Consider the following 56,628-nt stretch of genomic DNA (forward strand, 5'->3'; position numbering starts at 1 on the left):
AGAGGTTTATAAGCGCAAGCCTCCGGTGTATGCGCCCCCGCCGGCACCGGCGTACGTCCCGCCGCCGCAGCCACGTCTGCGCGACCGCATCATCGAGCGGATCCCGATCATCAACCGGTTCCACGAACCGGAGTACACGTACGGGCGTTAGACCTACGGGCAGGCGGCCGGTGCGTCGTCCCGCACCGCACGGTCGGCGGGCAACGTGTAGGTGACCGTCGCCTCTGCGTGCTCAAAGCCCCTGTTGGACACCACATGTGGGACACCGGCAGGGACGAAGATGGCCTGCCCGGCGCCGAAGACCGCAGGCACGCAGCCGCCGGCCGTCTGCAGACTCACCTCCCCGCCGTTGATCACCGAGTACTCCGGGCCCGGGTGGGTGTGCCAGCCGCTGCTCGACTCCGGTGCGAGCACGAGGTTCTGCACGTAGAGGGTGGTCGGCTGGCCCACGGAGACGATCGCGATGGGCGCATCCGTCGTGCCCTTCGCCAGGTCGGTGCGCTCGATGTCACCCTCTGCGGGTGTGGCGGCCGCCGACGGCGCTGCCATCGTCGCCGTGATCGCCAGGGCCGCCGCGACGGAATGTAACCGGTTCATCGCCGCATTATCCGACAGCTGGGGCTATGGCACAGGCTGGTAAGGGTTCTGCGGCACCTGGATCGGAATCGGCACCGGCACGAACGGCACAGTCAGATAGGTCGTCGTCATCGGCGTGGTGGTCGCCGTGGCGGAAGAGATCGTCGTGGTGGGCGCGGTGGTCGTGGTCGTCGGCGGGGTTGTTGTCGTCGTTGTCGTTGTGGTCGTCGTCGTAGTAGTGGTCGTTGTCGTCGTGGTGGTGGTCGTCGGTTGTGTCGTGGTGACGACGGTCGTCGTCGGCGGTGGCGGCGGAGGTGGCGGTGCTTCGGTGGTCACCGGCGGAGGGGGCGGGTCGTTGGGCAGCGTGACGGTTTCGACGGGAGGCGGCGGCGCCTCGGGTGCGACCGGTTCGGGCGGCGGTGCCGACGGCGGCGGAACCGGCGCGGTCCGCGGCGCCTCCGTCACGCCGGTACTGCCGGTCGCACTGGTCAAGGCGATTGCCACTCCGCCGACGGCGACCACCGCGATGGCCGCCGCAACGCCCATCACCAGCCCCGGCAGCCGCTGCCAGATCCGGGGTTCGTCGATCGGCCCCGTCGTCGCGGCCACGTACTGCACGGGCGGCGGGCGCATCGGCCCGGAGTCATACGGGGTCTCGTAGGGACCCGAGCCGGTGTAGGGCACGGGGTCGTCCGCCGCGTCGTCCTGCGACCAGGCCAGCGCGCCAACCGTCGATGTCCCCGGCGACTCGGTCTCCGTCGGGGGCGCCGGCGCCAGACCCGTCGGGGCGTCCGCGGCAACCACGGGCGCCAAGCCGGTGCGCGCCTCGGCGGCCGAGGTGTACGCGCCGATCAACGCGGCGCCGTTGGCGGCGTCGAGCCCCGGTTGCGCGGTGGCGAACACCGGCATGCCGGAGTGCTCGGACAGCCGCCGAATCAACGGCAGGCCTGCGCCACCGCCGACCACGACCAGCGCGGCGACGTCCTTCCAGCCAATTCTGTTGCGCTGCAACGTGTCATCGATCGCGGCCAAGACACCTTCGAGCGGTGTCGCGACCAAAGCCTCGAGTTCATCTCGGGTCACCCGAACCACCGAGTGATGGTTCGGCAACCGCACATCGACGTCGGTCGCTTCGTGTGTCGACAACCGTTCCTTGGCGTCGCGGCACTCTTCTCGCAGCCGCGACAGTGACCCCACGGCGGCCGTGCTCGTGGGGTCGTCTCCGCCCGAAGGCAGCCCTGCCAGAACGCGGCTGAGCAGCGCCTGATCGACAAGGTCACCGGAGAACTCCGTGTGACGAGTCGTCTCGTCGATCGGTTCGAACGCGTCGCCCGCATCGGCCAGCGTGATGCCGGTCGCGCCGCCGCCGAAGTCCACCAGTGCCAGCACACCCTGTGTCGGGATTCCGAGATCGGTTTGCAGCGCGGTCAGCGACGCTTTGGCATCCGAAACGAGTCGGGTGGTCGCACCGTCGGCGCCGAAGACGGGATGGCCCCGCAGCGCGCTGCGCAGGGTCCGAAGGGTGGCCGGTCCCCAGTGCGCGGGGACGGCGAGCGTGACGTCGGACGCCGGCGCACCGCTGGCTTCGACGAGATCGGCGAGCGCGGCGACCAACAGCCGGTCGGCCGAGTGTGACGATCCATCCGCGGCGACCAGTGGCACATCGTCGCCGACCCGCTCGACGAACCCGGACATCACGGTGCCGTCCGGCACGGTGAATACCGAACGACGGAGCACGGGCTGATCGGCTCGATTGTCGATGCGTACCGCGACCAAGTTCGTCGTCCCGATCGACAACCCCAATGGGTCGCTCATAACGGACCACACGATAGTCCCCCGACCACCGGGAACCGGTCAGACACTCCGTGCGAACCCCGTTCGGCCGCCACGGTTTTGGGGTGGGCCAAACGGGTACCTGCAATGCCATGACATCTCTGTGGCTAGCAAACCGCGTCGAGCGGCCGGCACCGCCGGACCCGTTGGTCGAATCGGACCGGTCGGCCGACGTCGTCGTGGTCGGCGCCGGAATTACCGGCCTCATCACCGCGGTGCTCTTGGCGCGGGCCGGCAAGGACGTGTTGGTGCTCGAAGCACAACGCGTCGGGGCGGGCGCGACCGGCAATACCACCGCCAAAATCAGCCTGCTGCAGAGCACCAAACTGTCGAAGATCGTCTCCAAACACGGCGCCGGGACCGCCAAGCAGTACGTCGAGGGCAACCGTGAGGGCCTGGAGTGGCTGGTCCAGCACTGTGAGGCGCACGGGCTGTCAGTGCAACGCGAGGACGCCTACACCTATGCGCAATCCGAGAAGGGTGTGTCCTCTGTGCGCCAGGAGCTCGAGGCGTGCGAGGCCGCGGGATTGGATGTCGACTGGGTCGACGACACCGACGTGCCGTTCCCGTTCCACGGTGCTGTCCGGTTGGCCGACCAGGCACAGTTCGATCCGATGCCGTTGCTCGACAGCCTGGTCATTGAGCTCGACGAACGGGGCGGACGGCTGGCGCAAGGCGTTCGGGTGCAGAAGGTTTCGAATGAGGGCGACAAACTGGCCCTGAATGTGCGCACCACCGCAGGTGACGAATTCGACGTGCACGCCAAGCAATGTGTCCTCGCGACGGGCATCCCCATCCTGGACCGTGGCGGCTTCTTCGCTCGCCTCAAACCGCAACGCTCCTACTGCATGGCCTACAAGGTGCCCGGCAACATCACACGGGGCATGTACATCTCGGCTGATTCGCCGACCAGGTCGCTGCGTTATGCGCCGACGCCGGACGGCGATCGGTTGATCGCCGGTGGGGCGGGGCATCCCGTCGGCCACGAGAAGAGCCCGGCCTCGTCGGTGCAGGAGCTCGACCAGTGGACGAAGCTGCACTTCCCCGGCGCGATGCAGACCCATTACTGGTCCGCACAGGACTACTCACCCATCGACGAATTGCCCTACGTAGGCCCGATCCTGCCCGGCAACGACAAGATCTTCGTGGCAACGGGTTTCGACAAGTGGGGCATGACCAACGGAACCGCTGCCGCACTGGCGCTGTCGAGCCGCATCCTCGGGGGCCGGATGGACTGGGCGCAGGCCTTCGACAGCTGGAGTCCGCACGAGTTGTCGGGCATCCCCAAGGCGATGCAGACCAACGCGCAGGTGGCGCTCTATCTGACGCGCGGGTGGATCACTCCGGTCACCAGGATCCTCAACCGCACCCCAGAAGAGGGCGGCGTGGTCAGCGGCCCGCCATGGGACCTGGAGGCGCGAAGCGTGGTCGACGGTCGCGAGTACCGCGTGTCGCCGGTGTGCCCGCACCTCGGCGGCATCGTCAACTGGAACGACGCCGACGAATCCTGGGAGTGCCCGCTGCACGGCTCACGCTTCGCACCCGACGGAACCCTGCTCGAGGGTCCCGCGACCCGCAACCTCACTGCGGCGCAGTAGATATCGGCTTCTCCGGCAATAGCCGCCGAACAGCGATCGAGCCGATAACACCGACCGCGATCAGCGCGATCGCCACCGTGACGGACGTCGAGTCCGACACCCAGCCGACGATTCCGGTGACGGTGAGAAACGGTGGAAGCCAGTCGATGACACCCGACCACGAGTTCGACTCTCCGGTCGCGTAGTCGGGGTAGAACTCGGTGAAGGACGCGGCGAAGACGACGGCGCCGATGGGAATGATCCAGGCGGTCCAGAAGTTGTCGTTGTCACCTAGGACAGCATCCCCGATCGCACCGGCGATGGCGGACACCACGAATGCGCCGGCCCAGGCACCGGTGATCGCATAGTTGATTCGCCGAAACGGTGCACTGTCCCAGTGCTCGGGAGGTGTGGTGTCCTTCGCGTACGCCATCGTGAACGGCCGGCGGATGATCAACGTGCCGACGGCGAACACGGCCAGCACGATGTTGCTGAGTTCGCCGGCCCACAGTTGCAGCCAGTCGATGACCGAATCCGGCGCAACCAAACCCGCTACGACCAACACTGCGAAGTAGGCGACGGTCACCACCTCGAGTGAATGCACCGCGGCGCCGCGACGGGTGCCCACCCACAACGTGAGCAGAGCCAGACCCAGCGCCGCCGAGGCGGCTTCCTCGAACCGGCCGGGTCCTGCGACGACCGCCATCAGGATCCATGGCGCCAGTCCCGCGAACGGAGACTTGACGTAGGCGTCGATGAATTTCATGTCCGGACTGTACGCGCCGTGGCTGTGCTGTGTTGCAATGACGGGCATGGGTGACATCGACGAGATTCAACAAGTGAAGTACCGGTACCTGCGCGCACTCGACACCAAGCATTGGGACGAGTTCGCCGACACCCTCACCGAGGATGTGGTCGGCAAGTACGGCGAATCGATCGGCGAGGAGCATCACTTCACCAACCGCGACGAGTTGGTCAAGTTCATGCGCGACTCGCTGGGTCCCGAGATCATCACCGAACACCGCGTCACCCATCCCGAGATCACCGTCGACGGCGACGAAGCGACGGGCACGTGGTACCTGCAGGACCGGGTGATCGCGCCGGACTTCAACTTCATGTTGATAGGCGCGGGCTTCTACCACGACCGGTACCGGCGCACGAGCGACGGGTGGCGGATCAGCGAAACGGGGTACGACCGCACTTATGACGCGTCGATGTCACTCGAGGCGCTGAACTTCAAGGTGAAACCCGGTCGTGCACTGAACATCTGACTCACTGAGCAATCGCGATCAGCGCCCCCGGCCGAAGCCACCGCATGATCTCGACCAGCTTGCCATCGTCGATCGCCACGCATCCGGCCGTCGGCCCGCCGTCGGTGGTGTGCAGGAAGAAGGCGCCTCCATTGCCAGGTACCCGCGCCTTGTTGACCCCCATGACGACCGCGTGCACGTACTGAGGGATCTGGAGGTTCTCGGTGCCGCTGGCGGGGTCGGTGTCGAACGGGCACTGCGCCTTCTTGCAGACCTGCATGGTGTTGTAGGTCGGGCTCTTCATGTCACCGTCCCACCAGTGGTCTGGCCCGACCTGCACGTACGGCAGACCTCCGCCGGGGTTGGGTGCGGTGCCGAAGGCGAAGTCCAGCGTGAAAACGCCCATCGGCGTTTTCATTTCGCCGTCATGGCTCTGCGGAGTCATGCCGTTGGCGCCGATCCAGGCCGGTATGCCCGCGGCGACCACCTGCCAACCCGCACCGGTCCGCTGGTAGACATCCATCTTGGCTTTCGAACCACCTACGCCGACAACGGAAATCACCTGGGTGGCCGAACCTACCGATTTCGCGAACCACGGCACCGTCTGCGCCTGGCCGAGGGGCGCCGTTGCAAGGGCCAGCAGGCTCACGCACAGGAGGGTCAGCAGTCGGCGCACCGACACATGCTAAGTCGCGGTGCGCTGCCCTTCGAGTAAGCCACGCAGCCACGACGACCAGTTGTCGTGTTCTTTCTTTGCGATCGCGGCGGCGTCGTCGCCGTAGAGAAAGACGCTGGCCATGGCGCTCGTCTGACCGGCGACTGTGCAGGTGCCGAGAACCGCGACGCCTTGCCCGGGTTCGTCGATGCGCAATATCAGGTCGCGCACGGTGTCGTCCTGGTGTACGCGTTGGACAACGCCGGCGAGACGTGGCGCGCCGCGCGGGGATTCACGATGTTCGCCGACGTCCACGCCCGCGAGGTTCAGCGCCTCGGTGAGTTTCGTCCACGCCTGCGACTCGTCGCCCGGATGAACCGACATGACCCGGACGCTCGACGCGGGCAAGCCCGCGAAATCCGAGAGGTAGATTTTGAGCACTTCGAAGGCGCCGGGCCAACCGGATTCGAAGCTCTCCATCTCGTCGTCCCAGTCGTCTCGATCGGTGAACAGGCTGTGCACCATCCGGATGACGCAGCGGTCCCCGGAGCGGCTGGTGACCGTCACTTCGGTGGCAAGTGGCGGCGCGTCGCCGCTCCAGTCGTGCTCCTCGTAGGCGAAGCGATGCGGAGGCTCCCAGGCGGTCACCTTGCCGCCCGAGGCGTCCGTCCCGCAGCTCTCGCCGCCGAAGTCGAATCTGATGGCGCCGCCGACGTGTTCCTCGACCGTCGTCGGCGTGAACCACGCGCCCATGCCGACGCCGGTGGCGATTGCATGCCAGACCTGCTCCGGTGTTCCGGGCACGAGCACTTCCACCGCTACCCGGCGCATACCGGAATCGTCTCTGTGCAAGGGCATTTCAGTCCTCCTTCGGGGCGGGGTAGGCGGCGACCAGCAACCGGTAGCCGCGCGCCTGCGGATCGGATTCGTCGTGATAGCGCGCGACCAGCGAGGTGATCGCGTCGGAGAGCTCGCGGGTGAACTCCGCCCGGTCGGATGGTGAGCGGAAGCGGACCGCGGTGTCGATCGACAAGGTCGCCAGCCGTTTGTCTTTTTCACGGGCGATCGCCCAGAGCTCACCCACTTCGCGAACGGCGCGGGCGGCCAGGGCGATCAGGTAGCTGGCGGACAGGCGGTCGTTGGTGCGGCCGGGGTCGGCGGCGACGGGTCCCATCGCGCCGGGCGACACGACGTAGGACGCGGCCGTGGCGACCAGCAAGCGCTCGCGCAGGCCACCCCACCGGCGTTCGCCGGCTTCGGCGACGAGCCGGTGCTCCTCGAGTGCGCGCAGGTGGTAGTTGACCTTCTGCCTCGATATTCCGACCCGCGGGGCAAGCGCCGCCGCGGAGGCCGGTTCGGTGAGTTCGGCGAGCAGTCGACCGCGGATCGGGTCCAGTGCACTGACCGCGGCCGCGGGATCGTCGATCACTTCCACGTCGAGCATGACGCCACGATGCGCTTGACAAGATTATTTGTCAAGGGTCGTGGATACGTTGGGGAGATGGATATTGCGCAGGTGGTCGGCCGGCCCGCAGGCCTACGGCGAATCACTCACGGTCTCGGCGCGCTCGACCAGGAGATCTTCGACGCGATCGCCGAGTCGCCGACCCCGCTGCTTGACACCGTGATGCCACCGCTGACGCGCGCTGCCGACCACTCCAAACTGTGGTTCGCGATCGCGGCTGCCCTGGCTGCCACGGGTAAGCCGAGCGCGCGGCGCGGCGCGGTGCGTGGGATGCTCACGCTGGCGGCGACGAGCTTGATCACCAACCAGGGCGCCAAGCGCATCCGGCGACGGCCCCGCCCGCTGTTCGACTCCGTGCCACTGGTGCGTCGCACGCGACGCCGACCCACGTCGAACTCGCTTCCGTCCGGGCACTCCGCCAGCGCTGCCGCCTTCGCGGTGGGTGTCGGACTAGAGAGCGCGTCGCTCGGTCTTCCCCTGGCGCTTCTGGCGGGGCTCGTCGGGTTGTCCCGCGTCGCCGTCGGCGCGCATTACCCCGGAGACGTGATCGCCGGATTCGGTCTGGGTGCGGCGGTTGCGGTGCTAGGCGGACGGGTGGTGCCTCCAATGGTGCCGACGAGGCTTCCGACCGCGGATCCGCTGCGAGTGGAAACGCCGCCGCGACCAGAGGGGGAAGGTGTGGTGCTGGTCGTCAATCCCGCGTCTGGCAGCGGGACCGGAGCAGACATTCTCAAAGAAGTCCGAGAGGCGTTGCCACGCGCGGAGATAGTCGAGCTCTCCGGAGACGACGACTTCGCCACCGCGTTGCGCTCGGTGGCTCAGCGCGCCGAGGTTCTGGCGATCGGGGGCGGAGACGGAACGGTGTCGTGCGCGGCGGCGGCCGCCATCGAGGCGGGTGTGCCGCTGGCGGTGTTCCCGGGCGGCACGTTCAACCACTTCGCGAAGGACATCGGTTGCGAGACGGTGGAAAAGACCGTCGACGCGATTCGGCAGGGCAGCGTCGCGTGCGTCGACATGGTGTGTCTGAACGAAAATCAGATGGTGGTCAACACCGCGAGCATCGGGGCGTACCCGGCGTTCGTGCGCACCCGAGAGAAGTACGAACGCAAGATCGGCAAGCCGCTGGCCGGGCTCTACGCGATGTATCACACGTTGCGGCACGAGGATCCGGTCCGCATCCGTTACGACAACAAGACGTTGCAGACGTTCCTGTTCTTCCTCGGCAATTCGGCTTATCTGCCTTCGGGATTCGCGCCGTCGCGGCGGGACCGGATGGACGACGGGCTGATGGACGTCCGGATCCTCGAGACCGGTCACCGGTTCAGCAAGCTGCGCATTCTGGTTGACGTCGCGCTCGGCCGGCTCGTACGCAGCCCGTTCTATCACGAGATGCGGGTCCCCGAGTTCGAGTTCACCGCAGTCGACGGTCCGACACTGTTGGCGCACGACGGTGAGATCGGAACCGAGTGCGAAACCGCCAGCTTCAGCGTGCGATACCGGGCGCTTCCGGTGTTTCGGCCGCTTCCGTGATCGGCCGCGACGGCCGCACGAGCAGGAGGCACAGCACGAAATAGGCGTAACCCAAAGCCCATCCGGCCACGACGTCGGTCGGGTGGTGGACGTTGAGCACCACCCGGCCGACCCCGATCAGGGTGACGATGGCGATGCCCGCCGCGATGAGCCAAGCGCGTGCAGCCGGACGCACGGCGGGCAGAGCGACGGTCAGCAGGGCGAAGACCGCGACCAGCACCCCGAGGGCGTGGCCGGAGGGAAACGATGTTCCCAGCGCGGTGACGAACGCGGTGTCCGGGCGGGGACGGTCGGCGGCTCCCTTCGCGATCTCGGTGACGAGTCCGGCCAGTTCGACGGTGACGATCAGGAATATCGCGATGCGGATCCGGCGGCGCACGAACGCGACGACGATGAGAGCAATGGTCACCACGCGGAACATGCCCGGCCCCAGAGCGAGGCAGAAAATATCCCATCCGAGCACCCATCCAGGATGGTCTGCGCCGATCGGGTAGAAGGCGTCGAGCGCAGCGAAATCGATGTCGGCCAACCACGTCCACTGCTGCGCGACACCGACCCATAGCAGGGCATACACCGCGACCGCGGCCAGCGCCGATACCACCAGCCGAGGTGTGTGTGATGCCATCGTCCACCTCTACCACGCGGATCGTCGGGCCGTTAGTGTGACTGCCCATGGCGGTGTTCCTGCGCAAGCTGCTCCGTATCGGCTGTATGCCGGACGAGATGCGGGCCGAGGTGGAGGCCGAGGGTGTGCTCTTCCTCTCCGAGTACATCGCGGTGACCCGACGCTTCAGCGGCAAGATCCCGGGGCGACGGGCGAACGCCAACGTAACGAGTTACGTAGGCTCGCTGGCACTGACAAACCAGCGTGTACTCGCCACGCTGTCGACCGTTCCGAAACTGGCCGGCCGCACCATCGATCAACGCTGGGACGCTACGCAGTCCGGGACCGTCACCGCCGAACTCTCCCCGACGGGTATGAAGATCGATGTCGACATCGCTGCCGTCGATTCCCGCTTCAGCGGCGAACTTTCAATGAATTACAAAGTCGCCATCCCCGAGGATGTGCTCATGCGGATCCCTCGGCGATCGCTGTCCTTCGACGTACCGCCGGAGTACGTGTTCCGCGCCGTAGGGGTGCCGTACCACCCTTAGGCGCTTTGACCGGTAAACCTCCCTGTGCAAATCGCCGCCGACCTGTATATGTGGGGGCCATACTGGACCAACGATCCTCACCGCCGCGTGATGGGAGAGCGCCGTGAGCGATGAACTGGCCCGGAAGAGGTTCACCGAGCTCAAAGAGCGCGCAGGACAGCGGCTTGTGGCGGGGCCGAAACGTGTGTTCATCCCGGACGCTGACCTCGACGCGTTCTGGGCAACGCTGGAGCCTGCGACCATCGATTTCATGATCGGCGAATGGGAGGGCGGTGAATTCGATACCGGTCACCGGGAAAACGGAACGTTGGCCCTCATCAACTGGTTCGGCAAGACCTTCATCTCTGCGACCGACGTGAAACCGCTGGTCTGCCTGGACGAAGACGGCCATAAGTACTCGAACGCCGAGAACGGCGAAGGCAGCCTGTGGATGGAGGAGTTTCGGGGCGAGGTAACCGCCACGATGGTGTTCGACGGACAGCCCGTCCACGACCATTTCAAGAAGATCGACGACCATGCCGTGATGGGCATCATGAACGGTAAGAACGCACTCGACAACGGCCGCCACGCTTACTTCTATCTCGAACGGGTTCCTTAGAAGGGTGGGGGTTTGTTGCGTTCGGCGACGTAGGGCTGGTTGCGGCGCCGTTCGGCTTCGATTGCCGCAATACGATTCTGCTCACGAGTTCGTGTGCGGCGCGGCATTTTCAGGGTGCGCGCCTCATCGGTGTTGGTGTCGATGGTGGTGTTGATGGCGGCGGGTGCGGTGGGCTGGCACAGGTCGGGGAATAGCAGGCGGCTGCCGGGGTGGGTGGTATAGGTCTGCCCGTGGCGGGAGGTCCACTCGATCCTGCCGTCGCGATACTGGCGGTCGCGCCAGCTGGCGAAGGTTTTGAGCAGATGGTGGTGGCGGCACAAGCATTTGAGGTTTGAGGCTTGGGTGGGCCCGGCGGGGTAGGCGATGGTGTGGTCGAGGTCGCAGGCGGTGGCCGGAACGTCGCAGCCGGGGAATCGGCATGTCAGGTCGCGGCAGCGCACGAACCACGCCAAGCTTGTTGAGGCGCTGTAGCGCGGTTCGGGCCCGGCATCGCCGGGGTGGATCACCGGTTGACGTTTGGCGGTGGCGGCCAGGGTGCTCGCCAGCAGCGGCGCCGGCAGCAGACCCTTGCCCATCAGATACCCCGGGTCGGTGCCCGCCGGGCCCGCGGACTCGCCCTGGTTCTCCTCGTGTGGCGTGTGCGGTGCTGCGCCGTGCAGTGCGGCGGGGGTGTCGTCGGACAGTGATTCGTGGCGGGCGATGACATGGATGACCACAGCGCTGGGGGTGGCGGTTGCGGCTTCACATTCGGGGCGCCCGCATGCGCAGGTGAGTCGGTCGGCGCCGTGGCCGAGGGCGCCGAGGGCATCGGCGCGGCGTTGCTCGGTGGTACGCGGGTCGTGGTCGCACACTGCGGCGGCCATCGCATCCAGGCGCGCGTCGAGGGCGGCGGTGTCGGCGGCGAACAACCAACCCTCGATCGCGGCAGTGCCCGACCCGTCGGGCGGATCGTGGATCACCACGTCGCGGCCCAGCGCGGCGTTCTCAGTGCGCCGCACCGCGCCCGCGTCGTAGCGGTCCACACAGGTGTCGATGGCGGTGTCGAGTTTGGTCGCCGACAGGATGCCCCAGCGGGGCAGCTCGGTCGCGAGTTCGGCGTCAATCTTGGTCAGTGCGGCCGCATCGCGCACCAGCCGGGTGCGATGGGTGACCGTGGCCACCATGCGAGACGAGAGCGCGCCGGTGGCGAACACCGCGGCCACCGCGGGCAGGCGCTGGCGCAGATCATCAGCTATTGAGAGTTGGTGGGAGGCCACGCCCAGGGAGACGCCCTGGGCGGCGGCGACCTCGGCGGCCGCGATCGCCCAGTTGTCGATGCACCACTGCTCGCGATCAACCGCCCCGGCCTCCCGGATCAATCGCTCGAGCACATCGGCGGAAGCGGCCAACCGGCGCGCGCACGCGGCGTTTTCCACCCGCGCCCACGCCCCGATCGCGCCCGCACCCCGGGACCGGCCGGCCACCCCCACCAATTCATCGAACATACGAACGAATCTAACGACCACCCCCGACCGCGTTGACCGCAACGACCGGCCACAACCACATCTGTGGACGAACCAGAACTTGGGGACAACTCCGACGGCCGTCGGCCGAACGCCTGTAGATAACGTGCCGAGAGCGAGGTCGTACCGAGCGTGAGGGCCACATAACGAGCGTGAGGTCGAGCGCCATGAGTCAAAGGGTTGCCCGTCCACGCTTCGCAGGTTGAAGTGGAGACGTCGACCGACGAAAGGATGGAACGTGACAGACCGGCGCCGAGACAACGTGCTGATCGTTCACTGGCACGACCTCGGCCGCTATCTCGGCGCGTACGGTCACCTCGACGTGTCGAGTCCTCGTCTCGACGAATTCGCCGCCGAAGGCATTCTGTTCACCCGCGCGCATGCGACTGCGCCGCTCTGCTCGCCATCGCGGGGTTCCTTGTTCACCGGCCGCTACCCCCAGAGCAACGGTCTCGTCGGCCTTGCCCACCACGGATGGGAATACCGCGCGGGTGTCCGTACACTGCCGCAGATTCTGTCCGAATCAGGTTGGCATACCGCCTTGTTCGGTATGCAACACGAAACCTCATACCCTGCCAAGCTCGGCTTCGATGAGTTCGACGTCTCTAACTCGTACTGTGAATACGTTGTCGGACAGGCGACGCGGTGGCTCACCGACCCGCCGGATAAGCCGTTCCTGTTGACAGCGGGCTTCTTCGAGACGCATAGACCGTACCCGCGCGACAGGTATGAACCAGCCGATGCCACAGGCGTCGACGTCCCCGAGTATCTGCCCGACACCGCGGAAGTCCGGCAGGATCTCGCCGAGTTCTACGGGTCGATCACGGTGGCCGACGCCGCGGTCGGCCGACTGCTCGACACCCTTGAAGCGACCGGCCTCGACCGCACCACATGGGTGGTGTTCATGACCGACCACGGCCCAGCACTCCCCCGCGCCAAATCCACGCTGTACGACGCGGGCACCGGCATCGCGATGATGCTGCGCCCGCCACGCGACGCGAATGTCCCGCCGACGGTGTACGACGAGTTGTTCAGCGGAGTGGACCTGGTTCCCACACTGCTCGACCTCCTCGGTGTCGAGGTACCGGCCGATGTCGAGGGGCTCTCGCACAAGGCGGCCCTGCTGGCCTCCCCTGAGCCGCCCGTTCGCACCGAGGTGTACACAACGAAGACCTACCACGACTCGTTCGACCCGATCCGCGCGATCCGCACCAAGGAATACAGCTACATCGAGAATTACGCGGCGCGCCCGCTCCTCGATCTACCGTTGGACATCGCCGACAGCGCGCCTGGGCGCATCGTCGCGCCCCTCACCCGAGTGGAGCGACCGCAACGAGAGCTCTACGACCTGCGCGCCGACCCCAACGAGTCGAACAACCTCCTAGTCCGAAGCGTCTCGGCCGAAGCAAAGTCCGTCGCCGATGATCTCGCCCTGCTGCTCAACGACTGGCGTGTCAAGACCAACGACGTCATCCCCTCAGAGTTCGCAGGCACCCGGATATCGGAGCGCTACACCGAAACATATCTGCGTATCCAACGCCAGCTGCCGAGCCGGTCCGCAATCGCGTCCGAACGCGGCGTCAAAGCCGATCACAGTGGCCAATAATTTCGCTCAGCGTGAGCGAAAATGCGTGTGGTGTCGGATGTTTGCCGTGTGGGTAAGCTGCGCGCATGTCAGCCCCGACGGCCTATCTCGTCCTGGCCTCTCAGCGCAGCGGCAGCACGCTGCTGGTGGAGTCCTTGCGCGCGACCGGTGTCGCCGGAGACCCCGTCGAGTTCTTCCAGTACCTACCGAGCACCAGCCAGTCGCCACAGCCCAGGCAGTGGTTCGAGGGTGTGACCGACGAGTCGATTCTCCGCCTCCTCGACCCGATCGACGAGGGCAAACCCGACCTCGCTCCCCCGGAGATCTGGCGCGACTACATCCGCACGGCCGGCCGCACCCCCAATGGAATCTGGGGCGGCAAGCTGATGTGGAACCAGACTCCGCTACTGCTCGATCGGGCCAGCAGACTGCCCGACCGCTCAGGTACCGGCCTGCTGTCGGCGATCCGGGACGTCATCGGTAGCGACCCGTTCCCCATCCACGTCTTCCGTCCTGACGTTGTCTCCCAAGCGGTTTCGTTCTGGCGTGCGGTGCAGACCCGGGTATGGCGTGGCCGACCCGACCCGGCGCGCGATGCCCGCGCCGAATACCACGCGGGAGCGATCGCCCACATCGTGACGATGTTGCGCGCCCAGGAGGAAGGTTGGCGCACTTGGTTCGATGAGGAAGGGGTTGCTCCGATGGAGGTGGCGTATCCGGTGTTGTGGCGCAATCTTTCACAGATCGTCGGCGATGTCCTCGAAGCGCTCGGACAGGACCGACGGCTCGCGCCCGAACCGGTCCTTGAACGGCAGTCCGACCAGCGCTCCGACGCGTGGGTCGACCGGTACCGAGCGGACGCAGAAAAAGACGGGCTTCCCACATGAGGGACAACACCCTGCATCGTTGAGCGGCGAGAGGCTCAGTTCACCTGAGCCACCACGAAAACACGTCGAAACGGGAAGAATGTCGTGCCGTCCCTCCGCGACGGATACGCCGCGTCCAGCAGCGGGATCAACTCGTCGCGGAACTCGTCCCACTCGGTGTCGGTGAGCCTATTGCGCACCGGGCGTAGCGCCGTCCCCGCGATCCAGTTCAGCACCGGATCCCCGCCGGTCAACACGTGCACGTAGGTGGTCTCCCACGCGTCGACCGTACAACCAGCGTCGGTCAGCAGGTCTGCGTACTCCACCGGATCCTTCACCGGTGACTCCCGAAACGGGAAGTCGTGCAGTCGTTCTGCCCATCGGTCACGCCGGACGAGTTCTCCCACCGTGCGATGTGACGGTGCGTCGAAGTTCCCCGGTACCTGCATCGCGATCCACGACCGTGCCGGCAACTGTTCGGCCCACCTGACGAGTAAGCGTGGATGGTCGGGCACCCAATGCAGGGTGGCATTGCTGATCACGACGTCGGTATCGGGTTTCGGCAGCCAATCGCCGGCGTCACCGACGTTCGCGTCGATGCCTCTGTCCCGCGCGGCCCGCACCATTTCCGGCGAGCTGTCGAACGCCTCTATGCGTGCCTGCGGCCAACGCTGGGCCAATGAGGCCGTCAGATTGCCCGGCCCACAACCCAGATCCGCGACCCGCCGCGGGGCATCGGCTGCGACCCGCGACAACAGGTCGAAGTACGGGCGCCCGCGCTCCTCGGCGAACGCCAGATATGCGTCGGGGTTCCACATGCTGACAGTTTGACACCGCCCAAACGGGATACCATGCGGAAGTGAGCCAAACGGAAGCCGATCCGGTCGATCCGCCGATTCCCGTTCCCGATGTCCCCGGTGCAGATGCCAGCACAGGGCTGCCACGACGCGCCGACCTGACGCTGCGCCAGCGCTTCATCGTCGACTCGTCAGCCGTGGCCGATCTCGCACTGCGCACCGCAATCGCATCGCTGCTCGCGACGACGATGCTGCCGACGCTGGCCGGCGGCCTAAGCCGGTCTCAGTCACGCGCCGAACGCGAACAGCTGCAGTTCTACGCCGGACTGGCCGCGGCCAAGGATCCCACGCAATCGTTTCCCGCGCCCACTTCGCCGCCCCGCGTCGCATCGCGAGCAGCCAACCCGCTGGCCGAGTGGATCGCGAAGGGTCAGGTTCAGAACATTCGTTTCGACAGCAGCTTCGAGGCGATCAACCCTGACTTGCGCACCCAGTGCCGCGGATTCGAACGCAACAACGTCGTACACGCCCAGCACTGGCGACACGATGACGGGCCGCACCCCACGCTCTGCCTGATCCATGGATTCATGGGTTCGCCGTATCTGTTCAACGGCTTGTTCTTCTCGCTGCCGTGGTTCTTCCGGTCGGGCTACGACGTCCTGTTGTACACCATGCCCTTCCACGGTCCGCGTGCCGAGAAGGGCTCCCCGTTCAGCGGCTACGGGTTCTTCGCCAACGGGTTCTCGGGCTTCGCCGAGGCGATGGCCCAGGCGGTGCACGACTTCCGTTCGGTCCTGGACTATCTGGAGTTCACCGGCGTCGACCGCATCGCGCTGACCGGCATGTCACTCGGCGGATACACATCAGCGCTCATCGCAGCGGTCGACGACCGGATCCAGGCCGTGATCCCCAATGTCCCTGTCGTCGCCCCCGATCAGACGGTGGACGAATGGTTCCCCGCCAACAAAGTCGTGGGACTGAGAAACCTGCTGACGGGTACCGACGCGGAACTCACCGGCGGCGCCACCCTATTCTCCTCACCCCTGAACTACGCCCCGCTGGTTCCCAAGGACCGCCGGTTGATCATCACAGGTCTCGGTGACCGGCTGGCGCCGCCGGAACAGGCCGAGATGCTGTGGGAGCACTGGGACCGCTGCGCGTTCCACTGGTTCCCGGGCAACCACATCCTGCATGTCAGCCAGCCCGACTATCTGCGCAGGATGACCCGCTTCATGAAGGGATTCATGTTCGACTGAGTTCGGCCTGATATCCGGCCGGCCAGTCGGTCCGCGCCAGCAGATCGACGGCAACCGGCTTAGCCGGAACGTCCAGCCTGCCAACGGCCTTGGGCTCCAACGCCTTGAGCAACGGTCCCTGGACTCCGCGATGCGGTGTCAGACCCGACACGGGCACCCCGCGTACGGGATCGGGTGTGCGGAACGCACACACCGCCGCGACAGTCAGGTGCGCGGCCGAACCACTGAACTCGACGGCCGTCCATGTCTCAGACGATTGAGACCACACCTCGTCGAGGCGTTCACCCAACCGCTCGTCGACGGGAATCCCGTAGGCCGAGACGAATCCGCCTTCGTCTCGGACACCGCGCCACTTCTCGCGACCCTTTCCGATCAACGGCGCATCCGCATCGTCGACGGGTGCCGCATCAAGGCCCGCTTCCCGTAGGTGATCGGCGAGGCGACGGCCGGCGATCTCGGCAGTCTCGCGCAGCGGCAGCTCAGGTGAACGTGCCTGCAGAGCAACAAGATTCGACTCGGCATCCAGGGTCAGGCTGATCCACGTGGTACGAACACCATTGGAATCGCGGTTTGTCACGCGAACCTTCTCGCTACGGACGCCGAACCTTTCGACGTAGCCCGCGACCAGCAGCAGCGGCACACCGAATCCCGACGGGTCGTCGACCCGCAACACCACCGTGGCCTGCTTCGGACTCTGCGGCTTCGGCTTGGAGTGGTTGCGGCGAAACACCGCCAACCGCCGACCGATCATGTTTGTGACGAACTGGCCCCGCCACCATGCGAACACGACGACCACCACGGTGACCGCGATCCCGAAGATCCACCAATCCGGGGTTGTCTCCCACGGGTACGCCATTGCCGCCAGGACGACGGCCAACGACGCCAGCGCAATTCGAATGGTCACGATGCCTCCGCTTGGTTGTCTAGGTTCCTCCGCCGGTGGACCGCGACCGCGGCCGTGACGGCTGCGATCAGCGCCAGCACACCGGTTCCCACGAACGCGACCACCTTCGGGGTCTCGTCGGGGGCGGCCGGTCGCGGCGGTGCGGCGACGGGCTGGGGCTCCGGCTCCCCGTTCCCGGCGACGGCCGCTGTCACATCCCATGTCAGCGCGGCGACGGGATCGACGAGTCCGGCACCGGTCAGGTTCGATGGTGCTCGCGCCGCACCCTGCGCACCGGCCGTGAGCCGGTCCCTGACCTGTTCGGCGGTCAGCTCGGGAAAACGACTGCGTATCAATGCCGCAACGCCGGATACATACGCGGCCGCGAAACTCGTACCGTTCAGCGGATACAACCGGCCCCGCTCGTCGGGTAGCCCGTTGGCGAGTGCGCCGCCTTCGCCGTTACCCACCGAGACGATATCCTGCCCGGGCGCGGCTATCCCCACCCACGGTCCCGCCATCGTGAAATCCGATGGGCGCCCGGCGCTGTCGAGTGAACCGACCGAAAGCACATACGGCTGCCAGGACGACGGTATCGACACCGACGTCACACCTGCCCAGTTACGAGGGTCCTCCGGGCGGCTGGGATCCGACAGCGGGTTGGACGGACATGCCGACCCCGGGTTCAACCCCATCTTGGTGTTGCCCGCGGCAGCGACGATCACCGCGTCCTTGTCCACGGCGGCATAGCGCAGGGCCGCACCGAGTTCGTTCTGGTCGATGTTCTCCGTTGCGGGCAGGCACGTGACGGCGGAGATATTGATGACCCTCGCACCCAGGTCCGCCGCGCGGACAACCGCACGAGCCAGGGTCGCCACATCGAGTGCGACCTGTGCCGTCGCCGGATTCTCGCCGATCTCGCGCGGGGAGAACCGCGACGACGTCGACCGGATCGCGAGCACGCGAGCACCTGGCGCCACCCCGGAGAATCCGTCGGCCCCCGGCTGTCCCGCGATCAGCCCTGCCACCAGCGTTCCGTGACCATCGCAGTCGCTGAGCCCATCGGTCGACTCGACGAAGTCCCCGCCGGGTTCCACGTTCGGCAGTCGAGGTCCCGGCGTGACGCCGGTGTCGATGACCGCCACGAGTTGTCCGTCGCCGCGGCTGTACTCCCACGCGCCCTCGAGGTTGAGCCGTTTCTGGTTGGTGCTGGGCGCACCGGGGTCGCTACCGGGTAACACACCCGCGCCGACGCACGGCCCGCGTTGCGATTGCAGCTGCACGGGCCCGGCGGCGCCCGACGGAGGCGGCACAGCCGGATCCACCTGAGGTGGCGTCAGCGCCTGTGCGACCGGAGAACTCACCGCCACGACGGCCATCGCCGCCGTAGCTGCGACCACAGTGCGCAACCGGTCGCGCATCACCGATGCCTCATCGATTGAGCACCCAGACGAACAGTCCGACGAGATAGGCCAGCACCGGGATCAGCGACGCGTCGATACCGGATGCCAGGAACCCGACGATGCGACGCATCGGCAGCGAGTAGGTGTCCGGCGAGGCGACCCGCGGGAACGTCGCGACGATCACCCAGACCACCGTCAAGCCAACGAACGCCAGCAGCGCCCACCATGCCGCTCCGATGCGGTCGTCGACGCTGAACACGACCATGAACGAGATCGCAAGCAGGAAGGGCTGGCTCAGCAGCCATGCCTTGCACGGCGCCGAGTCCCACACGCGGGCCCGCAGCACCGATCCAAGCGCCACCGCGGCCACGACGTACCACGCCCACGGCGAAACTCCTTGCGGAGCAGCTAGCGTGATCGCCCCCGCGGTCGACAGCAGTACACCGCCTGCGATGAAACCGGTTTGGTGCGAATCGCTGATCCGAACACGGCGCGGCAGATCGGCGAGCACCTTCATCGGGTGCGGCGCCGGGGTCGGGTCACCGGGAGCGGGTATGACCGGCATCGGCAGCCGCGCCCATAGGGCGGAGAGTTGGGCCGCCTGGACGGTGACCACGAGCGCGAGCACCACGAGCAGGGATCCGACGACGAGGTGGTTCAGGTGCCAGATCGTCGCGGCGCCCGCGGTGATCAGTGCACCGGCCCCGACGACGGTGGCCGCTGTGAAGACCGCGATGGCCCGTTGGGCGACAACGATGCTGACGATCGACCAGGCCGTCACGCCTGCGGCGGCGAGCAGCACGTGTGACGGCCCGAAGTCGCCGGGCACTCCGAGCGCGAGAGCCACGGTGATGGGCGCGAGCGCCGTCACGGCTAACGCCGTGCCGAGCCGGGGGGAACGGCCCCAGGTGAGCAGAGCGGCCAGCACCGTGAGCGCCGCCGCACCGCTGGCCACGGCGAGACCGGCGAAGCCACCGATGATTTCGCTGTGCACCGCAGCAAAGACGGTGGCGATCACGATCAGCGTGATCACCGCCGCGGCCGCACCACGCGCGATATGTGCCGCCCCCCACGGCTTCTCGCGGGCGGCGGAGAAGATGACGGCCGCGTCGCCGATGTCCTCGACGATCCGCGGTGCAGGTGGACCGGCCGGAAGCGGTTGCAGCGCCAGCAGATCACCGTCGACGACACCGACGGTGTCCAGCGTCGCGTCGAGGCTGAACGGCGCACCGCCGACCGGCGCCAGCGACAGCACGACCGGGGTGGCGTCGCCGTACTCCTCGTCGGCGGGCATTGCCATCCGCCGTACTGCGGGCAGGATCTCGCGCAGAGGGAGTTCGGTCGGCAACGCCATGTCCGTGACTCGACCGCCCGCCTCGCCCGCGGCGAGCACCGCGACGCGAACTATCGGCATCGACCGGGACGGGGCCGGGTCCGCCAAAGACGCTGTCGCGCCGCTCAAACTGTCTGCCATTGGTGTTCCGTTCTCTGGTTGGAGTCGAAGTCTCGGGTCAGTTTCAGGTCGGGGAACCACGCCCCGTCGGGCAGCGTTGCGGTGAGCCGCTCGACGGCGGTAGCGATCGCCATCGGCGTGCCGGGCGTGAACGTCGAGACCCATTCGCCGTCGAACGCCTTCGCTGGATGGACGAGCACCCTGCCCTCACGAGTGTCGACGACGCTAACGCCGACATCGGTGCTCACGCGGTGGCCGTCACGGTGGTCGCCGGCCAGGATCTCCACATAGCTGCGGTCCGTCGCGTAGGCCGCTTCGACGACTGCGCGTGCGCTCGGCGGGATGCCAAGGAACTCGATCACGTCGTCCAGCGTCGCGCCGTTGCGCAGCTGCTCATCGGCGCGCGCGCCGATGCGCGCGGGTATCGCGAACTCGTCGAACCTGGCCGGCGGGCGCCCCGACAGGCCCGCAGTCAGGATGGGAACCAACGCCTGCGGATGGTCCACCTCCAACGCGCTGAGCGTCACGAGGCCGTCGCCGCGCAGCGCGACGACGGTGTCGTCGTCACGGCGCGCAACGTGCCCGCGCAGCATCTTGCCCGAGCCGCGCACGAACCGGAGTTCAAGCCAACGCCGGGGCCGGCATGTCGTCGTGACCCATTGCCGGACATGGGGTTCGACGACACCGTCGGTCGTCATCACACCCATCCCGACCAGTTCGGCCGACAACCTGGCTTCGAACTCCGCCCGCTCAGCGTGGTCGCTGTAGGGCGGGGTGATGGCCAGCACCCAGGGGTAGTTGCCGGCCCCCGACGCGTCGGCGACGAACCAGGCCTGCTCCGCGGTCAGCTCGACTGCGTTAACTGCCACCGTCGGTTAGCCACCCCATTTGGCGCCTTCGGCCTGGTCCCGGGCGCTCATCGTCATGGTGTTCTGCTCGTGGGTGGCGGCCATCGCACGGTACGCGCGCACCAGTTCCTCGAGGGCGAGGTTCCACTGCGCCTGCCAAGCCTGATAGGTCGTGCCGGTGTCGCCCTGCCAGGCCCCGGCCAAAGCCGCCTGCTCGCTGGCGATGTCGGCGCCGACGGCGTGCAGGGCGCCCGAATATCCGGCCATCTCACCCGAATGGGCCAGCATCGCCGGGTAGTTGTACATGATCTGAGACATCAGGTTCTCCCTTGTAGGTCTAGGTCAGTTCGAAGTTCAGATACCGGTGTAGGTGCTGGCCGCCGCGGCGTCCTGCGCCACGTAGGTGCCCGCCGCGTCACCCAGGTTGGCCTGCGCGATGTCGAGCAGCATGTTGACCTTCGCGGAAACCTCGAGGAAGCGCGCGTGCGCTGCCTGGAAGGCCGCGGAGGACTCGCCCATGTGGAATGCCTGTGCCGACTGCGCTGCCTGCTCGGCCTGCGCCATGGTGCTACGCATGAGGGCTGCCTTCGCCGAGAACGCGGCCTCGGATGACACGAGCTGCGGGATGTGAGCGTCCAGGAGGCTCATGGATGTTCCTTTCGGATTGTGGTTCGGCGGAATGAGTTTCGGTCAGTTCGGTTCAGTCGTTTTCTCCCCCCTTGTGATCCCAGTCGCTGGGCAACATGGGTTCGGTGGGTCCACCGCCGAAGGAGTCTCCGGCGAGTTCGGTCAGCCCGCTCGCCTCCTCGGCTTCCGACTTGGTCGCAGCACCGGTGAAACCCACTGCGCCCGCGCCCTTTTCCGATGCGGCGACATGCGGACGCCGGACCGTTTCGCGCGGCGGGGCCGCGTCCTCGGGCTCGTCGGGTTCGTAATCCATGTAGGCGTCGGCGTACTGGCGTTGGTGGATCGGCTGCGGCCGCTTGCGACGGGCCTTGCGTTTGGCCAGCGACGATGCGGCGGCAGCGGCGGCGGCCGACGCAGCCATGTCCGATGCGGGCGCCTTCAAGCCGGTGCCCTCGCGGAACGTCGGGGAAACACCTTCTTCGGGATCCGGACCGGCAACCGCATACGGCACCACCGGCGCCGCAGCCGCAGCTGGTGCGGCACCCGCGGGCGCCGCACCGGCGGCCACCGACGCCGCCGGAGCGGCCGGAGCCGCCGGAACCGCCGGTGCCACGGTGGCGACCGGCGGAAGCGATTCCGCTCGCGGCTCGGCGACGGGCCGGATGGGTGCAGGCGCGGGAGCGGGCGCAGGCTCGGATGCGGCGGCCGGAACCGGCTCCGGGGTCTGCGACTGGACGATCAGGCCGATCAACAGTGGCAGCCAGATCGGAGCGCTGAGAATCAACGACCACGTGGCCCACCCGAGCGGCTGCGTGATTGCCTGGTAAAGGACGAACAACAGAATTAGTCCGGACGACGGGTTGAAGAGCCACCCGAAGAAGCCGTTCAGGAAGTCGCTGAGAATGTCCAGGACGTTGCCGAAGAACTGACGCGCGAAGTTCAGGATCGATTCGAAGAAGTCCTCGAAGAACCTCATGATCTCGCGCAGCAGGTCGGCGATGGAGTCGGCGATGTTCCGTGCCCCGCCGGAGTCCGCAGCGGTGGCCGCCGCCCCGGCCTGCATGACGTCGGCAGCGGCGGCTCCCGCCTCGCCCACACCCGGCGCCAGCAGCAGAGGCGCGGGAGGCGTGACCGGCGTGGCCGCCACCGCGGCACCCGACACCGCCTGATAGGTGCCCATCGTCGTCGCGGCCTGGATCCACATCCGGACGTAATCGGCCTCGTTCAAAGCGATCGGAATCGTGTTGATGCCCAGGAAGTTGGTGGCGAGCAATACGGCGTGGGTGGACTTGTTGAGCGCCAGCTCGGCCATCGTCGGCATCGTCGCCACCGCCGTGGTGTACGCCGCGGCCGCGGTCCCGTGCTGCGCAGCCGCGGCCGCGCTGTTCGCGCTGGCCTGTGCCAGCCAGGTGAGGTAGGGCGTATGCGCGGCCGCATACTGGGCGGCGCTCGGGCCTTCCCACGCGCCGCCCTGCACCGAACCGAGAACAGCGGTCAACTCGGCTGCCGCAGAGGAGTATTCAGCCGCCAACGCCTGCCACGCCCCCGCCGCCGCCAGCAGCGAACCCGGGCCGGGTCCGCTGCTCAGCATGGCCGAGTGGACCTCCGGGGGGAGGGCCATCCAGATGGGAGCCGTCACGGTCAGCCTCCGGCGACCAGGTAGCTCGCCGCGGCGGCAGCGTCACCGGTGGCATAGCTGATGCCGGACTGGCCGACGCCGACACCGGAGCGGCCCAATTCCTCCACCCCGAGGGCGGCCATCGAATTGTGCTGTGCCCCATGAGCACTCAAGCTGACGGCGGTCTGGATCGACACCGCATCGACGGCGGGCGGAATCACGGCGGTGACCGCGGGCGCGGCGGCGGCGTGAGCCGCTGCCAACCGGGCCGTCAACGCCTCGACGGCGGAAGCCGCCGCGGCGAGGCCTTCGGGAACGACGCGAAGAGTCATCAGTTGAACTCCCTTCCACTGTTGCCGTTGTTTCCTGAGCGTCCTGCCACCGCGTCTGCGAACGGGTTGACGAGTTGCAGGAACGTGGGGGCATCGCCATCATCCAGCAGCATCGCTCGGCCCGCAGGCAGACGCCGGAACCGATGTCCCCGGATCTTTCCGCTGTCCTGCGGGTTGCCCGACAGCATCAGGATCGCCGCCTGCAGCTCATTGAGCCGGCGCAGCAGGGGTGCTGTCATCAGGGCGTGTGCCGAACCGGTGGCGCGTGCGGTCACGATGACGCGAAGGCCCAGCTCGCTTGCCTGCGACAGCAATCCGATGATGCCAGTCCACGGGCGCTGCCCGACGAACGGCCCGCTGACCGCGGGCGCATCCGGGATCTGGTCGACGTCGTCGATGATCAGATAGTGGGTGTGGCCGTCCTCGCCGGACTGGTACTTCCACCTGCTCAGCTCCTGCGGTGACAGGCCCGCAGGCGGTCGGCGCTTCTCCAGCAGGGCGGTGAGCCCGAGCATCGCCGGAGTGATCCGGTCGATGTTCGGGGTGTACTCGTTGTCCGGGAACAGCGGCTCGTCTACCAGATGCAGACGCCGGTCGATCACCGTGAACGCGACGCGGTCCGGGGTGGAGTTCTCCCGGATGGTGCGAATCACGTGACGCAGCAACGTCGTCTTGCCCGACCTGGCGTCGCCGAACACCATCATCAACGGGTTCTGGTCGAACGCCATCGGCACGGACGCGAGATCCTCCTCGCGCTGGCCGATGACCACCTGTTCCGGCGCCGGATACAACGGGGCCACAACGTCGGGCGCGAGATCATGCGGCAACAACCGCACCGGCGGTGCCGTGACACCCCGATGGCGGGCGTTTATCACCCTGATGTCGCGCAGCGCCGGCTCGGCGAACAGGAAGTGCTCGGCGGCCATGGTCAGGCCGCGGCCCGGCTGCTCGGCGGGCACCGCTTCGGCGGGCCTGCGCAGCGCACCGGTGACCCGCACATTGCTGTCGCGCGGATCCGACAGCTTCAGTTCGAGGCGCAGGCCCAGACCGTCGCGCATGGCCAACGGAACCTCGAGCCAATTCGGAGTCGTGATGACGGCGTGGATGCCGTAGGACATACCGGTGTTGACCAGCTCGGTGACCTTCGACAGCAACGGGTTCCGGGTGTTGAAGGTGTCGGTGTTGTCCCGGCTGAACGCGTAGAGGTTGTCGATGACCAGGAACACCTCGCCGTAATCGTCGCGCTGGCCGTTACCCGAGTGCCCCCGCGCCTGGCGGGCACGCAGCAATTGCTCGAGCTCACCGAAGGTGCGCCGGATGCGTTCGGGCTCCAGCGGAGAGGCGACGCTGCCGACGTGGGCCAGGTCTTCGAGCGACCGCAGCTGACCGCCGCCGTAGTCCAGGCAGTAGAACGTCACATCGCGCGGCGAGTGCAGGGCCGCCGCCGACAGCATGAAGGTCTGCAGCGCCGTGGTCTTGCCCGACTTCGGCCCACCGTGGATCAGCAGGTTGGCACCGGCGGACCTGGCGTCGAAGATCAACGGATCGCGCCGCATCGAGAACGGACGGTCGATCTCGCCCAGCGGCCAACGCCATTCGCGCTCGGCCACGTCCGCGCGGGCGAGCAGTTCGTCGAGCGGAATGGGCTCGTCCAGCGGAGGCAGCCACAGCGGAGGCGCCTTAGGACCGTAGTGGGCCAGCTGATCGCCGATGGTGGCGACGAGTTTGCGCGGCGGACGCTCCTCGTGAGCGGCGGGATCGGAAACGACGACCGTGTCGGCAGGCGCTTCGACGTGACCGGCAGTGAACGGCTGTGGCACTGGAACCGACTGCACCACAACGGACCTCTCCACCCGCGGAGGATCGTAGATGCCGTCGACGTAGGTGCTGCGGAACTTGACCGGCATCGCGCCCGGCGCAGGGACCAGGAATCCCTCGCCCTTGTGCTCAGGGCCGGCCTCGATGTGGAACGCGTCCTCCACACCGATGACCTGGCGGCTGATGGCCGGGCTGGCCACCTTGAGCCCGATGCGGTATGAGGTGTTCTTGTCGATGTCCTTGATCCGGCCGACATCCAGCGTCTGAGACGCGAACAGGATGTGGATGCGGAACGAACGGCCCTTGCGCGCAACGTAGTCGAACAGGTCGGCGTACTCGGGATGGTCGGAGAGCATCAACGAGAACTCGTCGGCGACGACGAGAAGCGTGGGCATCGGCGGCAGGTCGTGACCGGCCGCGATCGCCGCCTCGTACTCGAGCACCGAGTTGAACGCACTGTCCTGCACCCGACGACCGGCCTCCATCAGCAGTTGCTCGCGCCGTGCCACCTCACCGCGCAGCGTGTCGGCGAACCGGTCGGCGAGCGAACGCTTCTCGGCCATATTCGAGATGACCGCGACCACCTGCGGGAAGTCCCGGAAGATGTCGGCGCCGGCCTCACCCTTGAAGTCGGCGTAGATCACGATCAGCCGATCGGCGGAGTGGGTCGTCAACAGCGACAACAGGATCGACATCAACGTCTGCGACTTGCCCGAGCCGGTCATGCCGATCATCAGGCCGTGCGGTCCCATCCCGCCTTCGGCCTCGTCCTTGAGGTCGAAGATCAGCGGCTCACCGGTGGCGGTGACGCCGATGGGCACCCGCAGTTCGTCGGTGCGCGCCCGCGGCGCCCACAGGCTCGCCACGTCCAGCGCCGCGGCGTCCGGGATGCCGAGCAGTGTGGAGAAGGTCGCCACCCCTGTTCTGCCGGTGCGTGCGTGGCTCGGGTTCGAATCCCACTTCGACAACCGGCGGGCGATGTGACGCGCGGTCGCGATGTCGAGTTGATCGGCGGCGTCGACGTAGGGCTGCCATCCTCCGGTCTGCCAGCGCTGCAGTTTGCCGTCCGTCAGCTGCAGGATCGGCCGTTCCGGGTCGGGGTACTGCTCGCGGTGCGGTGGCTCGGCGACACGCTGCACTACCGTCACACCGGCCAACCCACCGCGCGGGACCAGCGCCGTGGCCTCCACGTCGGGATCGTCGACGACGATGAGCAGGTGCTTGACCTCGTCGACGTCGTCGCTGCCGAACGGTGAGCGATCGTCGAGCGCCGTGGCGAGCTGCGAGCGCAGTTCAACGATGTCGGACGACAGGTAGCGGGCAGGGCCGGCCCCGTCAACCGCTCCCGGAATGCCGTTGTGCGGCAGCCACTTCAGCCATGACCAGTCGTCGCTCTCGATGTCCGGTGCGATCAGTGCGATGCCGAGCACGGCGGGGTCGTGCCAGGTGACGGCCTGGGCGATCCAAGCGCGTAGCGCGCCGCGAACCTCGTCGGGCTCGCCGAGGACCGTGATGCGCGAAACCTTGCCTAGGTCGATACCGGTCGGCGCGGCCCGCACCGTCCGCTGCACGGCGAGGAGGGCGCGTAACGCGCTGTGCGACACCGGTTCCAGGTCGACCTCGTCGGCGCTGTCCTTCACCCGCAGTGAGGCGTTCAGCGGGGCGTCGTGCAGCCCGGTGCGCACCACCAGGAAGTCGGGGTCGTGCGGATCGCGCTCCCACTGCCTGCGGGTGCCGGGCACGTCGATGAGTAGGCCCGGATCCGGATGCGACCACTCCAGCGCCGCACGCTGCTCGGCGGCGTGCGCGCGCACGTTGTCGCGGACCACCGACAGGTAGCGCAGATAGTCGGCCCGCTCGGCGTCGACCTCCTCGGTGCGCATCTTGTTGTCGGTGCCGCGGTAGAGCGCGGTCGCGGCCAGCAGCAGGACGAACGGGAAGAACAGCGTCGTCGGCGAGATCAGGCGCATTCCGGTGGCGAACAGCGCCACGATCATGCCGACGATCAGGATGACGATCAGGAACGGCAGCACCCGCCGCAGCAGCGACGGCGGAATCACCCGCGGCAGCTCGGGCGGCGGTTCGATCGTGATGGTGCCTTTGCGCGTCGTCGGCACCGGGATGCGGCGACGCGCCTGGAATATGAGCCGACTCATTACGGCGTCTCCCTCACGACAGCGGGGCGGGGGGCAGCGGCCAGCGCGTCGTGGGCCAGCAACGCATCGCCTCGCGACAGCGTCGGGCCGGGCGCGAACTGGCTCAGCATCGACCATGGAATCGGTAGGGCGGGCGGGGTGAGGCCCAGCGCGGCGATGGCGTTCTCGTCACCGTCGGTGTCGAGGCCGTAGCGGACCCCGACATCGCTGAGCCAGAAGGTTGCGCCGCCGACGGGTGACGTCGACGCGCCCCCGCCGTCCTGCCCGACCGTCTGGACCAGGTAGCCGCGCCCGGGATTCAGCACCACCTGGTTTGCGGTCGTTCCCAAGCCCGCTCCGACCAGCGGCACGGGACGCAGCTGATCGGAGACCGGCAAGGTGACACCGGAACGCAGGTTCAGTGTCGCGCTCGTGGCATCGGCGGGGCGCTTCCACTGCGCGCATGTCAACGGCGCGTCGGTGGAGTCGACGAGCGAAATCGGTTCGGCGGGATAGGCATCGGTGTCGATGACACCCGCGACGGGCAGACGCGCGATGTCGTCGGCGCCCAACCGCGGCGGCTGGTCGAGTCCGAACGAGTTCGCATTACGCATGATTGCGGCGATTACCGGTGAAATCGGTTGCAGTCCTTCGCCGAGCACCGCGTAGTGACGCAGGGTGTTGTCGGTGGCGTAGGCCGTGACCACCGCACCGACCGGCGCGGGCACCGGCAACGGGTACCGTGGCGGTTCACCGGCCCCAGGGATGACCGGCGGAATCAACGCGGGGGCTTCGGGCACCGCGTTGAACAAGCCGGGCGCGACGGGCCGCGTGTCGGCGCCTGCGGTACCCAGCCCCAGTGCACTGGTGACCGCGCGGTCGTTCATGTCGATCGCGCTTCGGCGCCCGCTCCACAGCAGCCAGGTGCCCGCATTGGGACCGCTCGGGGTGGAGACCAGGATCGCCTTGTTGTCGGACAGCTGCTTCGCGCGTTCGCCGCCGTCGGTCAGCGGGCCCGCGATCATCGTGACACCGACGGCCGGTCCCGAAACTCCGTCGCACACCGTCCAATCGGCGTCACTGGTGGTGTTCTGCACCATGCGTTCCGGGGCACCCGGGATACCGATCAGATTGCCGCGGGGGAACTGGTCGATCTCGCTGGTCTTGACCTGCGAGGGGTTGTCCGGCCGGCCCGCGATCAGGCGCGCGGACGTCAGGTTCAGCACCGGGTGCAGCTGCTCGCCGAGGCGAACGTAGAGGGCCGAGCTGGTGCGATCGGCAAGGATCGCGTCGTTGCCCGCGACGCCGCCGGGCCGGATCAGCGAGAACACGAAACACCCAGCCATGACGGTGATCAGCACCAGCGCGCCGACGAGCACCGAACGGGCTTGGGTGCGAAGCGGGTCGACGAGCATGCGGGTGTCGTGTAGCGCGACACCGGATGCGATGCGCCGCATGATGAATCGCCATCCGGTCACCTGATGACGGGTGACGAACCCGCGGCGGTACACGACCCGGTCGGGGTTCTCGTTGTCCGGGGTGCGCGAGGCAAACGCCCGGCGATCCGAATTGTCCGGAGTGCTCATTCGGGCACCGTCAAACCGAGGCCACGCAGCAGCGGAATGGCGGATTTGGTGACGTCTCCATCGGTAATGGTCATCAGCTCGTCATCTGTGAAGTCGTGGGCTTCGGCGGTGGAACCGCCAGTCGACGGGAGGTGATCGAGTCGGTACTCGCGCTCCTCCTCGGAACGCTCGACCAGGTTGCGGACGAATCGGCCGTTGCCGGCGATGTCGAGGTTGCGCCTCTCCACACCGGTGGCGTCCGGCGTCGTCGCCGCCGCCAACTGCCCGAACAGCGTTTCCATGTGGGCGAGCGCCGCCGGTTCGAAGACGCTGTCGCGCTTCTCGGCCATGCGCACCGCGATCTCGACGAGTTCATGCGGTGTGTACGAGGGGAATTCGATGCTGCGGGTGAAGCGGGACCGCAGGCCCTCGTTGGTGTCGAGGAACGCGTCGAGATCCTTGCGGTAACCGGCGACGATGACGACCAACCGCTCGCGGTCGTTTTCCATGCGCGCCAGCAGCGTATCGATCGCCACCAGGCCGAAGTCATTCTTGGCGCCGGTCGACACCAGCGCATAGGCCTCGTCGAGGAACAACACACCGTCGAGCGCGCTGTCGATTATCGCGTTGGTCTTGGCCTCGGTTTCACCGATGTGCTGGCCGATCAGGTCGGCTCGGTGCACCTCGCGGACGGTCTCCTTCTTGAGAATGCCCAGACCGCAATAGATTTTGGCCACAACACGCGCGATGGTCGTCTTACCGGTACCGGGAGGGCCCGCGAACACGAGGTGGTTGGTGCGCTGCGCCACGGCCAGGCCACGCTCCTGGCGGCGGATCGCCATGGCGACCGAACTCTTCAGCCGCGCAACCTGGTACTTGACCTCTTCCAAGCCGATGAACTCGGCGAGCTCGGCCTCGGCCTCGAGTAGCAGGTGCGCCTTGCGCTCCTTGGCGCCTGGGTCGACGAACTCGGACTCGCTCGGCTCGGTGGCGGGGTCCCACGGATCGGAGCGGCCCTCGATGCGCGCGGCCGTGGTCGTCAGGATGCCGTAGGAGGTGTCCGACAGCGCGATCTCGACCTGCTCGTTTTCCGGGTTCGCGGCGTACAGTTCGGCGAGCACGTCGGCCGCGTCGAGCTCCTCGCCCTGCGCGCGCAGGCAGAGCGCCTTGACGAGCGTGCCGTCCACCGTGGCGACATCGACTGGGCCGGATGGGTCCTCGAGGTACGACAGCGCGGGTGCGTACATGCCCAAGCGGGCGAGCGACGTGCCGAGCGCAACGCGCGCCGCGTGTGCGTAGGTCTCGACCAGCCGCGTGTCGTTGACGATCGGAGTGATCAGCCGGACCACATCCGACCAGCGCTCGGCGCGGTAGTACATCGCGATCCGCACCCACCGCGCGTCCAGCCAGCTGGGGCGTCGGGTGATCAACGGCTCGACGAGTTCGTCGGCGCCTACGTAGTCACCGGCATCGCACAGCGTGACGGCGTAGGCGAGTTGGAAGTCGTCGGGTGTCGACGCCGAGAACTTGAGGTAGAGCCCGGTGTCGTAAGTGAAGGCCAAGTCACCTTCGCCGAGCTGTACGTGGCGCTGCAGCACACCGGCCGTGGCAACCGTCTGCCAGATGGCCTCGAGCACCCGGGCGCTGGTATCCCCCGCCGCGGCCAGACCCGTCCACGCATCGCACTGTTCGCGAGCGATCCGGGTGAGTTCAGTGAAACCGGATCGGGCCGCGACCGGATCCGGCGGGCGTCGACGGTCGTGCACCGACAGCCCGAGGGCTCGGCAACACGTGGCGAACCGACTCACCACGTCGTGGTCGACGCGCGAAGTCGCAGCAAAATCGGTCTGTAGCGGCACGCGCCGTGTTCTCCCCGTAGTAATGGCAGGCTAACTTTCCGCCCGAAGTTAGCATTGACTAAGCTAACTTGTACAGACGCACGGGGTCCGCTCAGCGGGTGAACAAGCTCACGCCTTGACGGCGCTCACCAGGCTTATAGTCCCAGTCATCGTCGCGGCCTCCGACCCCTCCTCGGGCACCGGCCGGCCGTTCTCAGACAACCAGTCCTCGAGGCGTGTGGCCTCGGCACGCCACCCGCGGGCGCGGTACGCGCGCGAATCCAAGCCCGCGGCCAGCAGCACAATCTGCCGGACTCCCGCGTCGGCGGCGGCGCGAAAATAGTTGTCGAAGTACCTGGTGCGGACGGCCTGGAAGTCCACGAACGCCGTGCCGAAGTCGTCGGTTCGCAGAGGATGGTCGGGCGCTCTTCCGTCGAGCAGATCCGCCCACTCACCACCCACCGCGCGGCAGAACGTCTCGGCGAAGGGGTCGACAGCGATCGGGTGCGGCTTCTGCGCCTCCAGCGCCCGGGCCGCAGCGACGAATAACGCGGTGGAGCCGACGCTGGTAGTGATGTCCCAGGTGTCGTTGTCGTTGCGCATGTACTTGTTGTACGCCGACAATCTGACAGCGCTCTGTCAGGCCAAGTGCCACGCAGACCGGTGGCCTCAAGTGTGCAGTCAGATCGGAGATAGGCGGGCCGCGCCGAACTGACTACACCAGCGGCCGGCCCGTGCGCACCCGCCAGTCCAGGTCTTTGAGCAGCACGTTGAACGGGAACTGCCGGACGAACCGCGGCATCACATTGTTGATGCGGCCCAGCATGGCCATCACCCGGTTGAACCGGCGCTGCTTCTTCGCGTCCCACGGCAGTCGCATCTCGTCGCGGAACCGCTGAGGCAGGAAGCCGGTCGTGATGAAGAGGCTGAACGCATCGGTGCGCTTCTGCAGCCACACCGGAGCCTTGAGGTCGCCGAGCCGGCCCGCGGCGATGGGCCACAGGTACTCCCGCACCGCGTCGTCGATGTGGACCTTGTCCAGCGACTCCTGCCAGTACTCGTCGAAGGCCTTGCGATCGGCCGGCCACATCTCCGCGGGAACCTGCAGCGTGGTGCCCAGCGCCGCACCGTCGCGGTAGTGGCGGTCGGCCGATTCGTCGTCCATCTCGCCGACGAAGACCCGGTATACGTCGACGAAGCCCTTGTACAGGCAAGCTGCCACCCACAGCTGCAGATCTTTATTGAACGCGTTGTACTCGACGGGGCTGTCCGGCAGCGAGTACACCTCGGCGTGCGACCGGTTGACCGCACGCCGGTACGTGGCCTTCTGCTCATCGGTGCCCGCGAGCGCGACCGCAAGATAGGTGAACGTCGTCCGCGCCCGCTTGATCGGGTGCCGATCCGCGCGGCCACTCTCGACTCGGCTGTCTTTGACGCCGTATCCGACGCCAGGCCGCGAGAGTTCCATGATCACGTTGGCCGGACCCGACAGCAGGCCGATCCCGAGCATGGCGTCCCCTGGCGCGACGTTGCGACGCAGCTTGCGCCCGGGCAGCGGCGCGTCGTTGACCGGTCTTCCGACGTGGTCGATCGGCTGGGAAACCATCGGGGAACCCCTATCGCAATGTGAGAACATGTGTTTCCTGATATTGCCTCCGCTCGGTGCCGGGTGTCAAGATGGCGGTCATGGCACAGGTACGGCCCTACCGGGGCGTCGCCGCGGTCCAGCGCCTCGCGCAGCGCCGGCTGCGCCTGCTCGACGCCGGACTCGAGCTGCTCGGCGCGGGTGCCGACGATCTCGCCGAGTTGACAGTGCGGGCGATCTGCGCCAAGGCCGGCCTGGGTGTCCGCTACTTCTACGAGACGTTCCACGACAAGGACGACTTCGCCGCCCAGGTCTACGACTGGGTGATCGCCGATATCGCGGCGACGACCCAGGCGGCCGTCGCGGCCGCGCCGCCCCGCGAGCAGCCGCGCGCGGCCATGGCGAACATCGTGCACACCATCGCCGCAGACCTGCGCGTGGGTCGCCTGGTGTTCAGCGTTGAATTGTCGAACACGGTGATCACGCGCAAACGCGTCGAGTCCACAGCCCTGTTCGCACAGTTGCTGCTGCAGCACGCGGGCGCGGTCGGCCCGTACGAGAACGAACTCGACGAAGCGACGGCGCATTTCGCGGTCGGCGGGGTGGGCCAGACGATCAGCACGTGGCTGGCGGGGCGCCTAGATCTGGATGCCGACCAACTCATCGACCGGCTCGCGGCGAACATCAACGCGATCTCAGGTGTGCCGACGAACGACGCCTGACCAGCTCAGGCGGTCACCCTCGGGCGCCGCTCCGCGGCGGTCCTCGGCGTAGCTCTCGCGTCACTCTCGCCGAACTCTTTGGTCCAGCAGGCGAATTCGAGCGTAATGCCGTCCGGGTCGAGGAAGTAAAACGACCTGACGTAAACGCCGGGATGCACCGTCGGCGAAACCTGGGCCTCGCTATCGTCATGATTGAGCACAGGACCGACCCGCACGCCCTTGGCCTTGAGCCGCTGCCGATATTCGTCGAATTTCTCGGCGGGTACGTGAAATGCCAGATGGTTCATCGTGCTGACGGCGCTGACGATGTCCCCGATCCCCGGAATGGCCTCGGGCGAGGAGACGCCGGGAACCCGGTCCGGCGCGTCGGCGAACCAAAAGAATGCGACACAGTCGCCGTTACCGGCGTCGAAGAAGAAGTGCTGCCCCATGCCTCCCGGCAGATCGAGCGACTTTATCAACGGCATACCGAGGACGTTGCTGTAGAAGTCGACGGTTTTCGCCATATCCGAGCACACCAGCGCGACATGGTTGATGCCGCCGAGTTCGAACTCGGTGTTGGGATTGTCGGGCCTGATCACTGGGCGCCTCCTAGCGCGAATCTCTGGCCAGAAACGCAAATCGAATTTAGCATCAGGGGCAATCACGAGCAATGACGAACGGACCAGCACCGTTATGACGATCGTCCCGCGCGTCCCACCGCCGGTCAGACCGATCATCAAGATCGTTGAACAGCCTGTAGCCCTTGCTTTTTGGCTCGGCAGAAGGCAACCCGGATGACCAAAACGCCATCGAGCACCGCAACGCCGGGTGTCATCCGTGAGTTCGTCGGCCTCGATTCCCCGACCGCCCGGCGGGCGGGTGCGGGTGGGCATCCGTGCCAGGGCCTCTATCACCGCGGGGTGGGCCGCAAACCGAAGGTCGCGATGATCGCCACGCACTACCAGATCGATTTCTCCGAGCACTATCTCGCCGACTACATGGCCACCCGCGGCATCGGTTTCCTGGGCTGGAACACCCGTTATCGCGGATTCGAGAGCAGCTTCCTGCTCGACCATGCGCTAGTGGACATCGGTGTCGGCGTGCGATGGCTGCGCGAGGTCCAAGGCGTGGAAACCATTGTGCTGCTCGGAAACTCCGGGGGTGGATCGTTGATGGCGGCCTACCAGGCACAGGCCGTCGACCCACATGTGACACCGCTTCCGGGAATGCGTCCCGCAACGGGCCTGACCGACCTGCCTGCCGCCGACGGGTACGTCTCGACCGCGGCGCATCCCGGCCGCCCCGACGTGCTGACCGCCTGGATGGACGCGGCGGTCGTCGACGAGACCGACGCGGTCGCAAGCGATCCCGATCTCGATCTCTTTGAGGAGAATAACGGCCCACCGTTCTCGACCGAGTTCGTCGAGCGGTACCGGGCCGCTCAGATCGCACGAAACCACGCAATCACGGACTGGGCCGAGGCCGAACTCGAGCATGTGCGTGCATCCGGTTTCTCCGACCGCCCGTTCACGGTGCTGCGGACATGGGCGGACCCGCGCATGGTCGATCCCGCCCTGGAGCCGACGAAGCGACCCGCGAACATGTGTTATGCCGGAGTGCCGATGCAGGCCAACAGATCTGCACGCGGTATCGCTGCGGCCTGCACATTGCGCAACTGGATCGGCATGTGGAGCCTTCGACACGCCCAAACTCGCGCCGAACCGCACCTCAACCGGATCACGTGCCCGGCTCTGGTGATCAACGCCGACCAGGACACCGGCGTGTTCCCGTCGGACGCCCAGCACATCTTCGACGCGCTTGCCGGCTCGGACAAGATGCAGTTCTCGATCGACACCGATCATTACTTCACTACTCCCGGGGCGCGCAGTGAACAAGCCGATACCATCGCCAAGTGGATCGCGAAGCGGTGGCGTTAGACGCCGACCCGTCGCGCGAACGCTCGCCGCTGAGGGTCCTCGCTCACTTCATTCCCGGTCCGAAGTCCATCGATTTCGTGGCACCGCAATCTGATTGGCTCGACATCCGCTACTGCGCCGAGGACGACGACACCGCCTTCTACCGGGAGCTTCCCGAGGCCGAGGTGATCTGGCATGTGCTTCGACCGATTTCGGGAGACGATCTCGCCCAAGCGCGACGCTGCCTGTTGGTGCACAAGATGGGCGCCGGAGTCAACACCATCGACGTGGACGCCGCGACCGCCCAAGGCATCGCGGTCGCCAACATGCCGGGGGCCAACGCACCGTCGGTAGCCGAGGGAGCCGTGTTGCTGATGCTGGCCGTCCTGCGCAGGGTGACCGAACTCGACCGCGCCACCCGGGAGGGACGGGGCTGGCCGTCCGACTCGAGCCTGGGCGAAACCGTGCGCGACATCGGCGGCTGCACCGTCGGTTTGGTCGGTTACGGCAACGTCGCCACCCGGGTCGAGAGAATCGTTGGGGCGATGGATGCCGAGGTTCTGCACACCAGCACGCGCGACGACGGCCATCGGGGCTGGCGTGCGCTACCCGACCTGCTGGCCGCCAGCGACATCGTCTCGCTGCATCTTCCGCTGACCGAGGCGACAGCGGGCATGATCGACCGCGCAGCGCTGGACCGGATGAAGCCCGGCGCCGTCCTGGTCAACACCAGCCGCGGGCCCATCGTCGACGAACCCGCCCTCGTCGACGCGCTGCGGTCTGGAAACTTGGCCGGGGCGGGCCTCGACGTCTTCGCCACCGAGCCCGTAGAGGCCGACAACCCGCTGCTCGGGCTCGACAACGTCGTGCTCACCCCGCACGTCACCTGGTACACCGCCGACACGATGCGCAGGTATCTGGAACATGGTCTGGACAACTGCCGGCGGCTGTGGGACGGCCGTGAACTGGCCAACGTCGTGAACGGTATCGTGTCTCCCAACCGACCGGTTAATGGGGACGGTCCGTCACAGTGAGGTGCAGGTATGCCCATCGCCATCAATCCTGAGCACAGCGACCTGGCCGACTCGGTGCGGTCCTTCGTCGCTCGGGTGGCGCCCTCCGAGGTGCTCCACGAAGCGCTGGAGACGCCGATTCCCAATCCGCCGCCCTACTGGAAGGGCGCGGCCGATCAAGGTCTGCAAGGTGTGCACCTGTCCGAAGACGTTGGCGGGCAAGGCTTCGGGATACTCGAGTTGGCCATCGTCGCCGCCGAGTTCGGCTACGGCGCGGTGCCGGGGCCGTTCGTTCCGTCGGCCATCGCCAGCGCACTGATCGCCGCACACGACCCCAACGCCCCACAACTAGGCGACCTGGCCTCCGGCACGACGATCGCGACCTACGCCATCGACTCGAGCCTGACCGCCACCCGCCACGGCGAAGGTGATGCCGCCGGTCTGGTCATCCGCGGCGAGGTCCGTGCCGTGCCCAGCGCCGCAGAGGCGTCGCTGCTGGTGCTCCCGGTCGCCATCGAGAGCGGCGAGGAGTGGGTGATCCTCGACGCCGACCAACTGGAGATCGAAACCGTCAAGAGCCTCGACCCGCTGCGCCCGTTGGCACACGTGCGGGCGAACGCCATCGAAGTCAGCGACGACCGGGTGCTGAGCAACCTGAGCCGGCCGCTGGCTCGCGCGCTGATCTCGACGCTGCTGTCGGCGGAGTGCATCGGCGTGGCGCGGTGGGCCACCGACACCGCCGCGGCGTACGCCAAGATTCGCGAACAGTTCGGCAGGCCCATCGGACAGTTTCAGGCCATCAAGCACAAGTGCGCTTCGATGATCGCCGACACCGAGCGGGCCACCGCCGCCGTCTGGGATGCGGCCCGCGCCATCGACGAGTTCACCGCGCACGTGCGCAGCGGAGAAGACCCCGAAACCGGTTCTGCGGAAATCGCATTCGAGTTCGCCGCTGCCGTGGCGGCCACCCTGGCGCCCGAGGCCGCCCAGCACTGCGCTCAGGACTGCATCCAGGTGCACGGCGGCATCGGGTTCACCTGGGAGCACGACACCAACGTGTACTACCGGCGCGCGCTGGTGCTTGCGGCCGGTTTCGGCAGGCACGCCGACTACCCGCAGCAAGTCGTCGACGTCGCGACCAGCACGGGGATGCGCAAACTCAACATCGATCTCGATCCCGAGACCGAGAAGCTGCGTGACGAGATCCGCGCGGAAGTGGCTGCGCTGAAAGCCATTTCACGCGAAGAGCGCAACGTCGCGATCGCCGAGGGTGGTTGGGTGCAACCGCATCTGCCCAAGCCGTGGGGACGCGCCGCCGGCCCCGTCGAGCAGATCATCATCGCCCAGGAGTTCGACACCGGCCGGGTCAAGCGCCCGCAGATGGGCATCGCGGCCTGGATCATCCCCTCGATCGTCGCGTTCGGCACGGACGAACAGCAACAGCGTTTCCTGCCGCCCACCTTCCGCGGCGAAATGATCTGGTGTCAGCTGTTTTCCGAACCCGGTGCGGGTTCGGACCTGGCCAGCCTGACGACCAAGGCCACGAAGGTCGACGGCGGCTGGCGGATCACCGGGCAGAAGATCTGGACCACCGGTGCGCAGTACTCGCAGTGGGGCGCGCTGTTGGCGCGCACCGACCCGTCGGCGCCCAAGCACAACGGGATCACCTACTTCCTGCTCGACATGGCCAGCGAGGGCGTCGAGGTCAAACCGCTTCGCGAGCTGACCGGCAACGCGATGTTCAACACGGTCTTCATCGACGACGTGTTCGTCCCCGACGAGATGGTGCTCGGTGAGGTGAACCGCGGCTGGGAGGTCAGCAGGAACACGCTGACCAACGAACGGGTTTCGATCGGCAGCAGTGAGCCGCCGTTCCTGGCCAGCCTGGCCGACTTCATCACGTTCCTTCAGGACGGGCAGTTCGACCAGATCGAGCAGAACCACGCGGGCAGGCTCATCGCCGAAGGGCATGCCGCCAAGGTGCTCAACATGCGCTCGACGCTGCTCACACTCGCCGGTGCCGATCCGATGCCGTCCGCGGCGATCTCCAAACTGCTGTCGATGAAAACCGGCCAGGGCTATGCGGAGTTCGCGGTGTCCTCGTTCGGCACCGACGGCGCGATCGGCGACCCAGAGCAAGAGCCCGGCCGGTGGGCGGAGTACCTGCTCGGCAGCAGGGCAACCACCATCTACGGCGGCACGACCGAAGTGCAGCTCAACATCATCGCCGAACGCCTGTTGGGACTGCCGCGCGATCCGTAAAAGCGCTTGCTGAAACGGCGTAGCCTGAGATCTGCGGTTGCGTCCAAGGGTTGGCGGTAGTCATGAGCGGTCTCGGTGTCCGTATCGCCCGCGTCGTCGCCGGCACGGCGGCGATGACAGGGCTGTTTCTGGCGCCGATGGTCCTTGCCGACGATCCGACGCCACGCGAACAGTCCGCGCCGTGCTATCCCGGCATCATCCCCGGGAACCCCTGGGCGAAGTCGTGCAACTTCGGGTCCCGACCGCCGCGAGTACGTGGTGGCCCGCCCGACCAGACGGCGGTGATCGCCTGCCGCGACATCCCCGGATGCCTGTCCGCGTTCGTCAACAATCCCTGATGAGCGTTTCAATGAACGTACCGACGGCAACATTTCTGTTATGACCGACGACGTCGAGAAACGCTGGGACCGGCCGAAAGCGTTCCGGGCCGCTGCCACCTACACCGCGGTGGTGGTCGCGGTGGCCGCCGTCGCCTTCGTCATCTACGCCCTTGTGTCGAAGACCTCGGTCGTGGCCGCCTCCACCGTGCCCACAATCCTGTTGCTCGGCGGTATCGGCGCGTTCATCAAGACCTACCGCGAGTGGAAGGCGAAGGGCACCTGGGTCCAGTGGCAGGGTGCCGGATGGTTCCTGCTCCTGCTGATGCTGGTGTGCCTGTCGATTCCGGGCGCGGCCGCGATGGCCGATTAAGGCACGACCTGACTATTCCGGCTGGTTGGCTTCTGCCTTCTCGTCGGCGTTTTCGTCGGCCTTCTCGTCCGACTGCTCGTCGGCCTTCTTCTCGCCGCCGCCGTCGGCCTTGGCTTTCTCGCCGCCTCCGTCGGCCTTGGCTTTCTCGCCGCCTCCGTCGGCCTTGGCTTTCTCGCCGCCTCCGTCGACGTCCATCTCCCGGAGCTCACGTTTCAGGATCTTGCCCGTTGGATTGCGCGGCAACTCGTCGAGGAAGACGACCTCGCGCGGCACCTTGTAGCGCGCCAGGTGCTCGCGGACATAACCCTTGATGTCGTCCTCACCGATCGAGGCGCCGTCGGACTTGACGACGAACGCCCGCAGCCGGTGACCCCATTCCTTGTCCTCGACACCCACCGCGGTGGCCTCGACAACCTCCGGGTGTCCGCTGATCAGGTCCTCCACCTCGGCGGGGAACACGTTCTCGCCGCCGGACACGATCATCTCGTCGTCGCGGCCACTGACGTAGAGCAGACCGTTCTCGTCGAAATAGCCGACGTCACCCGACGACATCAGACCGTCGATGATCTGCTTGTGGCCGCCGCCGGTGTAGCCCTCGAACGGGAAGAAGTTGCCGACGAAGATCCGCCCGACCTCGCCCTGGGGCAGTTCATTGCCGTCGTCGTCGAGGATCTTGACCTTCACGCCCTTCACCACCGGTCCGACGGTGGCCGGGTTCTTCTCAAGATCCTGCGGTCGCGCGATCGTGGCGAACGCGATCTCGGTCGACCCGTACAGGTTGTAGATCACGGGTCCGAGCATCTTGAGCCCGCGCTGAGCCATCTCCGCGCCCAGCTGCGACCCCGATACGAACACGATCCGCAGCGACGACAAGTCGGGCTTGCGATCCATGTCGTCAAGCGCATCGAGCATGCGCGACAACATCACTGGCACGACCACCACCGCGGTCACCTTGTGCTCCTCGATGTCCTCGAGGACCTTCTGAGCCTTGAACCGCCTGCGCAGCAACAGCGTCGTGCCCAACATCATCGAGATCGTCGCGTGCAGAAAACCCAACGCGTGGAACATCGGCGCCGGAAGCGCGGTGATCTCACCACCCTTGAACGGAACATGCGAGAGCACACCGCCGATGGGAGCGAGGGTGGGCGGTGTACTTCTGTTGGCGCCCTTGGGTGTTCCCGTCGTCCCACTGGTCAGGATGATCACCGACGAATGCTTGGTCGCCTTGGGCGCCGCCTTACCGGAGTGTCGGGAGACGAAGTCCTCGAGCGTCTCGTCGGTGCTGTTCGACGGTTCGTCCTTATCGGGGTTCACGCCGAGCGCGCGCAGCTTGCCCAGCGGCGGATCCGCTTTGGACACGGCCTGGCAGTACTCGTCGTCGTAGATGATCAGCTTGGCGCCCTCACGTTCGGACACCTCCTTGACCTGGGGCCCGGAGAACTCGCTGTTGAGCAGGATGATCCGCGCACCGGTGCGGGCCGCGCCGTACAGCGCGACGAGGAACCACCGGTGGTTGCGAGCCAGGATCGCGACCCCGTCACCGCCCTTGACACCCTTCTCCAGCAGGCCGTTGGCCACTGAATGTGCTGCGTCGTCGAGTTCCTTGAACGTCATCTCGCCGAAGTCGTCGATGATCGCGGTGCGATTAGGGGTGCGGCGGGCGTTCAGGGCCGGGATCATCCCGAACTCGCCCCAACGCCGGATGTCGGCGAGCATTCCGGCGACGTTCTGCGGTGGTTCGATCTTGAACGCTCCCGCTCCGAACATCTTGGTGGCGTAGTGCAGCTCGGCCGACCCGCGTTCGACGAGTTGTTGAGCCTTGGCGAGCGCTTGCGACGGGAGCTCGGAGAGTCTTGCCATGTCCCCACCATATGTGACCCGCGTCGCAATGCGGCCGGGAAACTAGCATGACGTTATGGCCGCACCCCGGTACCTGGAGGTCGAGGGTCACCGGGTGCCCATCAGCCACCCCGACAAGGTCGTCTTCCCCGATATCGGCGTCACCAAGTCGGACCTGATGCACTACTACCTCAGCGTCGCCGACGGCGCCCTGCGCGGTGTCCGTGACCGACCGATGATCCTCAAGCGCTTCGTCAAGGGCATCACCGAGGAGGCCGTGTTCCAGAAGCGCGCTCCGAAGAAGCGGCCTGACTTCGTCGACGTCGCCGAGTTGAAGTACGCGTCAGGGACGTCGGCGGCCGAAGCGGTGCTGCGCGATGCGGCCGGCCTGGTGTGGGCGGTCAATCTCGGATGTGTCGACCTCAACCCCCATCCGGTTCGGTCAGACGATCTCGCGCATCCCGACGAGCTGCGCGTCGACCTCGACCCGATGCCGGGTGTCGAGTGGCCTCAGATCATCGACGTCGCGATGGTCGCCCGCGACGTGCTCGAGGACCATGGGCTGACGGCGTGGCCCAAGACATCGGGATCGCGGGGCTTCCACATCTACGCCCGCATCCAGCGGCGGTGGCCGTTCAAGTTCGTCCGGCTCGCCGCACAGGCGGTGGCCCGCGAGGTCGAGCGCCGAGCGCCCGAGATCGCCACCGCACGCTGGTGGAAGGAAGAACGCGAGGGCGTCTTCGTCGATTTCAACCAGAACGCGTTCGATCGAACCGTCGCGTCGGCCTATTCGGTGCGCGCGACCCCTGACGCCAGGGTGTCGACGCCGCTGCTCTGGAGAGAGGTGCCCGGATGCCGGCCGGACGCGTTCACGATCGCGACGGTGCCACAACGTTTCGCCGAACACGGTGACCCCTGGGAGGGCATCGACGATTCAGCGGGATCGCTTGACGCGCTGCTGGACCTCGCCGACCGGCTCGGCCCGGCGGAGAGGGCACCGCGCGGGGCCAAACGTTCGAGCGGAGGAACCGGTCGGCGGGTCTCCTCTAAGCCGCTCATCGAGATCGCCCGAACGAAGACCAAGGACGAGGCGATGGCGGCGTTGGACGAATGGCGACGACGGCACTCGGCCGCAGCCGAAAAGTTGGAGCCTGCAGACATTCTGGTCGACGGTATGCGGGGTCCCAGTTCGATCTGGTACCGCATCAGGATCAACCTTCAGCACGTGCCTGAACACGAACGACCCGCCCAGGAGGAGTTGCTCGCCGACTACAGCCCGTGGGAGAACTACTCCGGACCCCAGTGGATGCAGCGCGACTGATTTGCTGGCTAACGCAAAAACTGCTTCTTACCAAAGTATTAGTCGCCGTTGGCGCTTGCCTTAATCTCGCGGCATAAGTTGGGCTTCATCGACGAAGCTGACTAATCGAGGAGGCGGTGATGTACGGGAATCCGACATTCGACTGCGCCGGGGCCCAGCTTCATGCCGTGTGCCGCCAGCTGGCAACGGTTGTGACGGTCGACGGCATCATCGACGACCGGAACATTGAACGGATCACCGCGTTCGCTCGCCGGTTCGTTCTGGCTGAGAAGCCGTTCATCCTCGATCTGAGCGAAGTGAGTTCGTGTGCAGAGCAACTCATTTCGTTGATGTACGACATCGATGAGTGCTGCTTCCACGCTGAGGTGGATTGGGCCGTCGTCGCCAGTGATGAAGTGCAACGAGTGTTGCATGCGTCCGGTGTGAGCGTCCCGGTCGCAGCATCGGTGCCCGATGCGCTTCATCACTTCGCGGAGAACATCGAGAAACGGCGTCGACTGCTGCCGCTGTTGACCCAGAAGACCGCATAGCGGAAGGCGACCAGGTGCTACTCGATATTCGTTGGCTCGGTTACCTGCTTGGCCGTCGGCATCCGACGGCCAAGCAGACCGGCCACGCGTTCTGAACCCGCCCCACCGTCGACCGACGCCGGTCCTCGACACGCGATGCGGTGGATCGTCGACGGTATGAATGTGATCGGATCGCGCCCCGACGGCTGGTGGCGTGATCGTCATCGCGCCATGGTGACCCTCGTCGAGCGGTTGGAATCCTGGCGGTCTCCCCGTGACGATGTCACCGTGGTGTTCGAACGCCCACCCAAGCCTCCGATCGACTCGTCGGCCGTCACCGTCGCTTATGCCCCGCGCCCGGCGCCCAACTCGGCCGACGACGAGATCGTCCGCCTTGTCCTCGCCGATGACCGGCCCGCCGACATCAGCGTGGCCACGTCCGACCGCACGCTTGCCGAGCGGGTACGCGAGGCCGGCGCGTCCGTCGTACCGGCGGAGAGGTTGCGCGATCTCATCGATCCGCGGTGACGCCTGCGGGCCGCCAATCGGGCGATCGGCCCAAGTGGCGCAGCACCCTATCCAGGTCGCTCGCGTCGGCCTGAGGTTCCACGGCACGCGCGAACGGTGAGTTGTCGGCCTCTCGGATTTCACCGTCAGGGACCCCCATCGCCAGGGGCACGACGGCCGCAACAACGTCGTCGGGCAACCCGAACGGCACACCGATGCTGCGGGCGACGTCCCACCCGTGCACGACGTAGTCGACGAAGTGAAAACCGATCGCCATCGCACCCGGAACCGTGACGTCCTCGCCGAACTCCGGTAGCGCGAACGTCGCCTCCAGCACCCCCTCGGCAGCGAACGCGGCCACCACCTCCGCGGCCGCGGCGGCATAGGCGCCGCCGGGGTCGGCGCGGACCGCATCCGCGACGGTCAGGGGCTCCCACACCCCGAGATCGCCGCCGGCTCCGCGAGCGGAGGCGGCAAACCCCTTGTGCTGCACGGTCATATGAGTCAGCAGGTCGCCGAGGTCCCACCCGCCACACGGCGTCGGACGATCGAGGTCGTCAACCGTCACTCGCGAGACGATATCGACGGAGGCGTTGATCGCTGTTCGATGGAGCGGTCGCGGATCACTAATCGTATGCATACACTTACGATATATACTCGCTTATCATTGGTCAACGCTTAATATCCCTGCATGCCGCCCAAGCCGCGACGACGAGACCTCGCGGCCATGCTCGCCCCGCTGATGCGCCGGCTGATCGCCCTGGAGACCCCCGTGCTCGCCGACCACGGCGTCTCGATGTGGGGTTACGCCGTGCTGTCAGCGCTCGACGAGTCCCCGGTACGCAGCCAGGCTGCCCTCGCCGAAGCCATCGGCGCCGACAAGACCCGGATCATCCCCACGCTCGACGAGCTTCAGGAACGCGGCTACATCGAGCGCATACCCGACCCGGCGGACCGGCGCGTGCGACTGCTGGAGATCACCGAATCCGGTCGCGCTCTTAAAGATTCGGTGCAGGCGGAGATCCAGCGCGGGGAGGAGCGGTGGCTTTCGGTGCTCTCGCCCGCCGACCGGCGAGCGTTCCTACGGGCCCTGCACGAGATGACGCGTGTCGAGGACACCCCATAGGGTTTGAGAAATGAACCGCCTCGACCGCTTCTTCGAGATCTCGGCGCGCGGCACGACGGTCGGCGCGGAGGCCCGCGGCGGGCTGGTCACCTTCATCGCGATGGCCTACATCATCGTGCTGAACCCGATCATCCTGTCCGGTTCCGAAGACGTCACCGGCGATCGACTGCAATTCGCCGAGGTTTCAGCGGTCACGGCGCTGGCCGCGGGCGTGATGACGATCCTGTTCGGCCTCATCGCGCGGATGCCGTTCGCGTTCGCCGCCGGTCTCGGCATCAACTCGTTCGTGGCGACGACGCTCGTCGGCTCCCTCACCTGGGCAGAAGCCATGGGACTGGTGGTGATCAACGGGCTCATCATCGTTGTACTGGCGGCGACCGGGTTGCGGCGGCTGGTCTTCGATGCCGTGCCGATGCAGCTGAAGCTGGCCATCACGGCCGGCATCGGGCTGTTCATCTTGTTCATCGGCCTCGTCGACGCCGGGTTCATCGGTTCGACGGGTGTCGCGTCACCGCCGGTCGGCCTCGGCGGTAACGGCAGCGGCTCCATCAGCACCGTGCCCACCGTCGTCTTCGCCTTCACGCTGCTTCTGACCGGCATCCTGGTGGCTCGAAAGGTGCGGGGCGGCATCCTGATCGGGCTCGTCGCCGGCACCGTCGTCGCGGTCGTGATCGAGTCGATCTGGCACCTCGGCTCCGCCGCGGACAAGCCCGGAGGCTGGAGCCTGTCGGTCCCGACGCTGTCGGGCTCACCGTTCGCGCTTCCCGACCTGTCGCTCGTCGGCGCCTTCAGCATGGACAGCTTCGGCCGCATCGGAGTGATCGCCGCGACCATGTTCGTGTTCACGCTCGTGTTCGCGAACTTCTTCGACGCTATGGGCACCTTCACGGGCCTGTCCCGCGAGGCCGGACTCGCCGACGAGAAAGGCACCTTCCCGCGCCTGCGGGCGGCGCTGGTGGTCGAAGGCGCGGGCGCCGTGGTCGGCGGCGCATCGTCGGCCTCGTCGAACACGGTGTTCGTCGAATCGGGCGCGGGCATCGGCGAGGGCGCGAGGACCGGGCTGGCCAACATCGTGACCGGCGTGCTGTTCCTCGCCGCGATGTTCATCTCACCGCTGGCGTCGGTGGTGCCGACGGAAGTGGCAGCTGCCGCGCTGGTGATCGTTGGAGCGATGATGGTGTCGCATCTGCGACACATCGACATCTCCGAGTTCTCGGTCGCGCTGCCCGTGGTGCTGACGGTGGCCACGATGCCGTTCTCGTACTCGATCGCCAACGGCATCGGCGTCGGCTTCATCGCGTGGGTGGTACTGCGGTCGGCAGCAGGAAAAGCCCGCGAGATCAGCCCACTGTTGTGGGTGGTCGCCGCGGGCTTCCTGCTGTACTTCGCGCGAGGCTGGATCGAGTCACTGCTCGGGATTTAACCCGGTCAGCGGTCGGCTTGCCGCTTTTCCTTCTCGGCGTCGGCAAGGTCGTCGATCTTGTCGGCCTGCGCACGCGTCGTGGCGGCATCGACGCGCTTGTCCTGCGCGTCGGCCATCTTGACGCTGGCCACCTTCGCTGCGCTGCGCTCGGCCGCGTCGATCTGCTCTTCTTCGCGGCGCTTGGCCGTTTCGACGTTCTTCTTGCGCTGCTCGGCGATCTCGTCGGCCTTCTTCTTGTCCTCGACGATCTTCTTCTCGGCGTTCTCGACCGCCGCGCGCTTCCGCTCCTGCGCATCGGTACGCGCCTGGCGGGCTTCGGCCTCGGTCTCCTCGAACGTCTTCTGCTTGTCCTGCAGCGCCTTCTCGCGGGTCACCTTCAGCTCTCGGCCCGCCTGCTTGACGTTCTCGTTGGCGGCCGCGTCGAGTTCTGCCGCGCGGCGCAGCGCGTCGCTGCGCTCGACGAGGGTGGCGCCGCGCTTCTGGAGCTCGTGATCACCGAGCGCCGTGCCCACCGCGGTGTCGAGCATCCCGAGGGAACGCTCGTAGAACAGCCGGGCCGGCGCTTCGTCGTCCATCCGGGCGACAAACCGGTCGTCGATCAATTGCAGCGGCACGCGGGCCACCTGGTACTGAAACTTCAGCACCGCTTTCGGAATAGCGGTGAGACTCATCGGTTCAAGCTCCTTCTACGCCCTGCTCAGGCGTCGTCGTTGAGGTTTTCGGCCTGCCGCCGGATACGGGCGGCCTCCGCTTTCGCGCTTGCCGACTCCTCGACGGCTTCGCGATGTTCTTCGAGCGCGCCGGCGAGTTGAGTGTCGGCGTCGTGCACGCCCGCCCGCTGCTGGGCCTTGGCTTCGCGTGCCTTGCGCTCGGCGTCGATTTCGGCCTGGGTGCGCTCGCGCTCGAGCTGCTGATGGGCAGCGGCTTCGGCGGCGCGCTTCTGGGCGGCCTTCTGGTTCTCCACCGCGCCCTTTTCGGCGGCCGCTTCGGCGTTCGCCGCGGTGCGCTCCTTGGCGCCTTCGCGCTTGGCCTCCACCACATCGTTGCGGGCCTCCCGCGCCTCGGCGTCGGCGACCGCGTCGATCGTGTTGGCTTCTTTACGGCGTTCGGCCTCGGCCTGCTGCAGTTGGCCTTCGGCGGTCAGCGAGTCGTTTCCGGTGATAGCGCCAAACATCTCTTTGGCCTTGCCTTTCACCGAGTCGATCAGGCCTTCGCGTGCCTGGCCGGCCTTGTCGTGGTCCGTCATTCGGGCCTCCTCTCAGGGGTCAAGGTTCCACATCCGCGCGGGTCCGAAACCCTCTGTGGGCGGATGCACAGCAAATGGCTTAGTCGCGTCGGAGATCGGGTGCGTCACCGGTGCGGCCCGGTAGCAGACCCAGACCGAGCATGCCTACAGCGAGCCCCAGGTGCAGCCGGTTCGGCGGCGTTGCTGGAACAACCATCACCGCGGGATAGCCGCTCGGGGCCGATCGAAACGCTGCGATGATGTGTCGCGTGACAGCGACGACGATTCCGGCCATCGCTCTGACCGGCTACCTCGGCGCGGGTAAGACCACGCTGCTCAACCACGTGCTGCGCCAGCCGGGTGCGCGCGTCGGCGTCATCATCAACGACTTCGGCGAACTCAACGTCGACGCCGCGCTGGTCACGGGGCAGGTCGACGAACCGGCCTCGATCGCCGGGGGCTGCATCTGCTGCCTTCCCGACGAAGGTGGGCTCGACGACGCGCTGGCCAAGCTCGCCGACCCGAAGCTCGGCCTGGACGCGATCATCATCGAGGCCAGCGGACTGGCCGACCCGATAGCGGTGTCGCGGATCATCCGATTCAGCGGGGTGGAGCGGGTGCGGCCCGGCGGCATTGTCGACGTCATCGACGCCGCCGCACATTTCGACACCGTCGACGACCACGCCACCCCGCCGGCGCGATACGGGGCGGCCACCCTTGTGGTGGTCAACAAACTCGACCAGATCTCCGAGGACGCCCGCGAAGAGACGCTCGGGCAGATCGAAAAGCGTGTGCGCGAACGGAATCCGGACGCACACGTCGTGGGTGCGACGGCCGGACGTGTCGATCCGGCGCTGCTGTACGACGTGTCCGCATCCGTCGACGTCGGCGAGCAACTCTCCCTGCGCGAACTGCTCGTCGACACCGGAGACGCACATGATCACCCGCACGTGCAGGCCGATTCGGTCACGGTGACCAGCAATGGTTGCGTCGATCCCGCGGCGCTGATCGACCTGCTCGAAACGCCACCCCCGGGCGTGTACCGACTCAAGGGCACGGTCGCGGTGCGGTACCGAGAGCGCACGCGCCGCTATGTCGTCAATGTGGTCGGCACGTCTGTCCACATCGCGAACGCGCCGTCGACGGCGGTCGCCAACGGACTCGTCGCGATCGGCACCCATGTCGACGTCGACGACGTCCGCGCGCGCATGACCGCGGCGCTGTTACCGCACGACGGCGTGGTCTCGGCCGCGGGGGTTCGGCGGCTGCAGCGCTACCGCCGACTCAGCATCTGATCGCCGCCCCGCGCTTATGGTGAGGTGATGAGCGCCGAGGAGCAGCGCGCCGGGGTCGACCTGACCAACCTCGACCAACCGTTGACCCCGGACGCCAATGCCACCAAGCGCGATCTGATCGACTACCTCGACGCGGTGTCCGATCGGATTCTTCCCGGCCTCGCGGGACGTCCCCTGACGGTGTTGCGGGTGCTGCGCGGGCGGGCACCGTTCATGCAGAAGAACGTGCCGAAGTACACCCCCGAGTGGGTGAAAACCGTCTCGATGTGGGCCGAGTCCTCCCACCGAGAGGTCCGCTATGCCCTGTGCGACGATCGGCGCACGTTGCTGTGGCTGGCCAACCAGCGCGCCGTCGAGTACCACCCCACGCTCGGGCTGGCCGAGAACATCTACCGCCCAACGCATCTGGTGCTCGACCTCGACCCGCCGGAGGGAAGCGACTTCGCGGCCGTCGTCGCCACGGCTCACCTTGTGCGGCAGGCGCTTTCGGACTGCGGCCTGGCCGGAGCGGTGAAGACGAGCGGCGCCAAGGGAGTGCACGTGTTCGTCCCGGTCGACGACAGCGCACCGGTCGACGACGTCGCGGCGGCCACCCGTGCGCTGGCCGCTCGCGCAGAATCACTCGACCCTTCCCGTGCTACTACGGCTTTCATCGTCGACGACCGCCAGGGCAAGGTTTTCATCGACTCCACCCGCGCCGGGGGCGCGACGGTCGTCGCCGCATACAGTCCCCGGTTGCGCCCCGGCACCCCTGTGTCGTTCCCGGTCGCCTGGTCGGACCTGGACCGCATCACACCGGCGGACTTCACCGTGCACACCGCGATCGACGTCCTGGGCGGCAGCGACCCATGGGCGCAGGCGATGCCGGCACCGCAGACGCTGCCCCCCGACCTGATCGAGCACGGAAGGACCATCCCCGTCGCGCGGGTGGCCGCGATGCACGAGGGCAAGCGGCGGGCGCGTGCGCGCCGCAACAAGGGCGGCTGACGTCGGATTCACCCGGCCGGTTAGCGGGTATCGACAGCGCATCGGCGGAGGGATTCCGGGATGGTGGGCTGGCTGGACCGGCTGCAGCGACGCAACCGCCGCGTGGGTTTCCTCATCGCGGTGATCTACAAGTACGTCGATGATCAAGGCGGCTATCTAGCCGCGCTGATCACCTATTACGCGTTCGTCTCCCTGTTCCCGTTGCTGTTGCTGCTGACCACCGCGCTTGGGGTCATACTCGTCGGCCGCCCGGAGATTCAGCAACAGATCCTGCAGTCCACGCTCGGCCAGTTCCCCGTCATCGGTAGCCAGCTCGAACGGCCGGAGCAACTCAGCGGTGGCGTCACGGCCGTCGTGGTCGGGATCGCCGGTGCGCTGTACGGCGGTCTCGGTGTCGGGCAGGCGCTGCAGAACGCGATGGACTCGGTATGGGCGGTGCCCCGCAACAACCGCCCGGACCCGATGCGGTCGAGGCTGCGCAGCCTGCTGTTGTTGTTCGTGCTCGGTTCGGCCGCGGTCACCGCGACCGTGTTGTCGGCGGTCGGCCACGCGACGGCCAGTTTGGGGTGGTTCGGGAAAGTGGGCGTCACCGTCGCCACCGTCGCGATCAACGCACTCATCTGCCTGGTCGCGTTCCGCGTCACCACCGCCCGTTCCGTGTCGTACCGCGACGTGCTCCCAGGCGCCCTCGCGGCAGCGGTGATATGGCAGCTGCTGCAGTGGTTCGGCGCGAACTACGTCTCCCACGTCGTCAAATCGACCAGCGCGACCAACAGCGTGTTCGCGTTGGTTCTGGGCCTGCTTGCGTTCCTGTATCTGGTTTCGGTGACGTTGGTGATGTGCGCCGAAGTCAACGTTGTGCGCGTCGACCAGCTGTATCCCCGTTCACTGATGACGCCATTCACCGACGACGTCGACCTCACTTCGGCCGACCGGCGCACCTACACCCGACGGGCGAAAGCCGAACGGGCGAAAGGCTTTCAGAAGGTCAGTGTGCGGTTCGATCCGACCCGTGAAACTTCTCCTGATCAATCCGGCGAGGTGCCGGACAGCCAGGGTTGATCCCACCTGTCCACCGCCGCCACTTCCGACAACGGCTTACGACGGACTGTGTGATGGTGGCCCGCCGGCCATCCCAGCGTCACCAACGCCGCCGGCATCCAGTCGTCCGGGATCCCGATCAATGAGCGCAACCGCTCTTCACAGCCCATGTGCCACAACGTGATCGCCGCCCCGAGCCCCTGGGCGCGGGCGGCCAACAGGAAATTCTGCACCGCCGGGAAGATCGAACCGCCTTGCTGTAGCTCGGATGCCCCAGCTTGCGGCCGGACGCAGAAGAGGACGAGACCGGGTGCGGCGCCGCCGTTCCGCATGTGGTCGGCCATCGATCTCAGCACCCGAGACCGCGGATCGTCCGCGCCGTCATCGGGAGACGTGATTCCGTAGAACCGCTGCAGCTCGTCCCACGTTCGGTGTGCGGCCGCGGTGACAAGCGCACGGGATTGCTCGGAGCGCAGCACCACGAACCGCCACGGCTGTTGGTTGGCACCCGACGGCGCCCAGCTGGCCGCTCTCAGACACCTCTGCAGCGTGGCATCGTCGACCGGTTCGTCGCGATACCGTCGCACCGCCGACGCGGTCTCCATCACCGTCCAGATGTCCGTCGACACGGCCGGGGTGGGGTTCACGACGTTGTCGTGCCGGGTAGGACGCCCCGCCATGTGCCACCGCGCACGGGTCCGGTGATCAACGGCAGGTCCAGCGTCGACAGCACTCCGGGTGGTGCGGCCATCACGGCCGGAATGGCGTTCAACTCACGCATCACGGTCGCATATGTCAAGCCACGCATATTGTTTCCACGCCCGTGCATCTCGATGTCGACGGTGTAGGTGGGCAGCCCGTCGACGATGACGCGGTAACCGCCGTGCGGGGAGGGGTGGCGCGGCCAGTCCGGAGCCGACTGCTCACCCATGCGTGTGATGTGCTCGAGCACGACGCGTTCCTCGTCGTCCACCATGCCCGCCAACTTGAACCGCATGCCGCCCATGGTGCCCGGGTCGATCCAGCCCGATGCGACCTCGTAGCGTTCGGTGGCCAACCACTTGTCGATCGTGGTGACGACGCGGTCGAGAGGAAGGCCCACGCCGTCGGCGACGAGATGGACTGTCGGTGCCCACAGCGCCGCGAGGCGCTCGGTGTCGAACAGCGGCGCCGAATGGTCGGGCGGGTGGCCGAAACCCATGAAGTCAAACATGATGTCGGGCTGGCTGATCGGGCCGTAGTCGAGTATTTCGAGCATGGTGATGGTGTCGACGCGACTGCTGAATCCAGTCATCGTCAATGCGATGACGTCGTTGGCCCACCCCGGATCCACACCACTGTTGAAGAAGCTCGTGCCCCCTTCCTCGCACGCCGACGCGATGAGCTCGGCGGTGTCCTTGTCGGCGGCAGGCGGGTAACACATCGGAACCAGGGAGGTGCACACCACGTTCTTGCCCGCGCGCAGACAGCGGGCGATGTCCTCGGCGGCCTCCCGGTAGCGGTAGTCGCCCGAGGCGAAATACGCGACCACGTCGGCATCCAGCGACAGCGCCGAGTCGATGTCGCGGGTCGCGATCACTCCGGTCGCGGGCATGCCGCACAGCGCACCGGCGTCCATGCCGTCTTTGGCCTCGGCGTGTACGACCACGCCCGCGAGGTCCAGGCCGGGGTGGGCGATCAGCGCGCGCAGCGCGCCGACACCGACCTGGCCTGGCCCCCACAGAACCACCCGCGGGTTACGTTGGCAGTCCGACATGTGCACCCTTTCAGTCGATCCATCCAACCCGTGAGAACATACCTTCTCAATAAACGACAACACCATTGCCAGATTGGCCCGATCCGGAGGACACAATGAGCGAGTATCAGTTTCTGAAGTGGGAGACGTTCGACGATGGCCAGATCGTTCGGATCTCGCTGAATCGTCCGGAGCAGCGCAATGCGCAGAATCGCGGGATGCTGGTCGAACTCGATGAGGCGTTCGCCCGCGCCGAGGCCGACGACACCGTTCGCGTGGTCATCCTCGCCGGCGAGGGACCGATGTTCTCCTCCGGCCACGACATCGGCTCCAAGCAGGCGCGGGCCGAGTTCATGCCGGGGCCGGAGCAGCATCCCACGGCGGCCATCAACGGCGGGACGCGCGAGGGCGCGGAAAAGATCATGCTGCAGGAATGGCACTACTTCTTCCAGAACAACCTGCGCTGGCGCAACCTGCGCAAGATCACGATCGCGCAGGTGCACGGTGACGTGTTCTCGGCGGGTCTGATGCTGATCTGGGCATGCGACCTGATCGTGGGCAGTGAAGAGGTGCGCTTCGCCGACGTCGTGGGCACCCGGCTGGGGATGTGCGGCATGGAGTACTTCGGCCATCCGTGGGAGTTCGGCCCGCGGCGCACCAAGGAGCTGATGTTGACCGGCGACGCCATCGACATCGAGGAGGCGTATCGACTCGGGATGGTGAGCAAGATCTTCAAGCGTGACGAATTGGCCGATCGCACACTGGAAATGGCACGGCGGATCGCCACGGTACCGACGATGGCGGCGCTGCTCATCAAGGAGTCGGTCAATCAGTCGGTCGACAACATGGGCTTCTACAACGCGCTGCAGTCGTGTTTCACGTTGCATCAGCTCAACCACTCGCACTGGGTGGGCGTGCGCGAGGACAAACGGGCGACCGCCGGTGAGGAGCAGGGCGTGCCGAACTGGCGGACCGCTCCCCCAATCGTGTTGTCGGTCAAGGATCAGGTGCGGGTCGAATCCTGACGACCGTGCCCCCGCCCCCTCCCCTCTGCGCCGAACGTGGGTTACCGTCACGCGTTCGCCGGGCGAGGCGTGCATCAACCCCACACTCGCGATAGGCAGAGCCGGGTCAGCCGGCGACTGGTCCGTAGCGGGCGTAGGCCACACGGTCCAGGGCGACCGCCGGCTCGCCGAACACCATGGCCCAGCCGCGGACCCGCCGGTAGTACAGCTGGATGTCGCCCTCCATCCCAAAGCCGTAGCCGCCGTGGATGTGCAGGCTGCGATAGGTCGCGTCACGCGCGGTCTCGTAGGCGAACGCGAAGGCCATCGCGGCCAGCTCGGTCGCGCGGTCCGGTTCGTCGGAGAACGCGCACGCCGCTTCGAAGGCCAACAGACGGGCACCGTCGGTCGCGGTGGCGCTGTCAGCAAGCGGATGTGACACGGCCTGAAAGGTGCCGATCGGGGTGCCGAACGCGTACCGCTGTTTGGCGTATTCGGCGCCGATCTCGACGGCCTTGGCCGCGGCGCCCACGAGAGCCGCGGCGGTGAGGGTGAGCCACAGGTCGACCGCGGCGGTGAACAATCGACGGGCGTGGTGACCCTCGGCGAGGACGGTGGCGTCGCCGCGCGTCACCACGTCCGCCAGCGGTAAGGAGCCGAGATTTTCGACGTGCTCACGGTCGGTCGCAGACAACGCGACGAGACGCCCGCCGACCAGGGCCACCACGGTGTCGGCCACCGCCCCGCCGGGAACCAGTCCGAGAACATCGCCGTCGCAGGACCGCGGAGCGAAGCTGACGAGCCTGTCGCCCGACATGGTGGCCGCCAACAGGTCGTCGTCGCCGCAGGCGGCCAGCAGTCGGGCGGCTATCTGCGCCTCGATCACCGGCGCCGACGCGACCGCCCGGCCGTACTGCTCGGCGATCAGCGCCAACTCGAGCTCGGAAGCCCCCCATCCGCCGTCGGATTCGCCGACCGCCATCTCGATGACACCGGTCTGGACGAGGGCCTCCCACAGCTTCGGATCGAACCCGAGAGGTTCTGCGGCACGCACCCGTTGCGACGTCGACTCGCGGGTATACATCGCGGCGAAGGAATCGACGAGTTGCCGCTGTTCGCCGGACAGGCTCAGGTCCACCGGACATCCCTCACATGCGAATATGGATACTCTCAGTTTTGAGAGTAACATTATCGCCTGCGCCGCCCGCCCGCCCGGTACGCGACAGATTGGTTCCCGCTCATGCATTTTCAGTCCGACTCCGCGACCGAAACCTTCCGGGATGGCGTCCGCAGACATCTCAGCGACGTGCTGACCCCCGACATCGAGGAACGGATCTACCGCAGCGGTGTCGCGCACGACGACGACTTCGCCAAAGGGCTGGTCGACAAGGGTTACTTCGCTCCGGGCTGGCCGACGGCGTTCGGCGGGCAGGACCGCACCGCCTGGGAAGAGCAGGCGCTCAACGAAGAACTCATGCGCACGGACGCGCCGGTATACCTGTCCGAGACCACCCGGATGGTGGCGTCGATCATCCGGCAGATCGGTACACCCGCGATGAAGGAGCGCATCCTCCCCGGCGCTTTGACAGGCGACGTCACCATCGCGCTCGGCTTCACCGAACCGGAATGCGGCTCGGATGTGGCCGCCGCGGCCACGAGGGCCGTACGAGATGGCGACGACTGGGTCATCAACGGCTCCAAAATGTTCACCACCAACGGTCACATCGCCGATTACATCTTCCTGCTGGCCCGGACGAGCCCCGACAAACCGAAGCACAAGGGGCTCACAATGTTTCTCGTGCCGACGAGCTCCGACGGCTTCGAAGCGCAAGCGGTGTGGACGCTGTCGGGCGAGCGCACCAACATCACCTTCTACAGCGACGTGCGCATCGGCGACGAGTGGCGCATCGGTGACGTCGACGCCGGCTGGCAGGTGCTGGGCCTGTCGCTACAGGACGAGCACGCGTCAGGATGGGGACCGCACATCGCGCGTCTCCTGCACCACGCCGAGGAGTGGGCGACCACGACGCGCGCGCCCGACGGATCACCTGCGATCGCGAAAACCGATGTGCGGCGGCGGATCGCGCGGGTAGCGATGGAACTCGAAGTGGCGATGCTCCTACAGCGTCGATGTGTGTGGATGACCGAGAACGGTCGTACGCCCGTCGCCGAGGGGCCGATGGCGAAAGTGTTCTCCACCGAGGCGCTCGTGCGCGCGAGCCAAGACATCGTCGAACTCGTCGGGCCCGATGCGACGCGGTCCGTCTTTGAGCCGACGGCGCCGGAGCGCGGCCGCTTCGAACACCTCATGCGCTTCGCGCTGGGCACCACGATCTATGCCGGAACCAGCGAGGTGCAGCGCACCATCATCGCTCAGAGAGGTTTGGGTCTACCCCGTTAGGTCCTTGGGTTTACGGGTGGGGCGCTTGCGTGGCGCGGCCTTGGCGGTGACAGCCTTCCTGGGGGCGTTCGCGGGCGGAGTCAGCGCCTGCAGGCACCATGCCCACAGCTGGTCCTCGGTGAGTTCAGCGCCCTTGACACCCAAGTGGAACACCCCGATCTGGGCCAGGGCGATGAGTGTCGAGTTCAACAGCGTGGTGAGCTGAGCGGGCGTCAGATCCTTGCGGACCAGCCCCGCGCGTGAGCATGCGGTGAGGATCCTGGTGAGCAGCTTCTGATGCGGCTCCCAGATCTTCGCGAAATCGGCAGGGCGCTCGATCTCCAGGCTCAAGTTGTAGATCGTCATCACGCGCCCGCCGATTGCCTCCGACGACTCCGCACGCGAGAGGAATCCTCGGCAGAACGCCTCGAGTTGTTCCATCGGACCGTCCGCGGCCGCCACCTCGTGGCGGATCGCCTCGATGAACTGACTGGTGGCATTCTCATACAGGGCCAGAAGCAGTTCTTCCTTGCCGGCGAAATGCTGGTAGAAGGCGCGCAGGCTGAGGTTCGAGCGATCGATGAGGGTCTGGATGGTGAAGTCGGCACGACCGGACTCCTCGACCAGTTCGAGGGCCGTCGCCAAGAACCTCGAACTACGCGCGAGTGCACGCGCGCGCGCTTGGCTGAGTCGCCGCTCGATCGTTCTTTCCTGCCAGCTACCCGGCATCTCGACGTCGGTCTCGACGAGTTCCAGATCGGCTTCCGAGTCGCGGGCACTCCGCTTCTTAGCAGTCATGATTACCTGAGAATACGCGTTCCGCCGCCGATCCACCTCGGCTACCTACACGCACACGTTGGCTAAAACAGCGTGACCCCGCCGGACTTCGCGCCCCGTCGAG

55 protein-coding genes and 1 pseudogene are annotated in these 56,628 nt (G+C 66.8%); 25 read left to right on the top strand and 31 right to left on the bottom strand.

Annotation, left to right across the window (positions count from 1 at the left end; translation table 11 throughout):
* Window positions 1-151, top strand: a 151-nt coding sequence (locus tag CEX88_RS26585; RefSeq protein ID WP_420799192.1) for a DUF7157 domain-containing protein, incomplete at its 5' end; no start/stop codon positions are given.
* A gap of 2 nt (window positions 152-153) precedes the next feature.
* Here the strand turns inward: CEX88_RS26585 and CEX88_RS04630 are convergent.
* Entirely contained in the window at window positions 154-597 is a 444-nt protein-coding gene (locus CEX88_RS04630) for a cupin domain-containing protein (RefSeq protein WP_094292580.1), read from the bottom strand.
* Between the two features lie 24 nt (window positions 598-621).
* Complete coding sequence (locus CEX88_RS04635) at window positions 622-2,391, bottom strand: Hsp70 family protein (RefSeq protein ID WP_094292581.1); 1,770 nt, start codon at window positions 2,389-2,391, stop codon at window positions 622-624.
* A 110-nt stretch (window positions 2,392-2,501) separates the two neighbouring features.
* Here CEX88_RS04635 and CEX88_RS04640 point away from each other — a divergent pair, with 110 nt between their 5' ends.
* Complete coding sequence (locus tag CEX88_RS04640; RefSeq protein WP_094292582.1) at window positions 2,502-4,007, top strand: FAD-dependent oxidoreductase; 1,506 nt, start codon at window positions 2,502-2,504, stop codon at window positions 4,005-4,007.
* Here the strand turns inward: CEX88_RS04640 and CEX88_RS04645 are convergent.
* Window positions 3,991-4,752, bottom strand: a complete 762-nt coding sequence (locus CEX88_RS04645) for a hypothetical protein (protein WP_094292583.1) — start codon at window positions 4,750-4,752, stop codon at window positions 3,991-3,993. The two genes, CEX88_RS04640 and CEX88_RS04645, sit on opposite strands and share 17 nt — an antisense overlap.
* 46 nt (window positions 4,753-4,798) lie before the next feature.
* Here CEX88_RS04645 and CEX88_RS04650 point away from each other — a divergent pair, with 46 nt between their 5' ends.
* Entirely contained in the window at window positions 4,799-5,257 is a 459-nt protein-coding gene (locus CEX88_RS04650; RefSeq protein ID WP_066848308.1) for a nuclear transport factor 2 family protein, read from the top strand.
* A gap of 1 nt (window position 5,258) precedes the next feature.
* Here CEX88_RS04650 and CEX88_RS04655 read toward each other — a convergent pair whose 3' ends face one another.
* The 3 genes from CEX88_RS04655 to CEX88_RS04665 are packed head-to-tail and all read right to left on the bottom strand — an operon-like array spanning window position 5,259 to window position 7,335.
* Window positions 5,259-5,912 (bottom strand): L,D-transpeptidase family protein, encoded by a 654-nt coding sequence (locus tag CEX88_RS04655; RefSeq protein WP_202931372.1) that lies wholly within the window; start codon window positions 5,910-5,912, stop codon window positions 5,259-5,261.
* 9 nt (window positions 5,913-5,921) lie between these two features.
* Window positions 5,922-6,749, bottom strand: coding sequence for an SRPBCC family protein (locus tag CEX88_RS04660; RefSeq protein WP_202931373.1), 828 nt, complete (start codon window positions 6,747-6,749; stop codon window positions 5,922-5,924).
* Window position 6,750: 1 nt separating this feature from the next.
* Entirely contained in the window at window positions 6,751-7,335 is a 585-nt protein-coding gene (locus CEX88_RS04665; RefSeq protein ID WP_066847714.1) for an ArsR/SmtB family transcription factor, read from the bottom strand.
* 57 nt (window positions 7,336-7,392) lie between these two features.
* Between CEX88_RS04665 and CEX88_RS04670 the strand changes: the two genes are divergently transcribed.
* On the top strand, window positions 7,393-8,886 hold the full coding sequence (locus tag CEX88_RS04670) for a bifunctional phosphatase PAP2/diacylglycerol kinase family protein (protein WP_094292584.1): 1,494 nt from the start codon (window positions 7,393-7,395) through the stop codon (window positions 8,884-8,886).
* Here CEX88_RS04670 and CEX88_RS04675 read toward each other — a convergent pair.
* Window positions 8,840-9,511 carry a phosphatase PAP2 family protein gene (locus CEX88_RS04675; protein WP_094292585.1) on the bottom strand — a complete coding sequence of 224 codons (672 nt, stop codon included), beginning with the start codon at window positions 9,509-9,511 and terminating at the stop codon, window positions 8,840-8,842. The two genes, CEX88_RS04670 and CEX88_RS04675, sit on opposite strands and share 47 nt — an antisense overlap.
* A gap of 47 nt (window positions 9,512-9,558) precedes the next feature.
* On the opposite strand from CEX88_RS04675, the gene CEX88_RS04680 reads away from it, so the two are divergent.
* Together CEX88_RS04680 and CEX88_RS04685 are read left to right on the top strand one after the other, a co-directional pair.
* Entirely contained in the window at window positions 9,559-10,041 is a 483-nt protein-coding gene (locus tag CEX88_RS04680; protein ID WP_094292586.1) for a hypothetical protein, read from the top strand.
* Between the two features lie 103 nt (window positions 10,042-10,144).
* Entirely contained in the window at window positions 10,145-10,639 is a 495-nt protein-coding gene (locus CEX88_RS04685) for a DUF4334 domain-containing protein (protein ID WP_202931374.1), read from the top strand.
* On the opposite strand, the gene CEX88_RS04690 is transcribed toward CEX88_RS04685, so the two are convergent.
* A complete protein-coding gene (locus CEX88_RS04690; protein ID WP_094292587.1) occupies window positions 10,636-12,123 on the bottom strand; it encodes an HNH endonuclease signature motif containing protein in 1,488 nt (495 codons plus the stop codon). The genes CEX88_RS04685 and CEX88_RS04690 overlap by 4 nt on opposite strands.
* Window positions 12,124-12,379: 256 nt before the next feature.
* On the opposite strand from CEX88_RS04690, the gene CEX88_RS04695 reads away from it, so the two are divergent.
* Together CEX88_RS04695 and stf0 are read left to right on the top strand one after the other, a co-directional pair.
* On the top strand, window positions 12,380-13,747 hold the full coding sequence (locus CEX88_RS04695) for a sulfatase family protein (RefSeq protein WP_094292588.1): 1,368 nt from the start codon (window positions 12,380-12,382) through the stop codon (window positions 13,745-13,747).
* Window positions 13,748-13,812: 65 nt separating this feature from the next.
* Window positions 13,813-14,613: a trehalose 2-sulfotransferase gene (gene stf0, locus CEX88_RS04700; RefSeq protein ID WP_094292589.1), complete on the top strand. Its 801-nt coding sequence runs from the start codon at window positions 13,813-13,815 to the stop codon at window positions 14,611-14,613.
* A 35-nt stretch (window positions 14,614-14,648) separates the two neighbouring features.
* On the opposite strand, the gene CEX88_RS04705 is transcribed toward stf0, so the two are convergent.
* Window positions 14,649-15,410 carry a trans-aconitate 2-methyltransferase gene (locus tag CEX88_RS04705; protein WP_094292590.1) on the bottom strand — a complete coding sequence of 254 codons (762 nt, stop codon included), beginning with the start codon at window positions 15,408-15,410 and terminating at the stop codon, window positions 14,649-14,651.
* A gap of 41 nt (window positions 15,411-15,451) precedes the next feature.
* On the opposite strand from CEX88_RS04705, the gene CEX88_RS25790 reads away from it, so the two are divergent.
* Window positions 15,452-16,645: an alpha/beta hydrolase family protein gene (locus CEX88_RS25790; RefSeq protein ID WP_099459207.1), complete on the top strand. Its 1,194-nt coding sequence runs from the start codon at window positions 15,452-15,454 to the stop codon at window positions 16,643-16,645.
* Here CEX88_RS25790 and eccE read toward each other — a convergent pair.
* From eccE to CEX88_RS04770, 13 genes and pseudogenes are all read right to left on the bottom strand, one after another.
* Window positions 16,632-17,549, bottom strand: a complete 918-nt coding sequence (gene eccE / locus CEX88_RS04710; protein WP_099459208.1) for a type VII secretion protein EccE — start codon at window positions 17,547-17,549, stop codon at window positions 16,632-16,634. The genes CEX88_RS25790 and eccE overlap by 14 nt on opposite strands.
* Entirely contained in the window at window positions 17,546-18,949 is a 1,404-nt protein-coding gene (mycP, locus tag CEX88_RS04715; RefSeq protein WP_094292591.1) for a type VII secretion-associated serine protease mycosin, read from the bottom strand. The genes eccE and mycP overlap by 4 nt, the downstream gene beginning before the upstream one ends.
* Before the next feature lie 10 nt (window positions 18,950-18,959).
* Complete coding sequence (eccD, locus tag CEX88_RS04720; RefSeq protein ID WP_274381085.1) at window positions 18,960-20,405, bottom strand: type VII secretion integral membrane protein EccD; 1,446 nt, start codon at window positions 20,403-20,405, stop codon at window positions 18,960-18,962.
* Window positions 20,390-21,253 (bottom strand): ESX secretion-associated protein EspG, encoded by an 864-nt coding sequence (locus CEX88_RS04725; protein ID WP_066847752.1) that lies wholly within the window; start codon window positions 21,251-21,253, stop codon window positions 20,390-20,392. Before CEX88_RS04725 ends, eccD begins: the two co-directional genes overlap by 16 nt.
* A 6-nt stretch (window positions 21,254-21,259) precedes the next feature.
* A complete protein-coding gene (locus CEX88_RS04730; protein WP_064396041.1) occupies window positions 21,260-21,550 on the bottom strand; it encodes a WXG100 family type VII secretion target in 291 nt (96 codons plus the stop codon).
* Between the two features lie 36 nt (window positions 21,551-21,586).
* Window positions 21,587-21,880, bottom strand: a complete 294-nt coding sequence (esxG, locus tag CEX88_RS04735; protein ID WP_064346865.1) for a type VII secretion system protein EsxG — start codon at window positions 21,878-21,880, stop codon at window positions 21,587-21,589.
* Between the two features lie 52 nt (window positions 21,881-21,932).
* Window positions 21,933-23,498 (bottom strand): PPE family protein, encoded by a 1,566-nt coding sequence (locus CEX88_RS04740; protein WP_094292593.1) that lies wholly within the window; start codon window positions 23,496-23,498, stop codon window positions 21,933-21,935.
* A gap of 2 nt (window positions 23,499-23,500) precedes the next feature.
* A complete protein-coding gene (locus CEX88_RS04745; RefSeq protein WP_064417542.1) occupies window positions 23,501-23,809 on the bottom strand; it encodes a PE family protein in 309 nt (102 codons plus the stop codon).
* Window positions 23,809-27,783 (bottom strand): type VII secretion protein EccCa, encoded by a 3,975-nt coding sequence (gene eccCa / locus CEX88_RS04750; RefSeq protein WP_094292594.1) that lies wholly within the window; start codon window positions 27,781-27,783, stop codon window positions 23,809-23,811. The genes CEX88_RS04745 and eccCa overlap by 1 nt, the downstream gene beginning before the upstream one ends.
* Window positions 27,783-29,348, bottom strand: coding sequence for a type VII secretion protein EccB (gene eccB / locus CEX88_RS04755; RefSeq protein WP_094292595.1), 1,566 nt, complete (start codon window positions 29,346-29,348; stop codon window positions 27,783-27,785). The genes eccCa and eccB overlap by 1 nt, the downstream gene beginning before the upstream one ends.
* Window positions 29,345-31,186 (bottom strand): type VII secretion AAA-ATPase EccA, encoded by a 1,842-nt coding sequence (gene eccA, locus CEX88_RS04760; protein WP_274381086.1) that lies wholly within the window; start codon window positions 31,184-31,186, stop codon window positions 29,345-29,347. Before eccA ends, eccB begins: the two co-directional genes overlap by 4 nt.
* A 243-nt stretch (window positions 31,187-31,429) precedes the next feature.
* Window positions 31,430-31,768 (bottom strand): annotated as a pseudogene (locus CEX88_RS04765) (SAM-dependent methyltransferase); the annotation flags it as partial.
* Between the two features lie 112 nt (window positions 31,769-31,880).
* Window positions 31,881-32,771: an oxygenase MpaB family protein gene (locus tag CEX88_RS04770; protein ID WP_094292598.1), complete on the bottom strand. Its 891-nt coding sequence runs from the start codon at window positions 32,769-32,771 to the stop codon at window positions 31,881-31,883.
* 80 nt (window positions 32,772-32,851) lie between these two features.
* Between CEX88_RS04770 and CEX88_RS04775 the strand changes: the two genes are divergently transcribed.
* Window positions 32,852-33,472: a TetR/AcrR family transcriptional regulator gene (locus tag CEX88_RS04775; protein ID WP_066848323.1), complete on the top strand. Its 621-nt coding sequence runs from the start codon at window positions 32,852-32,854 to the stop codon at window positions 33,470-33,472.
* A 5-nt stretch (window positions 33,473-33,477) separates the two neighbouring features.
* Here the strand turns inward: CEX88_RS04775 and CEX88_RS04780 are convergent, their stop codons facing one another.
* Entirely contained in the window at window positions 33,478-34,053 is a 576-nt protein-coding gene (locus CEX88_RS04780; protein ID WP_066847764.1) for a VOC family protein, read from the bottom strand.
* A 195-nt stretch (window positions 34,054-34,248) separates the two neighbouring features.
* Between CEX88_RS04780 and CEX88_RS04785 the strand changes: the two genes are divergently transcribed.
* From CEX88_RS04785 to CEX88_RS04805, 5 genes are all read left to right on the top strand, one after another.
* Window positions 34,249-35,391: an alpha/beta hydrolase gene (locus CEX88_RS04785; RefSeq protein WP_094292599.1), complete on the top strand. Its 1,143-nt coding sequence runs from the start codon at window positions 34,249-34,251 to the stop codon at window positions 35,389-35,391.
* The gene (locus tag CEX88_RS04790; protein WP_238381947.1) at window positions 35,367-36,404 is read left to right on the top strand and encodes a 2-hydroxyacid dehydrogenase; all 1,038 of its coding nucleotides are present in this window, start codon (window positions 35,367-35,369) and stop codon (window positions 36,402-36,404) included. Before CEX88_RS04785 ends, CEX88_RS04790 begins: the two co-directional genes overlap by 25 nt.
* Window positions 36,405-36,413: 9 nt before the next feature.
* Window positions 36,414-38,645 carry an acyl-CoA dehydrogenase family protein gene (locus CEX88_RS04795; RefSeq protein WP_094292600.1) on the top strand — a complete coding sequence of 744 codons (2,232 nt, stop codon included), beginning with the start codon at window positions 36,414-36,416 and terminating at the stop codon, window positions 38,643-38,645.
* 62 nt (window positions 38,646-38,707) lie between these two features.
* A complete protein-coding gene (locus tag CEX88_RS04800) occupies window positions 38,708-38,983 on the top strand; it encodes a hypothetical protein (RefSeq protein WP_238381948.1) in 276 nt (91 codons plus the stop codon).
* Between the two features lie 40 nt (window positions 38,984-39,023).
* On the top strand, window positions 39,024-39,335 hold the full coding sequence (locus CEX88_RS04805) for a hypothetical protein (protein ID WP_094292601.1): 312 nt from the start codon (window positions 39,024-39,026) through the stop codon (window positions 39,333-39,335).
* A 12-nt stretch (window positions 39,336-39,347) separates the two neighbouring features.
* Here CEX88_RS04805 and fadD2 read toward each other — a convergent pair whose 3' ends face one another.
* On the bottom strand, window positions 39,348-41,195 hold the full coding sequence (gene fadD2, locus CEX88_RS04810) for a long-chain-fatty-acid--CoA ligase FadD2 (protein ID WP_094292602.1): 1,848 nt from the start codon (window positions 41,193-41,195) through the stop codon (window positions 39,348-39,350).
* A gap of 55 nt (window positions 41,196-41,250) precedes the next feature.
* Here fadD2 and CEX88_RS04815 point away from each other — a divergent pair, with 55 nt between their 5' ends.
* The 3 genes from CEX88_RS04815 (at window position 41,251) to CEX88_RS04825 (ending at window position 43,532) form a co-directional block, all read left to right on the top strand.
* A complete protein-coding gene (locus CEX88_RS04815) occupies window positions 41,251-42,495 on the top strand; it encodes a DNA polymerase domain-containing protein (RefSeq protein WP_094292603.1) in 1,245 nt (414 codons plus the stop codon).
* A gap of 119 nt (window positions 42,496-42,614) precedes the next feature.
* A complete protein-coding gene (locus tag CEX88_RS04820; RefSeq protein ID WP_064417530.1) occupies window positions 42,615-43,025 on the top strand; it encodes an STAS domain-containing protein in 411 nt (136 codons plus the stop codon).
* Window positions 43,026-43,160: 135 nt separating this feature from the next.
* Window positions 43,161-43,532, top strand: coding sequence for an NYN domain-containing protein (locus CEX88_RS04825; protein WP_066847775.1), 372 nt, complete (start codon window positions 43,161-43,163; stop codon window positions 43,530-43,532).
* Here CEX88_RS04825 and CEX88_RS04830 read toward each other — a convergent pair.
* Window positions 43,516-44,151, bottom strand: a complete 636-nt coding sequence (locus CEX88_RS04830; RefSeq protein ID WP_066847777.1) for a TIGR03086 family metal-binding protein — start codon at window positions 44,149-44,151, stop codon at window positions 43,516-43,518. The genes CEX88_RS04825 and CEX88_RS04830 overlap by 17 nt on opposite strands.
* A gap of 51 nt (window positions 44,152-44,202) precedes the next feature.
* On the opposite strand from CEX88_RS04830, the gene CEX88_RS04835 reads away from it, so the two are divergent.
* A complete protein-coding gene (locus CEX88_RS04835; RefSeq protein WP_066847780.1) occupies window positions 44,203-44,637 on the top strand; it encodes a MarR family winged helix-turn-helix transcriptional regulator in 435 nt (144 codons plus the stop codon).
* 10 nt (window positions 44,638-44,647) lie between these two features.
* Window positions 44,648-46,060, top strand: coding sequence for an NCS2 family permease (locus CEX88_RS04840; protein WP_066847782.1), 1,413 nt, complete (start codon window positions 44,648-44,650; stop codon window positions 46,058-46,060).
* A gap of 5 nt (window positions 46,061-46,065) precedes the next feature.
* Here CEX88_RS04840 and CEX88_RS04845 read toward each other — a convergent pair whose 3' ends face one another.
* Together CEX88_RS04845 and CEX88_RS04850 are read right to left on the bottom strand one after the other, a co-directional pair.
* Window positions 46,066-46,731 (bottom strand): IF2 family translation initiation factor, encoded by a 666-nt coding sequence (locus CEX88_RS04845; protein ID WP_094292604.1) that lies wholly within the window; start codon window positions 46,729-46,731, stop codon window positions 46,066-46,068.
* A gap of 26 nt (window positions 46,732-46,757) precedes the next feature.
* Window positions 46,758-47,306, bottom strand: a complete 549-nt coding sequence (locus CEX88_RS04850) for a CsbD family protein (RefSeq protein ID WP_094292605.1) — start codon at window positions 47,304-47,306, stop codon at window positions 46,758-46,760.
* 239 nt (window positions 47,307-47,545) lie between these two features.
* On the opposite strand from CEX88_RS04850, the gene CEX88_RS04855 reads away from it, so the two are divergent.
* From CEX88_RS04855 to CEX88_RS04865, 3 genes are read left to right on the top strand one after another with little or no spacing between them, the layout of a single operon-like run.
* Entirely contained in the window at window positions 47,546-48,580 is a 1,035-nt protein-coding gene (locus tag CEX88_RS04855; RefSeq protein ID WP_094292819.1) for a CobW family GTP-binding protein, read from the top strand.
* A gap of 27 nt (window positions 48,581-48,607) precedes the next feature.
* Window positions 48,608-49,567 carry a non-homologous end-joining DNA ligase gene (gene ligD / locus CEX88_RS04860; protein ID WP_066847791.1) on the top strand — a complete coding sequence of 320 codons (960 nt, stop codon included), beginning with the start codon at window positions 48,608-48,610 and terminating at the stop codon, window positions 49,565-49,567.
* Window positions 49,568-49,627: 60 nt separating this feature from the next.
* The gene (locus CEX88_RS04865) at window positions 49,628-50,629 is read left to right on the top strand and encodes a YihY/virulence factor BrkB family protein (RefSeq protein ID WP_094292606.1); all 1,002 of its coding nucleotides are present in this window, start codon (window positions 49,628-49,630) and stop codon (window positions 50,627-50,629) included.
* On the opposite strand, the gene CEX88_RS04870 is transcribed toward CEX88_RS04865, so the two are convergent.
* Window positions 50,596-51,213, bottom strand: a complete 618-nt coding sequence (locus CEX88_RS04870) for a nitroreductase family protein (RefSeq protein ID WP_094292820.1) — start codon at window positions 51,211-51,213, stop codon at window positions 50,596-50,598. The two genes, CEX88_RS04865 and CEX88_RS04870, sit on opposite strands and share 34 nt — an antisense overlap.
* Window positions 51,214-51,251: 38 nt before the next feature.
* Entirely contained in the window at window positions 51,252-52,337 is a 1,086-nt protein-coding gene (locus CEX88_RS04875; RefSeq protein WP_094292821.1) for an NAD(P)H-dependent amine dehydrogenase family protein, read from the bottom strand.
* Between the two features lie 122 nt (window positions 52,338-52,459).
* Between CEX88_RS04875 and CEX88_RS04880 the strand changes: the two genes are divergently transcribed.
* Window positions 52,460-53,368, top strand: a complete 909-nt coding sequence (locus CEX88_RS04880) for an enoyl-CoA hydratase (protein WP_064396093.1) — start codon at window positions 52,460-52,462, stop codon at window positions 53,366-53,368.
* Window positions 53,369-53,474: 106 nt separating this feature from the next.
* On the opposite strand, the gene CEX88_RS04885 is transcribed toward CEX88_RS04880, so the two are convergent.
* Complete coding sequence (locus CEX88_RS04885; RefSeq protein ID WP_094292607.1) at window positions 53,475-54,485, bottom strand: acyl-CoA dehydrogenase family protein; 1,011 nt, start codon at window positions 54,483-54,485, stop codon at window positions 53,475-53,477.
* A 102-nt stretch (window positions 54,486-54,587) separates the two neighbouring features.
* On the opposite strand from CEX88_RS04885, the gene CEX88_RS04890 reads away from it, so the two are divergent.
* Entirely contained in the window at window positions 54,588-55,748 is a 1,161-nt protein-coding gene (locus CEX88_RS04890) for an acyl-CoA dehydrogenase family protein (protein WP_094292608.1), read from the top strand.
* Here the strand turns inward: CEX88_RS04890 and CEX88_RS04895 are convergent.
* Entirely contained in the window at window positions 55,737-56,525 is a 789-nt protein-coding gene (locus CEX88_RS04895; RefSeq protein WP_066847806.1) for a TetR/AcrR family transcriptional regulator, read from the bottom strand. The two genes, CEX88_RS04890 and CEX88_RS04895, sit on opposite strands and share 12 nt — an antisense overlap.
* Between the last annotated feature and the right edge of the window lie 103 nt (window positions 56,526-56,628).

Origin of the sequence: Mycobacterium neumannii, from assembly GCF_002245615.1 — a bacterium.
Classification (GTDB): Bacteria; Actinomycetota; Actinomycetes; order Mycobacteriales; family Mycobacteriaceae; genus Mycobacterium; species Mycobacterium neumannii_A.

Excerpts from the sequence above, each read along its gene's own strand:
- CEX88_RS04630 (WP_094292580.1), bottom strand. The coding sequence starts at position 597 with ATGAACCGGTTACATTCCGTCGCGGCGGCCCTGGCGATCACGGCGACG.
- CEX88_RS04635 (WP_094292581.1), bottom strand. The coding sequence starts at position 2,391 with ATGAGCGACCCATTGGGGTTGTCGATCGGGACGACGAACTTGGTCGCG.
- CEX88_RS04640 (WP_094292582.1), top strand. The coding sequence starts at position 2,502 with ATGACATCTCTGTGGCTAGCAAACCGCGTCGAGCGGCCGGCACCGCCG.
- CEX88_RS04645 (WP_094292583.1), bottom strand. The coding sequence starts at position 4,752 with ATGAAATTCATCGACGCCTACGTCAAGTCTCCGTTCGCGGGACTGGCG.
- CEX88_RS04650 (WP_066848308.1), top strand. The coding sequence starts at position 4,799 with ATGGGTGACATCGACGAGATTCAACAAGTGAAGTACCGGTACCTGCGC.
- CEX88_RS04660 (WP_202931373.1), bottom strand. The coding sequence starts at position 6,749 with ATGCCCTTGCACAGAGACGATTCCGGTATGCGCCGGGTAGCGGTGGAA.
- CEX88_RS04665 (WP_066847714.1), bottom strand. The coding sequence starts at position 7,335 with ATGCTCGACGTGGAAGTGATCGACGATCCCGCGGCCGCGGTCAGTGCA.
- CEX88_RS04670 (WP_094292584.1), top strand. The coding sequence starts at position 7,393 with ATGGATATTGCGCAGGTGGTCGGCCGGCCCGCAGGCCTACGGCGAATC.
- CEX88_RS04675 (WP_094292585.1), bottom strand. The coding sequence starts at position 9,511 with ATGGCATCACACACACCTCGGCTGGTGGTATCGGCGCTGGCCGCGGTC.
- CEX88_RS04680 (WP_094292586.1), top strand. The coding sequence starts at position 9,559 with ATGGCGGTGTTCCTGCGCAAGCTGCTCCGTATCGGCTGTATGCCGGAC.
- CEX88_RS04690 (WP_094292587.1), bottom strand. The coding sequence starts at position 12,123 with ATGTTCGATGAATTGGTGGGGGTGGCCGGCCGGTCCCGGGGTGCGGGC.
- stf0 (WP_094292589.1), top strand. The coding sequence starts at position 13,813 with ATGTCAGCCCCGACGGCCTATCTCGTCCTGGCCTCTCAGCGCAGCGGC.
- CEX88_RS04705 (WP_094292590.1), bottom strand. The coding sequence starts at position 15,410 with ATGTGGAACCCCGACGCATATCTGGCGTTCGCCGAGGAGCGCGGGCGC.
- mycP (WP_094292591.1), bottom strand. The coding sequence starts at position 18,949 with ATGCGCGACCGGTTGCGCACTGTGGTCGCAGCTACGGCGGCGATGGCC.
- eccD (WP_274381085.1), bottom strand. The coding sequence starts at position 20,405 with ATGGCAGACAGTTTGAGCGGCGCGACAGCGTCTTTGGCGGACCCGGCC.
- CEX88_RS04730 (WP_064396041.1), bottom strand. The coding sequence starts at position 21,550 with ATGTCTCAGATCATGTACAACTACCCGGCGATGCTGGCCCATTCGGGT.
- esxG (WP_064346865.1), bottom strand. The coding sequence starts at position 21,880 with ATGAGCCTCCTGGACGCTCACATCCCGCAGCTCGTGTCATCCGAGGCC.
- CEX88_RS04745 (WP_064417542.1), bottom strand. The coding sequence starts at position 23,809 with ATGACTCTTCGCGTCGTTCCCGAAGGCCTCGCCGCGGCGGCTTCCGCC.
- eccCa (WP_094292594.1), bottom strand. The coding sequence starts at position 27,783 with ATGAGTCGGCTCATATTCCAGGCGCGTCGCCGCATCCCGGTGCCGACG.
- eccB (WP_094292595.1), bottom strand. The coding sequence starts at position 29,348 with ATGAGCACTCCGGACAATTCGGATCGCCGGGCGTTTGCCTCGCGCACC.
- CEX88_RS04770 (WP_094292598.1), bottom strand. The coding sequence starts at position 32,771 with ATGGTTTCCCAGCCGATCGACCACGTCGGAAGACCGGTCAACGACGCG.
- CEX88_RS04775 (WP_066848323.1), top strand. The coding sequence starts at position 32,852 with ATGGCACAGGTACGGCCCTACCGGGGCGTCGCCGCGGTCCAGCGCCTC.
- CEX88_RS04785 (WP_094292599.1), top strand. The coding sequence starts at position 34,249 with ATGACCAAAACGCCATCGAGCACCGCAACGCCGGGTGTCATCCGTGAG.
- CEX88_RS04795 (WP_094292600.1), top strand. The coding sequence starts at position 36,414 with ATGCCCATCGCCATCAATCCTGAGCACAGCGACCTGGCCGACTCGGTG.
- CEX88_RS04800 (WP_238381948.1), top strand. The coding sequence starts at position 38,708 with ATGAGCGGTCTCGGTGTCCGTATCGCCCGCGTCGTCGCCGGCACGGCG.
- CEX88_RS04805 (WP_094292601.1), top strand. The coding sequence starts at position 39,024 with ATGACCGACGACGTCGAGAAACGCTGGGACCGGCCGAAAGCGTTCCGG.
- fadD2 (WP_094292602.1), bottom strand. The coding sequence starts at position 41,195 with ATGGCAAGACTCTCCGAGCTCCCGTCGCAAGCGCTCGCCAAGGCTCAA.
- CEX88_RS04815 (WP_094292603.1), top strand. The coding sequence starts at position 41,251 with ATGGCCGCACCCCGGTACCTGGAGGTCGAGGGTCACCGGGTGCCCATC.
- CEX88_RS04820 (WP_064417530.1), top strand. The coding sequence starts at position 42,615 with ATGTACGGGAATCCGACATTCGACTGCGCCGGGGCCCAGCTTCATGCC.
- CEX88_RS04825 (WP_066847775.1), top strand. The coding sequence starts at position 43,161 with ATGCGGTGGATCGTCGACGGTATGAATGTGATCGGATCGCGCCCCGAC.
- CEX88_RS04830 (WP_066847777.1), bottom strand. The coding sequence starts at position 44,151 with ATGCATACGATTAGTGATCCGCGACCGCTCCATCGAACAGCGATCAAC.
- CEX88_RS04835 (WP_066847780.1), top strand. The coding sequence starts at position 44,203 with ATGCCGCCCAAGCCGCGACGACGAGACCTCGCGGCCATGCTCGCCCCG.
- CEX88_RS04840 (WP_066847782.1), top strand. The coding sequence starts at position 44,648 with ATGAACCGCCTCGACCGCTTCTTCGAGATCTCGGCGCGCGGCACGACG.
- CEX88_RS04845 (WP_094292604.1), bottom strand. The coding sequence starts at position 46,731 with ATGAGTCTCACCGCTATTCCGAAAGCGGTGCTGAAGTTTCAGTACCAG.
- CEX88_RS04850 (WP_094292605.1), bottom strand. The coding sequence starts at position 47,306 with ATGACGGACCACGACAAGGCCGGCCAGGCACGCGAAGGCCTGATCGAC.
- CEX88_RS04855 (WP_094292819.1), top strand. The coding sequence starts at position 47,546 with ATGTGTCGCGTGACAGCGACGACGATTCCGGCCATCGCTCTGACCGGC.
- ligD (WP_066847791.1), top strand. The coding sequence starts at position 48,608 with ATGAGCGCCGAGGAGCAGCGCGCCGGGGTCGACCTGACCAACCTCGAC.
- CEX88_RS04865 (WP_094292606.1), top strand. The coding sequence starts at position 49,628 with ATGGTGGGCTGGCTGGACCGGCTGCAGCGACGCAACCGCCGCGTGGGT.
- CEX88_RS04870 (WP_094292820.1), bottom strand. The coding sequence starts at position 51,213 with ATGGAGACCGCGTCGGCGGTGCGACGGTATCGCGACGAACCGGTCGAC.
- CEX88_RS04880 (WP_064396093.1), top strand. The coding sequence starts at position 52,460 with ATGAGCGAGTATCAGTTTCTGAAGTGGGAGACGTTCGACGATGGCCAG.
- CEX88_RS04890 (WP_094292608.1), top strand. The coding sequence starts at position 54,588 with ATGCATTTTCAGTCCGACTCCGCGACCGAAACCTTCCGGGATGGCGTC.
- CEX88_RS04895 (WP_066847806.1), bottom strand. The coding sequence starts at position 56,525 with ATGACTGCTAAGAAGCGGAGTGCCCGCGACTCGGAAGCCGATCTGGAA.